The sequence below is a fragment of the Roseobacter sp. N2S genome (genome assembly GCF_031454055.1).
In the GTDB taxonomy this organism is placed as follows: domain Bacteria; phylum Pseudomonadota; class Alphaproteobacteria; order Rhodobacterales; family Rhodobacteraceae; genus Amylibacter.
Window position 1 is genome coordinate 456488 of record NZ_JAVDQB010000002.1, and the last position, 56995, is coordinate 513482.

The following is a 56995-nucleotide window of genomic DNA, read 5'->3' on the forward strand; positions in this document are numbered from 1 at the left end:
TTTGGCTACGACCAAGACACATTCCCTGCGATATCTTTGAAAGTTATGCCACAGTAACGCACAAGAGGCACAAGCTCGGTACCAAGGCGCAACGCGACCCGTGTTACGGCCGCGTTGCACGTTAAGCTTGCAACGATTTACATCGCTGGCAGAATAGCAATGTCGCGGATCATGCCGTCGACACCCTCAATCATACCTGTCTGTGTGGCAGCACCTGACTTCAGGTCTACGGAATACAGCGTATTGCCGTTTACCAACCATGCCATGTTTTCCATCTCGGCAGTTGTCTGGATATCGAATGCATAAGCTGCTTTTGGTGCATCAATACCCAGTTTGCCAATGGCGCCCAATGTTCCGTCGTTCGGTGAAACCTGCTGGATTACGGCAACGATTGTGGAATCAATGTCGAACATCGCAGTTTTACCTGGTTTGCCATAGCTGTTGATGTAAGCGGCAGCAGCGATGGCAGGCATTTCGCCTACGTGCATGTCGCCTTCTTGCCAGTCAAGGCTGCCGTCCACAGTCACAGCACCGGAATCAACGTCAACGCGGTGGTTGGTTGTGCCAGTCATAAAGCGCAGTTTATCCGCCATCGGGTTGAAATCAACGATTACAGGCTGGTCGGCTACGGGCAGCGGCGTGTCCATTACGGACATTTCTGTCGCAGCACCCGTGGCCAGATCAATGCTGACAATCTGCATGTCAGGTGTGACGCCAACCAAAGTTTTGTTGGAGGGGCGCAGGTCAAGACCCAGCAGGCTGTCTACGCCGGTCACATCCATTGTGCCCGACACGGCAAGTGTTTCAGTGTCGAACATCACCAGTGTTTTGTCACCGACAAGGCCAACGGCAGGCGCGGCAGCGGCGGCTGAAAGTGTCATAGTCAAAGCTGTGGTCGTATAGGCTGCAATGCGAAGCATGGTCAAATTCCCTTAGTTTGCTCTTCAAAAGTACGGCGGTTGTCGCCGTCCATAATTCGAAGACACGTGAACGCGGAAACTGGATGCAACTTTCTTTGAAAAATTTGCATCCGCATCGCTTCGCCCCGTGTCTTCCTTAGTGAAAGAGGTTAATTTAATGCAGAATTCGTTAGCCATAGTAGATGGACCACGACAGGCCTTACCCTTCATGATGGGGGAATTGCCGATCATGACGCAGGACCTAAGGAAGGACCCCGCCTTGACCAAAGATACGGACGCACAAGCGCGATCCAACTTGCTTTTGCGCGCCCTTGCAGATTGCGCCGCTGGCAATCAGGCTGGTGTGGATGCAATTCTCGCCAGTGAAGGCGGGCAATTGTTGGGCGTTGCTTACCGCATCCTTGCCCGCCATGATCTGGCGGAAGAAGCACTGCAAGATGCGATGTTACAGGTTTGGCGCAAGGCGAAACAGTTTAACGCAAGCACTGGCTCTGCGCGCGGCTGGATCTTTGCAATCTTGCGCAACCGGTGCCTGAATATTTTGCGTGATGGCAAACGGCTAAGCACATTGCCCCCTGACGAACTTGCAACTCTGCAAGACAGCCGCCAAAGCATCGTACCCGAAGAGAACTGGGAAATCCTCGCCGGAGCGAGCCGCATACGCGATTGCCTTGGCGGGTTGGACAGCCAAAGCCGCCATATCATTCTGCTAGCCCATGTTGCAGGCTTCAGCCATGCAGAAATATCAACCCGTCAGGATGTGCCCCTTGGTACGATAAAATCCCTAATCCGCAGAGGGTTGCACGCCTTAAAGGAGTGTCTGACATGACCAATCTATCAGACGAAATTATCGCCCTTTCAGATGAATATGTCCTTGGCCTTTTGTCGCCCACAGAAGCTGCGCTTCTGGAAGAGGTCATGGCGCGTGACATCGAACTGGCACACCGCGTCGGCAGCCTGCGCGACCGGTTGCTGCCACTGGACCTGTCTGCGGCGCCAGTGGACCTGCCCGATGGGTTCACCGCGCAATTGGGCGATCAGCTTAGGACCAAAGACCAATTAAGCAGTGTTCAAACGGCAACTTCAGTACCGCCGGAGCCTGCAAACCTAAACGTCGCGCCCAAAAAATGGGTCACCGGCCTGCTGGCGGCCTCTATTACAGGTCTCGTCTTGGGGCTCGGCTTCGGGTGGATGCAGCCTATGCCAGAACCAAAGGTCGTTGCTGTATTGCTGGATGCAAACGGGGTGCCACAAGCCGTCGTAGACGATTACGGTGACGATACAGCCACGGTTCGGTTTGTGGCAGATATTTCTGTCCCCGCTGACCGGACTTTGCAGGTTTGGACCCTTCCCTCTGCCGATATGGGGCCGCGCTCCCTTGGCGTGTTAACCGGTGCAGCCGCAACACAATTGACCTTTGAAGATTTGCCGGACCCGGGTGCAATGCAACTTTACGAAGTCACGCTTGAACCCCTTGGCGGCTCTCCGACCGGCCGCCCCACGGGACCGATCATCGGAAAGGGCTTCGCTGCGCAGCAAACATGACCTGCAATTGGATCATTGGCGAATACTAAATCCCCAAGGTATCATACCGGAGTGAATGCCATGTGATTATGCGGGCTTAAACCCTGCATCCACCCGCCGTTTTGAAGCGTATCGCACTCCGGTCTAACCCGCGGGATCTTTACCGCTTCACCAAGTCAATATCCCTTTTCGCGAGAACGCATCATCCGAGGTTTCCGCTGTTTCACATCCTCTGCAACATTCTTGGGCAATCAGTCATTTTCAACGGCCCATCGGAATAATGACCGCACTGTGGCGAGATCATCATCGCTCACTGTCTTCGCAGCTTTGACTCCCATAAAGCCTTTGTGACCGCCCCTGCCCAAGCTGAAGCTGCACCACCGCCCTTGGGGACCGCTTCGCAGCCTTCCGATGATCACCACACAAGGCCATTCGCAATTTAGTCTAGCCCATGATTCCACGTAATTCTTTCAGAACCTCCAAGCGCGCATGGTAGCGGCCGTTGCGGTTAAGCAAATTCCTAATTCTGCGTGCCATGCCTTTCTCCGCAACCTAAGTTGCAGCCCCAGAAACGCATAAAACCCCTGCATTGCAGAGGCTTTTATGATCTCAAACAGAGATAATGGTGGGTCGTGAGAGGCTCGAACTCCCGACATCTTCGGTGTAAACGAAGCGCTCTACCAACTGAGCTAACGACCCGATAGCGGCGCTTTTAGTCTGCGTTTTCAGTGTCCGCAAGGGCTTCTTTACCCTCATCATCAACTTTTTTTCCCGATTTCGGATTTTGCAGCATAACTTTATGAATTAGCTTGGTATTTTCGCCTTCTCCACGGGAAATACTGCGGATTTTACCCAAAGGCGGGACTTGCAGGTCATGACCGTCGGACAGGCATTTGTGAAAATAGGCCAGAGTCGCATCAACGGCTTCACGTACTTCGCGTTTTCGCAGGCCAGTTGTTACGGTCACATGGTCATAGATGTCTTTTTTACGAATTTTTCCGTCGAATTCCGGAGATTCGCCAAGTGTGTCTTGATCCTGTTCTTCGATGTTCGCGTCGATTTGATCGTCTGACGTTGTGTTCTCAATTACCACGCTAGTGCCTCGTCTTTCGGTTAAATGATCTTTGGATTTACGTCGAACCACAATTGGAGCGACCTTGGCGCGTTTTGCAGCGCTTGTATCATAGTATTGGGTGAAAACACCAACGCCACAACCATTAAATGGATGTGGCGTTGGATCGTTAGATCGTCAAGCCCCCCATCGGGGAGTGCCTTAATGGGCGATTGTTTGGGCATCCCCGCTCGCTGCGGATTTAAGCGCAGCGGCGGCGGCGGCTTCTTCTGCAGCCTCGTCCCATTCAATTGCTTCGGGTTCGCGTACCAGCGCATGTTTGATCACTTCGCGCACATTGCGAACTGGGATGATTTCCAGACCCGATTTCACGTTATCGGGAATATCCGGTAGGTCTTTTTCATTGTCCTTGGGGATCAAAACGGTTTTGATTCCACCGCGCAGCGCCGCAAGCAGCTTTTCTTTCAGACCACCAATGGGCAACACATTCCCGCGCAAGGTCACCTCGCCCGTCATGGCGATGTCTTTGCGCACTGGGATGCCTGTCAGCACCGATACAATCGACGTTACCATACCCACACCAGCCGAAGGGCCATCTTTGGGTGTGGCCCCTTCGGGCACGTGAACGTGGATGTCGATTTTTTCGAATTCCGTCGGCTTCACCCCAACATCAGGACTGATGGAGCGCACATAAGAACTGGCGGCGTCGATGCTTTCTTTCATCACCTCGCCCAGCTTGCCTGTGGTTTTCATCCGTCCCTTACCGGGCAGTTTCAGCGCCTCGATTGACAGCAATTCACCGCCCACCGATGTCCAGGCCAGACCTGTAACAACGCCAACCTGATCTTCTTCTTCGGCCAGACCGTATTTGAACCGCTTGACGCCCAGAAAATCTTCGAGGTTGTCTTTGGTCACATTCACAGTCTTTTCAACACCTTTGACGATTTTGGTCAGCGCTTTGCGGCAGAGTTTGGCAATTTCCCGTTCAAGATTCCGAACGCCCGCTTCACGGGTATAGGTGCGCACCATTTCCAGCAGCGCTTCGTCACCCAGTTCGAATTCACCTTTGCGCAGACCGTGGTTTTTGATCTGTTTGTTAATCAAATGCTGCTTGGCGATCTCGGATTTTTCATCCTCGGTGTAGCCCGACAGGGTGATGATTTCCATCCGGTCCAGCAATGGCCCAGGCATGTTATAGCTGTTTGCCGTGGTCAGGAACATCACGTTAGAAAGGTCATATTCGACCTCCATATAGTGATCCGTAAACGAGGCGTTTTGCTCCGGATCCAGAACCTCTAGCATTGCAGAGGCAGGGTCGCCGCGGAAATCCTGTCCCATCTTGTCGATTTCATCGAGCAAAATCAGAGGGTTGGTGGTTTTCGCCTTTTTCATAGCTTGGATGATCTTACCCGGCATAGAACCGATATAAGTCCGACGGTGACCGCGGATTTCAGATTCGTCGCGCACGCCGCCAAGCGAAATACGGATGAATTCACGCCCTGTTGCCTTGGCCACAGATTTCCCAAGCGAGGTTTTCCCAACACCCGGAGGACCAACAAGACACAGGATCGGGCCTTTCAGCTTGGCACTGCGTTGTTGCACGGCCAAATATTCAACGATGCGTTCCTTAACTTTTTCCAGACCATAGTGATCCTTATCCAGAACCTCTTGGGCTTTGTTCAGGTCTTTTTTCACGCGGGATTTCACGCCCCACGGAATCGACAGCATCCAGTCCAGATAATTGCGCACAACGGTGGCTTCAGCGGACATGGGTGACATGTGCTTTAGCTTCTTCAACTCGCCATCAGCCTTTTCTTTGGCTTCTTTGCTCAGCTTGACGTTGTTGATTTTCTGTTCCAGCTCGGCCATTTCATCGCCAGCTTGTTCGCCGTCGCCCAGTTCTTGCTGGATAGCTTTCATCTGTTCGTTCAGATAATATTCACGCTGGGTGCGTTCCATCTGGTTCTTAACGCGGGATTTGATCTTTTTCTCAACCTTGAGCACGGACATTTCGCCCTGCATCAGGCCAAAAACCTTTTCCAGCCGTTCTGACAAATCCAACTCTTCGAGCAGTTCCTGTTTTTGATCCACGCGCACATTCAGATGGCCCGCAATGGTATCCACCAGTTTGGCAGGGCTGTCGCTTTCGGCAACCGCACTCAGGGCTTCTTCGGGAACGTTTTTATTCAGCTTGGAATAACGGTCGAATTCCTTGGCAACGGCATTGCTCAGGGCTTCGATGGTTTCCGGCTCTTTGACGGTTTCGCTCAGGATGTCTGCATTTGCCTCAAAATATTCAGGGTTATGCAGATATTCAGTGATACGCACCCGTTCGCGGCCTTCAACCAGCACTTTGACGGTGCCATCCGGCAGTTTCAGCAATTGCAGAACCGAGGCCAGAACCCCTGTTTCATAAATGCTGTCTTCGGTGGGTTCGTCTTCGGAAGGGTCAATCTGGCTGGACAACAGGATTTCCTTGTTGTCAGCCATTACAGCTTCTAGCGCGCGCACAGATTTTTCGCGCCCCACAAAAAGCGGAACAATCATGTGGGGGAACACGACAATGTCGCGCAACGGGAGTACTGGGTAGGAAACGCTGCTCGCGTCGGTCATTTTATCGTCCTTTATTAAGCAAGAAGCATCAGGCCCCGGAATTCCAGCAACACACCGCTTCTTCTGTTCTCGGTCATTGTATGTGGTATCAGATGAAGAGATCGTCAAGCACCGCCGAATTGTTGGGTGTCATTCTTACGTGATGTGGAACGACACGCAAGTGCGCTTCGTGAAAAACTCCGTTTCCAAATGCCCAGTATTGCGTGGATTGATCGCGGCAATTACAACTTTAAAGATTAACCTTGCCGTGAACGGGCGAACCGAACTGCCAGCCAACCAAATTTCCCAAGAAAATACCCGAAAAAATACCTGCCGAAGACCCGCCTGAAATATCGACCGATAACCATCATAGTTTCTTTCCGGAGGCCGCCACATTTGCACTATCTGATCTACCAAAGCACCGCACTGATCCCTCGCAAATCCAAAGAACATGACAGCATTTTAATTTCTAGCTACCGCTGTAATAAGCGGGATGACATTACGGGTTTTTTGCACCGCGAACCCGATAATTTCATCCAATACATCGAAGGCCCCCTGCCGCAGATCGACGCCCTGATGGTGCGGCTGACCGATGATTGGCGCCACAAAGACCTGACCGTTTTGCACCGCGGAGAAATAAAAAGGCGCCGCTTGCCCGACTGGCAAATGGGATTTGTGGAACAAGGCACCTTGGCGCTAAGCCATATGATCCGGCTTGAAAACGGCCAGTTGTCAATCCGCTCGGTGGACCCGTTTGACCTTGTGGATTTGATGGTGGCCAATGCCGAATTGCTGCGCCAACTGTCGGGCGAAGCGTCATGACCGCAGGTCTCTAAACCGGTTCGATATCCCCGACAGCGCGGAGGGCATGAAAATCGGCTACGAATGCGTCCAACTGGCCTGTGGAAATCGCGTCCCGCAAACCAGCCATAAGCTCTTGGTAATAATGTAGATTATGCCAAGTCAGCAGCATGGACCCGATGATTTCCTGCGATTTCACCACGTGGTGCAAATAGGCACGGGAATATTTGGTACAGGCGGGGCAGGAACAGTCTGCATCCAGCGGGCGCGGGTCATCTTTGTGGCGGGCGTTGCGCAGGTTGATCGCACCCATGCGGGTCTGCCCCTGCCCTGTGCGGCCAGATCTACTGGGCAAAACGCAATCGAACATATCCACGCCGCGCTGCACGGCCCCGACAATATCATCGGGTTTGCCAACCCCCATCAGGTAACGGGGCTTGTCGTCAGGCAACTGCCCCGGCGCATAGTCAAGACAGCCGAACATGGCCTCTTGGCCCTCGCCCACGGCCAGACCGCCGATGGCATATCCGTCAAATTCAATAGATTTCAACGCCTCGGCACTTGCGCCGCGCATGTCTTCCTCTAGTCCACCCTGCTGGATGCCGAACAGCGCATAGCCCGGGCGATCCCCAAAGGCATCACGCGACCGCTGCGCCCACCGCATGGAAAGCTGCATGCTTTCCTCAATCCGTTTACGATCTGCGGGCAAGGCGGGGCATTCGTCAAAACACATGACAATGTCACTGCCCAGCAGCTTTTGGATTTCCATCGAGCGTTCCGGTGTTAAATTATGTTCGGACCCGTCAATATGGCTGCGAAACTTAACACCTTCTTCGCTAAGTTTGCGTAAATCAGTGAGGCTCATAACCTGAAACCCGCCACTGTCCGTCAGAATCGGGCGGTCCCAATTCATGAACTTATGCAGCCCGCCCAGATTGTGGATTCGCTCTGCACCGGGGCGCAGCATCAGGTGATAGGTATTGCCCAGCAGAATGTCCGCGCCGGTTGCGCGCACGTTTTCGGGCATCATTGCCTTAACTGTTGCCGCTGTGCCCACAGGCATAAAGGCAGGCGTGCGAATATCACCCTTGGGTGTTGACACGACCCCAGTGCGGGCGCGACCTTGGCGGGCGGAAATGGTGAAACCGAATGTATTAGACATAGCGCTGCTCTACCGCTATGGCCCACGAAATCAAGCTAAAAATGACACGAACAAAGGGACGCACAGATGGCAGATTCCGAGAACACGACTGACGCATCCTTTACCTTGGGTTGGGAAGAATGGCTTTCCCTGCCCGATCTGGGATTGCCCGCCCTTAAGGCCAAAGTGGACACGGGCGCGCGGACTTCGGCGCTTCACGCGTTTAATATTGAAAAATTCGGCACCGCTGCGCGCCCCCGCGTGCGCTTTGGCATCAACCCCATCCCAGAACGGGACGACATCGAAGTCATCTGCTCTGCGGATGTGATCGACCAACGGGAAATCACCAGCTCTAACGGAGAACGGGAATCGCGCATCGTGATCCAGACCCGCGTGCAGTTCGGCGATCAATCCTGGCCCATTGAAATCACTTTGTCGGATCGTAAAAACATGGCCTATCGCATGTTGCTGGGCCGCCAGGCATTTCCAGCGGGGACGATCATCAACCCGGCCGAAGGTTTCAACCAGCCAGAGCTTTCGTTCGATTTGTACAAGAAATCGCTGGTAAACGTGCCAAAACGCCCGCTACGGATTGCAATTCTGACACGTGAGCCGGACAATTACTCCACCCGCCGCCTGATCGAAGAGGCTGAGTCCCGCGATCACGTGATCGAAACCATCGACACCACCCGCTGTTACATGAACATCCGCACCACCGCGCCCGAGGTTCATTACGACGGTAAAATCCTGCCCCGCTACGATGCTGTGATCCCGCGTATCGGGGCCTCTATCACATCATATGGCACGGCAGTTGTGCGCCAGTTTGAAACCATTGGCACCTATTGTGTGAACGGTTCGGACGGGATCACCGCCAGCCGCGACAAGCTGCACGCCCATCAGATTTTGGCCAGTTATAAGATCGGCACGCCGACGACGGCTTTTGCCTCTTCGCCCAAGGACACCAAGAACCTGATTTCCATTGCAGGATCGACACCATTGATTGTGAAACTGCTGGAAAGCACCCAAGGCAAAGGCGTTGTTCTGGCCGAAACCCAGAAAGCTGCCGAAAGTGTGATTTCAGCCTTTCGCGGCCTGAAAGCCGATTTTCTGGTGCAACATTTCGTCAAAGAAGCCGCTGGTGAAGACGTGCGCTGTTTGGTGATTGGCGGCAAAGTGGTTGCAGCCATAAGGCGCAAGGCTGCGGCAGGGGAATTCCGCTCGAATTTGCATCAGGGCGGTGTGGCAGAGGCAGTGAAGATCACCAAAACCGAACGGGAAACCGCCCTACGCGCTGCCCGTGCCATGAAGCTGAACTTTGCTGGCGTTGATTTGCTGCGCTCGAACGAGGGACCAAAGGTGTTGGAAGTAAACTCCTCCCCCGGGTTGGAAGGCATCGAAAAAGCCACAGAACGTAATATTGCGGGAAAACTGATGGATCATATCGAACGCCGCGTGCGCCCTGCCCCGTCGCGCAAAAACATCTAAGCGCAAAATTCCCGCCCCAATCCGCCCCGAACCCTTGGGGCGGAAACGCCGCAGTCCGGCGTTCCTTGTATTCTGGACACTCTGACTTAGATTTCATATAAGAACTGTCAGGAATAAAACATCAGGCCCCCTGCTATGAATGCTGAAAATCCCCCTCTCGAAGGTCAACCACTGATCAAGCCATCGACAACGGATCACCCGTTGCACGAGCCTATCACAGAGGCATGCCGCACTGTGCATGACCCTGAAATCCCTGTAAATATCTTTGATTTGGGCCTGATTTACACGATTGAAATCAGTGATGCGGGCATTGTCGATATCCTGATGACCCTGACGGCGCCGGGCTGTCCTGTGGCTGGCGAAATGCCGGGCTGGGTCGAAGACGCGGTGATGGCTGTGCCGGGTGTTCAGGCGGCCAACGTGCATCTGGTCTGGGAACCCCAATGGGGCATGGATATGATGTCGGACGAAGCCCGTCTTGAATTGGGATTTATGTAAACCTTTCAGAAGTTTACACAAAAGTTACAGCGCCGCATCCTGCCTGTCACACTGCACCGTCTATTAAGCGAAACCAGTGAACACAGGAGTCTTTGATGCTGCGCGCAACCACCGTTATTCTATCCCTTGTCCCCGCAATCGCCTTGGCAGATTCGGCGCAATTGGGCCCTCGTCCCGCCTATCTGATCGACCAGATGGCCGACAGCCCGTTGAAAACAAAGCTGCAATCTTGTGCGGGTATGGATTTCAAAACCCACGATTTTTCCATCGGCCACCGCGGCGCAGCCATGATGTTCCCTGAACACACGGCCCAGTCTTATAAAGCCGCCGCAACAATGGGCGCCGGGATTGTGGAATGTGACGTGACCTTTACCGCCGACAAAGAACTGGTCTGCCGCCACGCCCAGAACGACCTGCACACTACCACCAACATTGTGGCCACCGACCTTGGCGCGAAATGCACCACCGCATTTTCCGCTGCAAACGGCGATACCAAAGCCACTGCTGAATGCCGCGCTTCGGACATCACTTTGGCTGAATTCAAATCCCTGAATGGCAAGATGGACGGTGCCAACAAAGCCGCCGCAACCCCGCAGGACTATTTGAACGGCACAGCAGGCTGGCGCACCGATCTTTATGCCACCACAGGCACATTGATGACCCACGCCGAATCCATTGCACTGCTGAAAGATCTGGACGTAAAGTTCACCCCCGAACTAAAGGCACCGTCCGTTTCCATGCCGTTTGACGGGTTCACCCAAGCCGAATACGCCCAGAAAATGATCGACGAATATAAAGCCGCCGATGTGCCGCCGTCGGATGTCTGGGCGCAGTCTTTTGACCTTAGCGATGTATTGTACTGGATTGAAAACGAACCGGAATTCGGCAAACAGGCGGTTTATCTGGATGACCGTTATGAAGCATGGGACGATGATGAGGGCCAAATCGACCCCAATGATCCCGCCACATTCAAACCCACGATGGCCGAATTGAAAGCTATGGGCGTGAATTACATCGCGCCCCCAATCTGGATGATGCTGACATTAGAAAACGGTAAAATCGTGCCAAGCGCCTATGCCAAACAGGCCAAAGCCGCTAATCTGAAGATGATCGCTTGGTCGCTCGAACGCTCTGGCCCGTTGAACACAGGCGGTGGCTGGTATTTCAAATCCATCAAAGACGCGGTCAGCACGGACGGTATGTATTTTGAGGTTCTGGACGTTCTGACCCAGCAGGTTGGAATTAAAGGCATGTTCTCGGATTGGCCCGCAACCGTGACCTATTACGCCAATTGCATGGACCTGAAAAACCCCAGCTAGGCCCATCAGGGCAGGCTTTGCCGCTTGCCCCAGATGCACAGTCACGTTACCAATTGGCCCCGCAGTCCGCTGCGGGGTTCTCTTTTTATCTCAGCGCCCTATATTGTGACCTGTAACAACCTTCGAAAGACCGGAAATGTTTGGCATCCCTGGAAAACAAGCTGTGTCGATCACCGACAAAGCGGCAACCCAAATCGTAAAACTGATGAACACAGGCGATAAAAAGGGCCTGCGCATCGGTGTGAAAAAGGGCGGCTGCGCGGGAATGGAGTACACGATGGAATACGTGGACGCCGTAGACCCGATGGACGAAGTGGTGGAACAGGCTGGCGCGCGCGTGATGATCGCCCCAATGGCGCAAATGTTTCTGTTTGGCACGGAAATCGACTATGAAGTCTCCTTGCTTGAAGCGGGTTTCAAGTTCAACAACCCCAATGTGACCGAGGCCTGCGGCTGCGGAGAATCCATTAAATTCGAAGGCATGTAATGGCCATTGGCAGGGCTGAAATAGAGTTCGTAACCGACCTTTTCGCCCCGCTTGCGCCGCTTTCTACTCGTAAAATGATGGGCGGTTTTTCGATTTATTCAGACGGTCGAATCTTTGCTATGATGTTTAGTACGGGCCAGTTGATGATCAAAGCTACCGATGATCTGGCCGCTGAATTGCAGGCGATCGGGTCCAGCCAGTTCACCTATTCCAACAAGAAATCCGGCAAGCTGGTGGCGCTGCCCTATTGGACCTTGCCCGATTCTGCGTTAGACGATCCTGATGAAGCCTGCGACTGGGCCCGAAAATCATTAATATCAAACGGATAGACATGCCAAAGAAACTTGCCGCTGGAAACTGGAAAATGAACGGCCTGCGTCAGGCTCTGGCCGAGGTACAAGCCCTTCACGCCGCCTGCCCTGAACCCACCTGCGATGTTGTGATTTGCCCGCCTGCCACATTGATGCGTTCCATGGTGAAAACCTGCGCTGATATGAAGATCGAAGTGGGCGGTCAGGATTGCCACGAAAACACATCCGGCGCGCATACCGGCGATATTTCGGCCCCGATGCTGGCGGATACCGGGGCCAGCTATGTAATCCTTGGCCATTCCGAACGCCGCGCAAGTTACAGCGAGACCGACGATCAAATCAACGCCAAGACCCGCGCCGCATGGGACGCAGGCCTGACTGCAATCGTGTGCATCGGCGAAACATTGGACGAACGGGAATCGGGTAAAACCCTGCATATCGTCGGCGATCAACTGGCCGGTTCCGTGCCGGACGGCGCCACCCCTGCCTCGCTTGTCATCGCCTATGAACCTGTCTGGGCCATCGGCACCGGCAAAACCCCGACGCTGGACGAAATTGCCCAGGTTCACGGCTTTATTCGCGAAAGCCTACAAACCCGTTTCGGCGCTGACGGGCTTGAAATGCGAATTCTATATGGTGGTTCCATGAACCCGATAAACGCCAACGAGATTGCAGCCATAGCAAATGTGGACGGTGGTTTGGTAGGCGGAGCATCGCTAAAAGCATCCGACTTTTCCACAATAGTTCAGGTACTTAGCACCTAAACCTCATCCGATCATCCGTTCATCTGCACTGGTTTGCGTGTCATAGTGATGGCGCAGGCGTTGCAGCGCGATGCGCAAAACCACCTTGCCAGACCGCGCTGACCAGCCCAGCCGTTTTTCCGCGGCTTCCATGCCTTCTAAAAAGCAACAACAGCGCAAAACAATGTCACCCAGACCAGGGCCAAGCGCCTTCAACGCGGCGCTTAAGCGATCTTGTGCCGCGCTTAGCCCGCCTTCTGATGCACCGAAACTGCCCCGATTGCCGCCCGTCAGAAACCGCTCCCAGTTTTGCCCGACCCGCGGACCCATCTGCGCCAGCTCAAAGTCTTCGCGCAGGCGGTCGCCCGCATCAATCAGGTCACTGCCCAAAAACGCACGACCGTCCCGATCTTTCTTGCGCGCCAACGTGGTTAACGGACTTTCCCGCAGGTTCACCCGCTTGGTTTGGCGGCCCGCTTCGGGATCGTGAATCACCCGCTCGCCCCAATCTTTGTGTTGTTCGGAAAACGTACTTGGGGCTTCGGAAAAACCGGTAGGCGTACGCCCTTTCACGGTATCTTCTGCAATCGCCCGCTTTAATGCAGCGCGCCCTACATCGGTGATTTCATACAAGGAAACCCGACCCGAATGCACACACCGCAACCAGTCCTTAATCACACAAGCCCCCGCCAGATGGGCATTCACCACAGCCGTGCGCGTTTGCTTGCCATCCAGATTTGTGCGCATCACCATGGCCTTCTTCAGCCCTTTGGACACCACAAGATTGGCCCCTGTTTCCCCCAAACGGCGCAACATGGTCATTTCTTCGGCGGACAGCTTTTCCGGCCCGGTCCCCGCCAGCGCAGGACGGTTCGCAGTGACCACCTTTTTGCCGCGCACCACTGCCGCGTTCAGATATTGATCCAGCACGGGGTCATCCCGAAGACCCTCAATCTTACGAATCCGCCGCATGATCGTAGAGGGGTGAACCGATGTCCCCTGCGCGATGGATCGGATGCTTTTTCCCTCAACCACATGGGCAAGATAGCTGGCGGCAGCCTCCTCTAGATTACCCCGTTTGTTGTTCTGTCCTAAAGGTTCTTGATGCATTGGCATGTTTGTTGGTCCCATTTTTTAGCCTACCCTGAAATAGCGAGTGAATAATCTACTAAGGGTTGAATTGTTGAAAACTTAGTTAAAGTTATCCACAATATGCAGCTATTGTTTCCAAAGGATAAAATTAGATTTAAGTACCGTTCTGTGGAAAACTATTCACGCAACGGTTGTTATTCCTGTTTTAGACAAGACGGGAAAGGAACACAAAATGCTTGATACACACCAAATCTTAAACAATTTGCGCCGCCCGAAAATCCTGATCCGCGCCGCCCGTCTCGGGATGGCTGGATACAAACGAGAAGCAGACCTACGGTTCATTACCGGCAGCACAAAAACACCCCAGCACGAGGCCGCCATCGAAACCCTCTTGTTTCGGGAATCCGAGCTGGAAACCAATCGCACGGCGGGGGCCGCCGGATACAGCGTCCATGAACATATCCGCGTTCTGACCGCCCTGCTGGCCGAGATCCGCTTGCCCAGTCTCGTCCCAAAATCACTCAAAGCCTAAGAAATCACGGTTTTTTAATGGAACAGCGGCTCTTTTTGGGTCAAATATCCAAACTACGCCGCAACCAAACTTTGTCATTAACGGGTTAATTGCACCTGCGATTTACGTTCGTGCAACAGCTTGCCATCACGTAAAACGCGGACAGTCAGATCATAGTCTCCGGCTGTCCACCCACCCTGCGGAGGACGTTTGCCGGCAAATGCGAACCATTGTGCCTGTCGTTTGCCCAGCCGGTCTTGGGTAACATTCACCACCTCTCCGTCTGGTCCGGTTAGAACCAGCTGCATTTGATCCCCTGCCAGACCATTCACAGCCAGCCCATAGACCACCAAGGGCGCATTGGGGTCTGCCACAAAATCCGACCAGCGCCCGTCCACCACATCCGCCAAATCAGGCCCCCGGTCCGCAAGACCGATGTCGATTACCTTTCCGGGTTGATAGATGAATCCCTTGGCGAATGCTTTCGCCCAAAGCGTATGCTGCGCGTCATAGGCACAGGTTTGCCCGTCCCGATCAGGCGCAAAGGGATCAACAGGCACGCCATCTTTGCGCACCGAAAGATGCAAATGCGGGAATTGGGTCTTTCCCGAAAGCCCAACCTCGCCCAGTTTTTGCCCTGCTGTCACTTTCTGCCCTTTGGTCACCACAAGCGAGCCGAGTTTCATGTGGCAATATTGGGTTTCCCAACCATCGCCGTGACGCAGCACCACGCCATTGCCACATTCCTTGCCCGCAACAGCGGTCTGGTCTTCGGCCAGTACAACGCGGCGGTCGGTCATGGCGTCGCGCAGGCCCGCGACAACCCCGTCGGCTGCTGCCAAAACCGCAACGCCTTTGTCCATGTCCGGCACGTTAATTCTGAAATCCGTCCCCTTATGCCCATCATAACTGGCCGCGCCACAGGCAAAGTCCTGTTCGCCTTGTTCGGGGTCATGATCCATGAATTGCTGAATCTCGCAGGTCTCCCCTAATGTGCAATCAATCGGCTGTTGCAACACCGGATCAGCCACCGCTGCACTGGCTGCAACCCATATGAAAACTCCAACTCCAAGCCGTGTGAACATTTCAGCCGCCTTTTGCCAATTGCACTTTTAATCCTGCTTGAAACAGTGTGTAGTTTTTCCAAACCGAATACAAACACCGAAAGGCCGCAGCATGTCACTCGACTCCGTTCTCGCCCATATTGACGCCGATCAGGACAACGCATTGGACCGTCTGTTAGACCTCTTGCGCATCCAGTCCATTTCCACGGATTCCGCCTATAAAGCCGATTGCGATGCGGCGGCGGATTGGTTGGTGAAGGACTTGGAAAGCCTTGGATTTGACGCCTCAAAACGTCCCACGCCGGGGCATCCTATGGTGATCGGCCATCAGGACGGCAGCGGTACACACGTCATGTTTTACGGTCACTACGACGTGCAACCCGTTGATCCGCTTGATCTTTGGGATTCCCCGCCGTTTGAGCCAGCCGTAGAAGACACCCCAAACGGCAAGGTAATCCGCGGGCGCGGCGCAGCCGATGACAAGGGCCAGTTGATGACCTTCCTAGAAGCCTGCCGCGCATGGAAGGCCGTCACTGGATCATTGCCGATCAAGGTTTCGATCTTCTTTGAAGGCGAGGAAGAATCCGGTTCCCCGTCCCTTGTGCCCTTCCTTGAAGCAAACAAAGAAGAGCTGAAATCAGACATCACGCTGATCTGCGACACGGGCATGGTGACGCCCAAAACACCGTCAATTGTAACCATGTTACGCGGTCTTGTGGGCCAGCAAGTGACCATCACCGGCCCCAACAAAGACCTGCATTCCGGTATGTTTGGCGGCCCTGCCCGCAACCCGATCCGCGTGTTGAACAAGGCTTTGGCCGCCCTACATGACGACGATGGCGCAGTCACCCTGCCCGGTTTTTACGAAGGTGTTCCAGAACTGCCGGACCAAGTGGCCGAGCAGTGGAAAAATCTTGATTGGAGCAGCGAAAGTTTCTTGGGTGATGTTGGGCTTAGCGTGCCTGCGGGTGAAAAAGGCCGTTCTGGACTGGAACAAATCTGGTCCCGCCCCACCTGCGATGTGAACGGCATCTGGGGGGGCTACACAGGCGAAGGGTCCAAAACCGTGATCCCGTCCCAGGCCCACGCCAAGATCAGTTTCCGCCTTGTGGGCACCCAAGACCCGCTAAAAATCCGCGCCGCATTCCAAGCGCATATGCGCGCTCATCTGCCTGCGGATTGCACCGTCACCTTTACCGATTACGGCGCAGCACCCGCATCGAACATGGAAATCACCCACCCCGCCTTTGAATCCGCCCGCACAGCCCTGTCAGACGAATGGGAAAACGACGGGGTTTATGTGGGGTGTGGCGGATCAATTCCAATCGCGGGCCACTTCCAGAAAATTATCGGCACGGAATCCATGTTGATCGGCTTTGGTCAAGACGATGATCAAATCCACAGCCCCAACGAAAAATACGACCTGCGCTCTTTCCACAAAGGCGTGCGCAGCTGGGCCCGTATTCTGGACGCATTGTCCCGCTAAGCTAAGGCAATCGGGCGTAGAAACACCAAAGGCGGCAACGGGAAATACCCGATGTCGCCTTTTTAATTTCCAGATGCGCAAAATGTCTTAGCCAACCCGCTTTGCCCGACCACCCTGACGTCCCAACGGGCGATCCATCTTTTTCAGACCTTCGTGTAAAACTGCTGTCATCGCGTGATCGGGGGATTTGGTCGCGTATTCATCCAACAGTGCGTTCAGCATGGCGGTCATATCCGCGCCCAATTGCGTGCCCATGGCCCAGTCGAGGAAAATACTGCGGCTTTCCTCGGGACCGATGTCCAGACGATAGGCCTCATAGATCAAACCCCGTGGGTCAATATCCAGATTACCTTTGAAAACCATGCCGATGTCTCCTATTTTATATCCGCGTTAGCAGCAGGTCCGGCGAAAAACAATTCCAATGGCGTCACTTTGCATCCAAAATCCGCTCAATTACAGCGGCGGCAGTGGCACAACCGTCTAAAATCGCCTGTTGCAAAGCATCCACAGCTTCAAAACCCGCAAACCCGACTACAAAGCCCATGCCATCTTTGCCCAGCTTGTCAGGGTTGAACTTGCCATCCATCACCAGCCGCTGCGCCTGTTGTACGGTACACAACATGCGATGCACATCGGCCAAACCCGCTGCTTCGTCCCCCAAAGCCGCATTCAGTTGCGCCCGTGGATCACGGGCATCGCTGCCCCCAAGCAGGCCGATCATTTGGGCGATCAATTCGATATCAAGGATGCCACCGGCCAGATCCTTCACTTCCCAGACCGAAGCACTGCTGCCCTTGGCCGACGCAAGCCGCGCCCGCATGGTGGCCACATCTTCGCGCACCTGCGCGCTGTCACGGGGCCGCGCAATGACAGCTTTGCGGATTTCATCCACCTGCGTGGAATCGCCCGCAACCACTCGCCCACGGGTCAGGGCCAGATGTTCCCATGTCCAGGCCTCATCCCGTTGATAGGCCGCGAATCCCGCCATAGAGGTGGCCACTGGCCCTTGCCGCCCGCTGGGGCGCAAGCGCATATCCACCTCGTACAACTGGCCTTCGGCCATAGGCGAGGATAGCGCCATAATCATCGCCTGCGTCAGCCGCGCGAAATACTGGGACGGTGACAATCCCTTGCGCCCGTCAGACACATCCCCCGTCACGTCATAGAGCAGGATCAAATCCAGATCGCTGCTGGCAGTCATCTGGCGCGAGCCCAGTTTACCCATAGCCAGAATGCTGACGGATTGCTGTTCAAACTGCCCGTAACGGCGGATAATATCCCCCTCGATCCACGGCAAAAGCCCCTGCAAAACCGCAGTGGCCAGATCGGAATAGGCCTGCTCCACTTCCTCCAGCCCAGCCAGTCGGCGCAGCATCAAAACGCCAATACGAAAGTGCTGTTCTTTTTGCCAACGCCGCGCCGTGTTCAGCGCATCTTCATAATCCGAGACCTCTCGCAATGCGGTTTTCACGCCTTGTAAATAGCCATCGGCATCCGGCAAGGCGGCAAAGAATTGCCCGCTAAGTACCGCATCAAACACCCCAGTATTACGCGACAGATACTGCGCCAAACCCGGCGCAGTCGAACAAATATCCAACAATAAATCAAGGATTTGCGGGTTGGCGTCAAACAGGGAAAACAACTGTACCCCTGCGGGCAGTTTGCGAATGAAAGAATCCAGTTGGCCAAGGGTAAACTCCGGCCAAGCCCCAGCCGCAATCCGCCGTTCTATTTCGGGGCGCAGCCGTTCAAATATCTGCACCGACCGCCGAGATCGCAGGGCAGGCAAAGCCGCCCAACTGTCCATTTGTTCACGCAGACCAGCATCAAGTGCAACGCTTTCCTCGGCCACTGCATGGCGCGCAACGGGGGTGTATAGGGTTTCAATCCGGTCATGCACGTCCTGCAACCGCGCCTCTTGATCGGCCACAAAAGCCGCCACATCCGACCAGCCCGACAGGTTCGCCACCTGCGCCAACCCTTCGGCACTTGCGGGCATCACATGGGTCTGGGCATCGCGTAACATCTGGATGCGATGTTCGGTTGTGCGATGTTCACGGTAAGCGTCAGACAGCGCTGTCGCCACCCCGCTCGACACCCATTTCTTTTCGGCAAGCGCGGCCAAAGCCTCCACCGTTTTGGAACTGCGCAACGCGGGGTCCCGCCCGCCTGCAATCAACTGCTGTGTCTGGGCAAAAAACTCGATCTCGCGAATGCCACCCCGCCCCAGCTTCATGTCGTGACCGGGCAAGTCTATCGGTCCGCCCAGCCCTTTATGTTCGCGAATACGCAACCGCATGTCATGGGCATCCTGAATCGCCGCGAAATCCAGATGCCTACGCCAGACAAAAGGCGTGATCCGCTGCAAGAACGCGTCCCCTGCTTTGATATCCCCCGCGCAGGGTCGCGCCTTGATAAACGCCGCCCGCTCCCACGTGCGCCCCTCGCTTTCGTAATAGCGTTCGGCGGCATCCATCGGCACACAGACCGGCGTTACCGAAGGATTGGGCCGCAGCCGCAGATCGGTGCGAAACACATAGCCCTCGGCGGTTACATCCGACAGCATCTTGGCCATATTGCGCGTGGCCCGCTGGAACGCCATACGCACCTCGTCGATGGTGTCGCCGCTGTGACGTTCGTCATCAAACAGGACGATCAAATCAATATCAGAGGAATAGTTCAGCTCAAACGCGCCCATTTTCCCCATGGCGAGCACAGAAATCCCGGCGCAATCCGCCACATCCTCTGGCCCGCAGCCAGGAAGTTTCCGTCTTGAAATCAAGGTAGAAACCTCGGCCCGCAAAGCCGCATCCGTGGCAAAATCCGCAAATTGCGTCAGCCGCCCTGTGACGTCCTCCAAGGTCCAGGCCCCGCCCAGATCACAGGCCGCCAACAACAGTGCTACCCGCCGCTTGGCCACCCGCAAAGCTGCGCCTAAACCTGCATGATCCTGCACATCAACCGCCGCAAGCAGAGCGTCGAAACCGGCAGCGGGATCAACGCCCAAGGCCGCTTCAAACCAATCGGCTTCACGTTCCAACAGCCCGCGCAAATAGCTGCTGCACCCCGCCATCCCCCCAACCAGATCACGGGTCTGCGGCGGATGGCTGGCAAAGCGGTCCAGCACCTCGACTGCCAGTTCGGGGTTATAAGGGACGGGAGCAGATTTAAGCTGTGTTTCCAATGTCATATCCCATGTTTGCGCTGTCCCCCATAAAGCGTCAAGTCGCAGTTGCAATTCGCCCTGTCTCCGCGCAAATATCGCCCATGAGCAAAAGTCTAAAACGAGTCAAACGTCACGCCGAAGAACTCGGTCTGGACATAGAAGTGGTGGAAACCGCCATCGACACCCACACAGCCGCCCAAGCCGCGCAATCCCAAGGCTGCGCAGTGGATCAAATCGCAAAATCCATCATTTTTCGCGGTGAAACCAGCGGGGCTGCGATCTTGTTCCTGACCGCAGGTGGCAATCGCGTGGACGCCGATAAAGCCGCCGCGCTGGCAGGCGAGCTTTTGGGCAAAGCTGATGCCGCATTGATCCGCAGCCAGACAGGCTTCGCCATCGGCGGTGTGTCCCCGATCGGCCATTTAAACCCGATCAAAACTTTCATGGATCCGCGCCTGCTGGACTTTGACACGGCTTGGGCCGCCGCCGGAACCCCGCGCCATGTCTTTGCCATTTCCCCGAAAACACTGGTCGAAGTCACCCAAGCCAAGGTTCAGGATTTTACCCTAACCCCGCAATCGTAACCCAAATCTCTCTTTTTGGAAAATATCCGCGGGTGAATTGCGCCGCGCGCAAGAGGGCCGGCAGGCCCTTAGTCCCGTCCCAAAAACGCCAAAACAGACCGCGCCGCCCGTACTCCCGGGTCAGCACCCCCCAAGCCCAAAGCCTGCATGGTCTGCGCGCAAACCAGTTTTTGCGCCTGCTCCACCGCGTCGTTTTTTAACAATGCCAACAGCGCAGGGGCAATTTTATCTGCGCGGCATTCATCAAACAGAAACTCGGGGATTTCGCGGGTTTGTGTGACGATATTAATCAGGTTCGCCGTGTCGATCTGGGCCAGTTTCTTGACCATCCGCGTGGTCAGATAATTGGCCTTATAGCCCACAACCATCGGACACTCCGCCGCCGCCAGTTCCAGCGCAACAGTGCCCGATGTGGCGAGTGCTGCGGTGCTCATCCCAAACACCATCCGCTTTCGATGCTCGCTTTGCGCAACGGTTAATCCGCGGGGATCCAGAATAACCGGGCGCACATCCCAGCCCCGCACCATTTTTTCAGCCTGTGTCACAACAGCCCCTGCGGCGGGCAGGATGAACTGCACATCTTGCACCTGATCGGCAATCCTTCGGGTGACCTCTGCATGGATCGGCCCCATGCGGGACAGCTCTCCCTTGCGCGATCCGGGCAACAGGCACACAATGGGGGCCTGAACATTCAGTCCCAAGTCCGAAGCAAACACCGCGGTTTCTTGCGGGCTTGGCTGCGGCTCGGCCACGATCGGATGGCCGACAAAATCACAGCTCATCCCGGCCGCGGTCATGTAAGGCGGTTCAAACGGCAGCAGCGCCAGCACATGATCCACATGACGCGCCATCTTTTCCGCCCGTTCGGGTCGCCAAGCCCAGACCGAGGGTGCAACGTAATGCACCACCTTCAAATCAGGGTGTAGAACTTTTAGCTTCTCTGCCACCCGCAGGCAGAAATCAGGGCTGTCGATGGTGATCAGAACATCCGGCGCAAAGGCGTCGGCGGCTGCAACAGTCTGTTTGATCCGTCGCAATAGCTTGGGAATACGGGGCAGAACCTCTAACAGACCCATCACGGATAAGTCATTCATATCAAACAGGCTTTCCAGCCCTTGCGCTTGCATGGCCCCGCCGCCGACCCCAGCGAATTCAACGGTCTCGAGTCCGTTCAACCCCGCCATCAGCGCCCCGCCCAGCTTGTCGCCTGACGGTTCCCCCGCAAGGATAAAAACCTTCACGACTCCGCCTCGGCGGGGGGGGTATCATCGCGCCCGACCCCGACCAGAAACAGGCCCAGTTCATCGGCTTTTGCGATTGTTTGCTCTAGCCCCAGCACCAGTACGCCGCCCGCCTGAACCGCGACTCCGGCCAGACCCGCCCGTGCAGCGGCTTCAACCGTAGCAGGGCCGATACTGGGCAAATCCACCCGCCAGTCTTGGCCGGGTTTGGGAACTTTGCACAAAACACCCCGCGCGGCCTTGGGATCAAGTCGATAGGCATCGCCTGTTTCCGCCACAAAGCGCAGCATGGCATCGGTGCCTTGGATGCTTTCGACCGCAAGACAAATGCCCTGCGCCACAACGGCACCCTGCCCTACATCCAACCGCCCAGACGCCTGTGCGATATCAAAGCCGCGCTTTATATCTGCCCAATCCATTTTGGATAACTTGGCCACCGTCTGCACACCGCTTGGGGCTAAAAGGGTTTCCAGCACGTCATGGGCACCGACAACCTGCATCCCTTCGGATTCAAAAATCGCGGTGATGGTGCGCAGGGTGACGTCGTCGCCAGACTTCATCGCTGGTAGCAGCGTCGGGGCCAGTTTCAGAAATTTCCAGTCGAATTTCAGCGGTCGCAAATGGGGGCGCTGCATGGCCCCCGCAAAAGTGACGCAGGTAAATCCGCCCTTATGCAAGGCTTTGAACATGCGGGCAGGTTTTTCAAATTCAGCCTTCAGACAGGGCAGTCCAACCGCCCAGTCTGGGGCAAATCCCGCAAAAAGCACCACAATATAGGCGCGATCATTCCGTTGGCATTCCTCAGCCAACAGACGTGGCAAATCACCGTCCCCTGCAACAATAGCCAGTGGACCTGTGTTCAACAGTTCGGAATGTGCCGCCGCGCCCATCGGGGTTAGCCCCCTTTGGGCGTGGTCATATGGCGGTTGCTGTCTTCGAGGATGAAGTCGGTCACATCCTGAACCAGCGCATTCGAGGCATATTCCAGTTGCAGGCTCGACGCCCGTTCCCGCAAAGATCCCGTGCCGTTAAACAGCAAACGAAACGCGCTGCGCATGCCGTTGATGGTGTTCTTATCATAGCCGCGCCGCTTTAACCCGACAAGGTTCAGCCCTTCCAAAGTGGCGCGATCCCCAAGGACCGTCCCATAAGGAATAACATCCGCCGCCACCGCAGCCAGACCGCCCACCATAGCGCCCCGCCCGATCCGGCAGAACTGGTGAACCCCGGACAAAGCGCCCAGAACAACGTTATCTTCGATGATGCAATGCCCGCCCAGTGACGCATTATTGGCCAGTACAACGTTATTGCCCACGATACAGTCATGGCCAATGTGGACGCTCATCATGAACAAGCCGTCGTCGCCAACTTTGGTCAGACCGCCGCCGCCCTCGGTTCCGGGGTTCATAGTGACATGTTCACGGATGCGATTGCGCTTGCCCACTTCCAGCTTGGTGCGTTCGCCGCCGAATTTCAAATCCTGTGGCATGTGGCCGATGCTGGCAAAAGGGAAGATGATTGTGCCAGCGCCGATTTCGGTCCAGCCTTCAACAACCGCGTGGGATTTTAATTCCACCCCGTCGCCGAGCGTCACCTCTGGGCCGACAACCGCAAAAGCGCCGATCTTACAGTTAGGGCCGACAACCGCCCCGTCTTCGACCACCGCCATACGGTGGACTATAGCACTCTCATGAACTGCCATTTTATTGATCCTCTGGTGGAACCATCATTGCGTTAAACTCTGCTTCGGCCACTACATTGCCGTCTACACGAGCTTCACCGGAAAAGCGCCACAACTTTCCGCGACCACGGATCACTTTTACATGCAGCTCCAACTGATCACCTGGTGTGACAGGTTTGCGGAATTTGCATTTGTCGATGGACAGGAAATAGACCAGCATATCGTTGTCGATCATATCCAGCGTCATCACCACCAGAACGGCAGCGGTCTGGGCCATCGCCTCGACGATGGTAACACCCGGCATGATCGGGCTGGCAGGGAAATGGCCCTGAAAATGCGGCTCGTTATAGGTGACATTCTTGATGCCCACCGCGCTTTTATTCAGGTCGATCTCTTTGACGCGATCAATCAACAAAAACGGATAACGATGGGGGATCATCCGTTTGATGTCCTGAATATCCGCAGTTAACAACACGTTACCGGTCTCGCCGTCAGCCATTACTTCTTCCTTTAATTATAGAGTTCCAACCCTAACCTGCCTTTTGACCGTGATCCAGAGGAACGCACGGTTGATCGGCGGTGGAGGGCCTATTCGATTGATATTTCACCTGCGGCATAGGCGGCATTCATCCGCTCTATGACAGTGTTTGTAACATCGCCGCCTTTGCTCATCCAAATGGCTTTTTCATCGAGCACAAACAGGATGCCGGAATCCTGCATCATCTGGGCAATCACACTTTCGGCCTGACGGAAAAAACGGAACCGCATGGATTCCAACGCCTTGGCCAGATCTACCGATTTCTGATCCTGCACCCGTCGCACTTTTTTCACTTTGGCATCAAAAGCCTCTGCCATGGGGGCGAATTTCTCTGGGCTGAGCGTTTTGCGCAATTCGGTCAGTTCCAGTTCTTCTTGCTCCAATGTGGCGGCCAGTCTGTCGTTCTCGGCAACCAACGCCGCCTGTCGCTTGGACAGAACCTCGCTTAGGTGATTGCCCAGATCAGACCGTTGAAACAGGGTTTCGCGGTTGATGCTGACAATCGGCAGGGTTGGATCATAGACGGGAAAGCTGCTGGTCTGCGCGTTGGCAGACCAGCAAGAAAGTGTCAGGGCAAACCCAAGTCCAAACGCCCTGCGTGCAACCCTTTTCATCGCTTAAAAGCGCGTGTCGATGGTAAAGTTGAACGATTCAGTGCTGTCAACGCCTTGGACATATTCCAAAGGTTTGGCAAAGTTGAACCGAAGTGGCCCAAGCGCCGTATCCCAGAAGATTGAAACACCAATGGCCGAGCGCAGTTCAAAATCAGCAGACGATGCCGTTGACGTACCTGCGGTCGTATTGTCCAAGCCCCAAACGCTCCCCACATCGAAGAACAGACCACCGTGGATGCCGTATTCTTCAGGAATGCCAATGGGGAAACTCGCTTCAAGACGGGCCAGCGCGTAGAAGTTACCGCCAAGCGCCGCATCATAAGAATCGCCGTTTGTATCAAGCCCGACATCCCGCGGGCCAATGCCATAGGATTCAAAGCCGCGCAGGGTGTTGCCGCCCAGTTGGAACCGGTCGATGATACTGGTTGAATTGCCGCCCAAACCTTTCAGGTAGCCCCCTTCCAGTTCAGCCGACAGGACAACTTCTTCGTTCAGAACACTGCGATAGGCTTTGGCGTTGGCCACCGCCTTGTAGTATTTATTGTCGCCAGCAAAACCCGCCAAGGTCTGGTCGATGCTAAAGATAAACCCACCCGTTGGATCAATCGGAGAGTTCCGCCGGTCAAATGTATAGCCAAGACCAATGCCCATAGTCGAGCGGCGGCCCGTTTCGGCCGAAATCAGTGGCGATGAATCTGTATCCGCTGTCACTTCGTCGCTGCTAAACAGTAAAGACGTGCTCAGGCGGGAATATTCTCCGATCGGGAATTCCAGACTTGGGCGCAACGAAACCCGCGAGGTGTTGAAGGTCAGATCATCGTCATTTGTAGTCGTATAGGAAAACGCTATTCCAGCAGCCAGATCACGGTCAAACAGTTTGGGTTCTTTGAAGCTGAACGAGAAAATCCGGTTGTCGCTGGTTGTGCTGACTGTCAGGCCGATAGATTGGCCGCGCCCGAGGAAATTCTCCTCGGTCAGGGTGACATTCCCGCTTAGGCCATCGTCTGTGCCAAAACCAACACCAAAACCAAGCGTCCCCGTTGGTTGCTCTTCCACATTAACATCAATCACCACCTGATCCGGCGCCGAGCCTTCACGGGTTTGCACATCCACTTTGGTGAAATACCCCAGCGCACGGATGCGATCTGTGGCTTCCTGAACCTTGCGTGCATTGAAAGGGTCGCCTTCAACGGTTTCGAATTCACGGCGGATCACACGGTCGATTGTTGTGCTGTTGCCTTCAATGTCGATGCGTTCCACAAAAATCTTCTGACCGCGGGCCAGTTCGAAATCAATATCCAGCGTGCGGGTGTCATCGTTGCGCGTCACCCGTGGGCGGGCCTGCACAAAGGGCAGACCTTTTTCCGCCGCGATCACATCCAGCCGTTCCAGAGTGGTGTTCACAAGTTCAGGATTATAGGTCCGTCCCTGCCGGATTTTCATCGCTTTTTGAAAATCATCCACATTCACATCGGGTTCAGGGCTGCTGAGCGTCAATGTGCCAAAGCTGTATTGCTGGCCTTCCTGCACCTGAAAGTTCACGCCAAAGGCATTGCGTTCGCGGGCAAAATCAGCCGAAGACGACAGGATTTCCGCGTCGATATAGCCCCGCTTCAGATAGAAATTCCGCAGCTTTTCCTTGTCAAATTCCACCCGTTCCGGAATGAACGTGTCTTTGCGCACCAAGGCCCGGAAAATCCCTGCCTGTTTGGTTTCCAAAGAACTGCGCAAGCGGCGGTCGGAATATTTGCGGTTGCCGGTAAAGCTGATGCGGTTCACCTCAATCACGCGGCCTTCGCGAATTTCAAACACCAGATCCACACGGTTGTCAGAGCGGCGAATGATTTTGGGTTCAACCTTCGCCGCCAGACGACCTGCGGCCACATAAGCATCGGTGATGGCTTGTGTATCAGCTTCGGCCTGCGACGGAGAATAGGCGCGGCGCGGGATAGAGCCAACCAAGCCAATCAGGTCTTCGTCCTTCAGTCGGCGGTTGCCCTCTAGTGAAATTTCGTTGATCGTCGGGTATTCCGCAACATCAATCACCAAACGCCCCTGCTCGGGACGCACAGTAACGGTTTCAAACAGGCCGGATTCGTACAGATTCTGCACCGCACCGTTGATTTGGCCGGGGGTAACATTCACACCGGCGCTTATTCCAGCGATGGATCGAACCGTGTCTGATGCAATCCGTTGATTGCCAGACACATCAACCCGCGAAAACCGCGCGGTTGCTTGCGCGTAAGCCATTGAATTTTCAATGGTTAAAATACTGTAGGTCGGAACCACAGCCACCCCGAGGGCAAAGACTGCGCCCCCCTGTTTCAAGCCGCGCTTTACATACGCCGTTATCCGCGAATTCTTCATACTGTCCCAAACCCCCAAGGTCTTAGAAGTAACCTCTATTTTTCTGCACCCTTTCTAATCCAACCTGTGGCGAATTCAAAGGCGCATTATGTCGTTAAAGGTGGCGAAAATCATCAACATCAACAACAAAGACAATCCGACCCCCATGGCCACCTGCAAAGCGCGATCACTTGGCGCGCGGCGGAATATGGCTTGATAGGCAAAAATCACCAGATGTCCGCCGTCCAGAATAGGAATAGGCAGCAGGTTCATCAAGCCGATTGCAGTGGAAATAAACGCAATCATGAATACCAGTTCCAGCGGCCCCTGCGAGGCACTGTCGCCGGATGCAACCGCAATGCCAACCGGCCCTTGCAGGTTCTTGACCGACAGCCCGCCCGTCACCAGTTCTGTAATCGTGCGCACAAAGACCTTGGCCAGATGCCAGACCGATCCGACCCCTGCATCCAGCGCACCCAACAAGCCGACAGTTTCATAAACAGGCGACACAGACAGACCGGCGCCGATGCCGATCATCATCCGCTCGCCAAAGCTGCCGTCGTCCTTTTCATAGGCCATTGCGCGGGGGGTGATGTTCAGATCAACCACCTCTGTGCCGCGCAGCACTTTCATAACCACTTCACGAGAGGTCATTTGCTGCACGATGGTTTGCAGTTCAAAGAAGGATGTAATGGCTTTGCCGTCCAGCATGACCACCAGATCGTCTTTCTTAACCCCTGCCTTGGCCGCAGGCGTCACGGGATTAACCGAGGATACAATCGGCAGCCACGGGAATGGCCCGCTTACAGATTGTTCTTCACCGTCACGCAAGACACCGTAGGTTGGCGCGCTGTTTCCATCTGCGCGGTATTTGAAATCTTCAAAATCCTGCCATCGCGCAACGGGTTTGCCGTTAAAGGTTTTGATCAAATCCCCCGAGCGCAAGCCAGTTGCCTCTCCGGGGATGGATTTCACCTCGCCCACCACCAGATCACTGGACGGGCGCCCCGACCCCATAGCGATCATCCCGAAAATCACGATGGACAGGATGAAATTCGCCCCCGGCCCCGCAAAAACCGTCAAGGCCCGCCGCCACAAAGAAGCCGCTTCAAAGGTGCGTGCACGCAGCGCTTCGGGCATGGCGTCAATGGCGGATCGGTCTGCATTGCCGCTGGCGGCATTGGCATCGCCCAGAAACTTTACAAAGCCACCAAAGGGCAAGGCAGCAATCTGCCAGCGGGTGCCCCGTTTGTCCGTCCATGTTTTAACCACAGGACCAAAGCCCATGGAAAACGCTTCAGCGTGGATGCCGCACCAGCGACCCACGATGTAATGGCCGAATTCATGGATGAAAATCACGATGCTCAGCACAATGATAAACGGCACCAGAAAGGTCAGCGTTCCCCCGATCAGTGGAACATAGGACAGGAAATCAAACATTAACTAAAACCCTTTCTGTGCGGCTTCACCCGCTTTTACTCTCGCGATTGCATCAGCGGCAATCACAGCCTCGACACATAGTATATCATTGCTGGCCACGTCTGTCTGCGCCAGTACCGCCCGCACCACGCGGGCCATGTCCAGAAACCCGATCTGACGGGCCAGAAACAGATCGAGCGCAGCTTCCTTGGCGGCGTTAAACGCAGCGCCCGCCAATCCGCCCATTTGCATGGTCTGTTCCGCCAACCCAAGGGCCGGGAATTGCACCGGATCAAGATGCTGAAAACTTAATGCGCCAAGGGCCCCGAAATCCAACCGCTCAACGGGTAGATCAGCCCTTTCGGGCCAATTCAAGGCAAAGCCGATAGGGCCGCGCATGTCGGCTGGCCCCAGATGTGCCATGATCGCGCCGTCGGTAAAGCCGACCATAGAATGCACGATGGATTGGGGGTGGATGATTACTTCGATCTGGTCAGGGGTCACGTCAAACAAGGCGTGGGTTTCCAGAACCTCCATCGCTTTGTTGAACATCGACGCGCTGTCGATGGAAATCCGCTGGCCCATATCCCAGTTCGGATGGGCAACGGCCTGTTCAGGTGTGGCCTGTTCCATAGCGGCCAAGGAAGACTTCAAAAACGGCCCACCAGAGGCTGTCAGGATCACCCGCTCCACCAGCTTGTCCGCCCCTGCAATACATTGGAAAATCGCCGAATGTTCGCTGTCTACAGGCAGCAAGCGGGTCTGGTGATCGGCGCAGGTCTTTTGCAGCAAGGCCCCCCCGCAGACCAGGCTTTCTTTGTTGGCCAGCGCCAGCGTGCGGGTGTTTTTCGCAATGGCAAGACTGATTTCCAGTCCGGCAAAGCCCACAACCGCCGACATGGCCCAATCCACAGGAATCGCGGCGGCATCCAGCAAAGCACACCGCCCTGCGGCGGCTTGGATACCCGTCCCCGCCAAAGCGTCCTGCAGGTCTGACAGAAGGTCATCCTGAGCAATCACCGCCAAATCTGCACGCAGCAGTTTGGCTTGCGCCGCCAGCAAAGCCACATTTGCCCCGCCGCTGATCGCCACCACGTCAAAATCATCGGGACGCCGCGCAATCAGATCGATGGTGTTCTGTCCAACCGATCCCGTCGCGCCAAAAACGGATACGCGGCGCATCACGCCAATCCTACGGCTCCGGCACCGCCAAGCGCCAAAACCAGACCCAAGGCACAGGCCGCACCGACAGTTCCGTCAAACCGATCCCACAGACCGCCGTGACCTGGAATAAGGTTGCTACTGTCTTTGATCCCTGCCCGCCGCTTCATCGCGGATTCCAGCAGATCACCGATTTGCGCGGCAATGGCCACCAAGACCGATAGAAACACAATCCCAAACCCGCCCATGCCCAAAAGCACTGCGCCGTATCCCACAAGGGCCGCTAAAACCCAGCCACCCAACGTACCGGACCATGTTTTCTTGGGGCTGATACGGGGCAGGATTTTCGGGCCGCCAATCAGCTTGCCTGCGAAATAGCCGCCAACATCACTGGCTACGACAACGACCAACAGCCACAGCGTCCAGCCCAAGCCATACTGGCTGCGCAGAATTTCCAGCGTCACACAACACAGGGCAATGGCCACCGCCGCCAGCAAAACTACCAGCGGGCGTTGATGCCCCAGAAAAACAGCGCCCAGCGCGATCACGGCCAGCACAATTGACCACGTCATCGGCAGGAACATCACCGATAAGACAAGCGCTGCCAGCACAAGGCCGAACACATAGTTAATCAGCGGGGCGTTTGAGTGCATCCGACTGGTTTCCCAGCCCATCAAACCCGATGCAATGACCAGCAAGACACCAAAGGCATCCCCCCCGACCCAGACCAAACTTAGGCCGATAAACACCAAAGCCACCGCAGACAGAATCCGCGTGCGCAGGTCGGAAAAATCCGCAGACCTGCTCATTTTAGGGCGACAGCGCCGAAACGGCGGTCTCGGGCGCGGAATTGGGTCAGGATTTTAACCATTTCAGCCACGGTAAAATCGGGCCAAGCGGTGTCTGTGAACACATATTCCGCGTAGCAGGCCTGCCACGGCAAGAAATTGGACGTGCGACATTCCCCCGATGTACGGATCACCAGATCAGGGTCCGGCAGTTCCGACGTATCCAGAAAATTCGAGATCATCTGCTCGGACACATCCTCGGGGGCGATCATGCCCATTTTCGCCGCCTTGGCGATCCGCCCCACAGCGCGGGTGATTTCATCCCGCCCGCCGTAATTCAATGCAATGGTCAGCTTGAGCCCTGTGTTGGTTTCGGTCAGCCGTTCCAATTCATCCATCAAAGAACGCAGCTTGCGATCCAGCGGGCCGCGGTCCCCGATGAAACGCACGCGCACATTGTCTTCGTCCAATGTGGCCGCTTCCCCGCGAATATAGCGTTTGAACAGGTTCATCAGGCCGGTGACTTCCCGCTCTGACCGTTTCCAGTTTTCTGTGGAAAAGGCAAAAACTGTCAGGAAATCAATGCCAAACTTCGGGGCCGCCCGCACAACATCGCGCACGCGGTCCACGCCTTTGACATGGCCCTTCAGACGTTCCAATCCACGCGCGGTTGCCCAGCGCCCGTTGCCATCCATAATGACCGCAACGTGATCTGCATGGGTTACCTGGTCTGTGTTCTGCATCTTTTGCCTGCTATCTCAGACCGTACCTGCGCGTCCGTTTAATCCGGTTTACACCTGCATAATCTCTGCTTGTTTGGCTTCTAGAGCCTTATCAATATTTACAATAGCCGCATCTGTCATGGTCTGGATTTCGTCAGACCAGATTTTCTGATCGTCCTCGCCCATACCAGCAGCTTTGGCTTTCTTGACCTGATCCATACCATCACGGCGCACGTTGCGTACAGCCACGCGGGCATGTTCTGCATAACTGCCTGCCACTTTGGCGAGATCTTGCCGACGTTCCTCGTTCAATTCGGGGATCGGCAGGCGCAGGGTCATCCCGTCGCCAACTGGGTTAATCCCAAGTCCGGAATTGCGGATCGCCTTTTCTACAGCGTTCAACAAGCCCTTGTCCCAGACCGTCACGGTAATCATCCGCGGTTCGGGAACATTCACAGTGCCACATTGGTTCAACGGCATCATAGAACCATAGGCATCCACCATTACTGGTTCCAGAATAGAAGCCGACGCGCGGCCTGTGCGCAAAGACGCGAATTCTGTTTTCAAAGCGCCCATTGCCCCGTCCATGCGGCGTTTCAATGCGTCTACGTCAATTTCGATGTCGTCACTCATAGTTCTGTCTCCAAGTGTAGGTCTTAGCCTACTTTTGTATATGTGCCTTCGCCGCGCAAAATACCAGCAAAGCCGCCCGGTTCGTCTAATGAGAACACCACGATCGGTTTGTGGTTGTCCCGCGCCAGCGCAATCGCCGAAGCATCCATGACTTTCAGGTGCTTTTGCAGCACTTCATCATACGACACTGTATCATAGCGCACAGCATCGGCATGTTTTTTCGGGTCTTTGTCGTAAACGCCATCCACTTGGGTGCCTTTAAAGATCGCCTCGCAAGACATTTCATTGGCCCGCAGGGTCGCGGCGGTATCTGTGGTGAAATAGGGGTTGCCTGTGCCCGCAGCAAAGACGCAAACCCGTTTCTTTTCAAGGTGACGCACGGCGCGGCGGCGGATATAGGGTTCGCAGACCTGATCCATCGGGATCGCACTGATCACACGGGTGTACACCCCAAGACTTTCCAGTGCGCCCTGCATCGCCAGCGCATTCATCACTGTGGCAAGCATGCCCATGTAATCGGCTGTGGTCCGTTCCATCCCCTGCGCGCTGCCTTGTAGACCGCGAAAGATGTTGCCGCCACCGATGACCAAACAAATCTCGACCCCAAGGTCGTGGACTGATTTGATCTCGTTGGCAATTCTTTCAACCGTGGGGGGGTGCAACCCATACCCTTGATCGCCCATCAACGCTTCGCCAGAAATTTTCAGAAGGACACGTTTATACGACGGTTTCTTCTCGTCATGCGATGCGTCAGCCATGCGCGATTCCTTGATGTTGATGCTTCGCGGCAAACTGTCCGAAAATCGCCCGCGTTTCAATGGCAAATTGCGTTCAACTGGCGTAAGAAGAGGCCCGCAACCAAGAAGACCCTGTGATATGACCCCAACTTCTGTCCCAATTTTGATCGCTGGTGCCACGGCCTCGGGGAAATCCGCGCTGGCTTTGCGGCTAGCGGCCTTGACCGACGGCTGCGTTATCAATGCAGATGCGATTCAGGTCTATGACTGTTGGTCCGTGCTGTCGGCCCGCCCTGATGCCAGCGAAACCGCGCAAGCGCCCCATCACCTGTACGGGCATATGGGCAAATACGACACATATTCCACTGGCCATTGGCTGCGCGAGGTGGCTACCTGTCTGCAAACAACCCAAGACGCCAAGCAACGACCGATCATTATCGGCGGCACAGGGCTGTATTTCGCAGCCCTGACCCAAGGGCTCGCCGAAATCCCCCCCACCCCCGACTCTATACGCGCCGAAGGGAACCGCCGTCGGATAGCACAGGGCAAAAACGGTTTTATTGACGATCTTGCCCGCGAAGACCCCGAAACACTGGCCAAGATCGACGTCAATAACCCCGCTCGCCTGCAACGGGCCTGGGAGGTTCTGCGGGCCACGGGCACAGGTTTGTCCCGCTGGCAGGCAAACACCCCGCCCCCGCTAGTGGACCCTGCACAAGCGGTGAGACTGCATCTAAACGCAGATCGGGACTGGCTGGCGGAACGGATTGAACGGCGCTTTGATCTGATGATGGACCAAGGCGCAATGGAGGAAGTCATTGCCTACAGTGCGGATGGTTGGGATCCCAACTTGCCCTCGGCCCAGGCGATTGGCGCAAAAGAGCTGCTGCAAACCCACCAAGGCACCCTTGATCTGGACAAGGCAATCACGCTGGCCAAAGACCAGACCCGCCAGTTCGCCAAACGCCAGCGCACGTGGTTTCGCAAACGTATGCGCGACTGGACTGTGATTGATCCAGAACAAATGCCATCAGATCAACAGCTTCACAAAATTGCCTCAACCTTTTCTTGATTACGCCTCTTAATTGACCTTTAATATGGCCACACTGTCCCTGTTATCATTCATCGCCCTGTTTGGGCTCTAGCAAAGCCTTATCCAAGCAACACCTGAAGTGAGCAGACCATGCACGAAGAGACCCCCACATTGATCAAAGATTCCGAGCAACGGGTCTTCGTAGGATCACTTGCGGGCAGCTTGCGGTCTTGCCATCCGGAATTGCGGTTGGACAGTGTGAATGGCTTGCATAAGTTCTTTTGGATCACCAAAGGCAACGGGCGCTGTATGATCAACGGGGTAACGCGGTCTTTCGGGCCGAACACCGTTATCTTTATTCCCCATAATGTGCCCCACCGTCTGGAACTTTCCGCCAATGTTTACGGCGTGGTGGTGACGGTTGATCCGGATGTTAGCGTCGTGCTGCCCGATCATTCGGTGTTTATGCCGATCCTGAACCTGATGGATCAGAAACAGATCGCCAACCGCTTTGACCGGATTTTTGCCGAATTCAACACATCGGGCATCGGGCGCAATCTGGCAGTGGAATATCTGGTGGGGCTGTTGTCAGTGCATCTGGCCCGTATGGCGCAGAAACACTTTAAAGAACCACAGACGAACGCGGCCCAGCGCCTGATGGAAGCCTTTGTGAACATGCTGGAAAAAGACTATCGCACAGGGCGCACTTTGGCCGATTACGCCAAGGTTCTAGGCGTCACGCCGACTCACCTGACGCGGGTCTGCCAGCAAGTGAACGGGAAATCCGCCTCTCGTCTTATTCAAGAACGGGTTTTGGCAGAGGCGCGCATGATGCTAAGCAATACCGATCATAAAATTCTGGAAATTTCCAATCAACTTGGCTTTTCCTCTCCCGCTTATTTCACGCGGTTGTTTTCGGCCAAACAGGGGCAAACCCCCAAAGCGTTTCGCCAAACCGCACAGAAATAATCATTTTATCGTCTTTTAACGGGGGCTTGCAGTGGGTTTGCAGGGGTTTCATTGCCTTTGCGTCAGGCCGCTTTGCGCTCCTTCGTGAACTGAATTCACCTCCCCTTTAGATTTCTTAGGTACGGATGTCGTAAAAGCGACAGGTTATGTCGCTAACTATCCGCCAATTTCAGAATAAAACGAGTGTCCTTATCCAACACTTTTACCGATGCGACAGCAACGTCGCCAATAAAATCAGTGTCTAACAGAGATAGCGCCAGACAGCCTGACTTGGGTTGTTACATAAAACGTGCTATGTTCATCTGATAATAAGACTTGGTCTATCAGGGAGAAAAATATGACCTCGACACATAAAAAACTGCACCCAGCAGTGAAAATGTACGCAGACGAACACAAGGCTGGCCAATTGTCCCGCCGCGAGTTCCTGTCCCGTGCGACGGCTTTGGGGGCAACTGCGGCTGCTTCTTATGCGATGATCGGCGCCCCAATGGCGAATGCCGCAGCCCATGGTGCCAAGCCTAAAATGGGTGGCACAATGCGCATCCAGATGACCTGTAAAGCGCTGAAAGACCCGCGGGCCTATGACTGGTCCGAACTGGCGAATATCACCCGCGGCTGGCTGGAATATCTGGTTCAGATCAACGCTGACGGTTCGTTTGAAGGCCGTTTGCTGGAAAGCTGGGAATCCAATGACGATGCAACGGTCATCACATTGAACGTGCGCAAAGGCGTGACATGGAACAACGGCGATGCATTCGACGCCGAAGACGTGGCCCGCAACATTCGTGGCTGGTGTGATAAATCCCTTGAGGGCAATTCAATGGCAGGCCGTATGGCCACATTGGTTGATGCCGATGGCGCAATCCTTGACGGTGCGATCACGGTTACCGATTCCCACACTGTTGTACTGAAACCATCTGTTCCAGATATCACTCTTATTCCAGGCATGGCGGATTACCCTGCTGCCATCGTCCACTCTTCGTTTGACGCGGAAGACATGATCGGCAACGCAGTCGGTACAGGCCCCTATGTACCAGTATCCTATGAACCCGGTGTCAAAGGCGTCATAGTCCGCGCCGAAGGCCACACCTGGTGGGACGCCGAAGAAAACGGTCCTTATTGTGACCGCATCGAATACATCGACTTTGGCGGCGAACCTGCGGCATGGATTGCTGGCGCTGAATCCGAAGAATACGATCTGGGCTACCGCACAGACGGCGAATACATTGATGTGTTTGAAACTCTGGACGGCTGGAACCGCTCTACCACCGTAACAGCCAACACGATTGTGGCCCGCTGTAACCAAGTTGCCGAAGTGGATGGCAAAGTCCCTTACGCTGACAAACGCGTGCGCAAGGCGCTGGCGATGGCTGTGGACAATGCGGTTGTGCTGGAACTGGGCTTTGGCAACAACGGGGTGGTTGCTGCCAACCATCAGGTTTCCCCGATCCATCCCGAATATGCGGATATCGGCCCCCACGTGCATGATCCCGAAGGTGCCAAGGCCCTGATGGAAGAAGCAGGCATGGCCGATTTCGAACATGAACTGACTTCTTTGGACAGCGACTGGCGCAAAGATTCTACTGATGCGATTGGTGACCAGATCCGTCAAGCCGGGATCAAGATCAAACGGACTGTTCTGCCGGGTTCAACCTTTTGGAACGACTGGGCGAAATATCCGTTCTCGACCACCAACTGGAACCAACGCCCGCTGGGTATTCAGGTGCTGGCCCTTGCCTTCCGGTCCGGCGAGGCTTGGAACGAAAGCGCCTATGCCAATCCGGAATTTGACGCGACTGTGACCGAGGCCATGGCCATTGCCGACGTTGAAAAGCGCCGGGTTGTTATGGCCAAGTTGGAACAAATGCTGGTCGATGACGGTGTGATCATCCAACCCTATTGGCAGAGCCTGAACCGGTTCTACCGCGACGGGGTTGTGGGGGGCGATATGCACCCGCAGTTTGAAATTCACGTCCATAAGATTGGCTTCGCTGCTTAAGTGAAACCGGAAAAAGGCCAGAGCAACCCTCTGGCCTTTTTCACCTCTGCCTCTGACTGCCAACCAATAATGCTAAGGTCCGAGACTCTGCTCACGCGGATGAAAACGTGACCGCAATACTCAACGACAGGGAAATCTATGGGAAGTTTTATTCTCCGGCGAACTGGGGTCATGTTGCTGACAGCCCTTTGCCTGACTTTCATCGTCTTCTTTATGACCAATCTTTACCCCAATCTGGAAAAGCTGGCCAAAACCGAGGCCAGCATGCGGATGACCGACGATCAGGTTGACAGCTGGCTGGTCAATCGCGGCTATACCCAGAATGTGTTCTTGAAGTACGGACAGTGGCTTGGTGCCCTGCCCTCTCCCAAGATCGAGGCCAACGGCGAGATTTATTCGCGCTGTTCGCGACCGGGCGTTCCAGATGATCAGATCGGGCGGTATTGCGGGTTGTTGCAGGGGAATTTCGGATTTTCCACCGTATTCAAAGGCGATGTGTCTGACATTATCGCCAAACGGCTGGCTTTAACGGGCTGGCTGATGTTCTTTGTTTTGATCGTGATGGTACCTCTTGCCCTGCTGATTGGCGTGCTGGCAGGGATGCGCGAAGGCTCGCGCACAGATCGTTCACTCTCCACCATGGCCATCGCCACCACTGCCACCCCTGAATATGTATCGGGCGTGATCCTGGTGGTGCTGTTCGCCTCGTCTAAAACCGGATTGTCGCCGCTGTTCAAAGACTGGGGGCTGATCGAAAAAGGCACACTGTTCAAAGGGCTGGCCTCGACGGCGGTGAATGACATTACTTTCGCCAATTTCACCCTGCCAGTGATGGCACTGGCGCTTTACGGGGTTGGCTATATCGCGCGCATGACACGGGCTTCTATGGCCGAGGTGATGACCGCGCAGTATATCCGCACCGCCCGCCTGAAGGGTGTCAGTTTTCGAAACATCGTACTGAAACACGCGCTGCGCAACGCGCTGATCGCGCCCTTTACGGTGATTATGCTGCAAATTCCATGGCTGCTGACCGGCGTTGTGATCGTCGAGACCCTGTTCAACTACAAAGGCTTTGGCTGGACGCTGGTGCAGGCCGCTGGCAACAACGACATTGAACTGCTGCTTGGGGTATCGGTCGTTGCCGTGCTCGTCGTGCTGGTGACGCAGCTTATATCCGACATCGGGTATGTTTACCTCAACCCGCGCATTCGCGTCAGCTAAGGAAGGGATTACATCTATGGAACCTCTCTCATCCCTTCAAATCCTTGGGCATGTGTTGCAACAATTCCTGCCTGTTTGGGTCGGAATGCTGGTCATCTTTGCGCTGTCGATCATGACCAAGACCAAAACAGGCTTATACGGCAAGCTGTTTGACAGCCCCATCGGCATGGCAGGCTTTGCGCTGGTGTTGTTTTGGGTGCTAACAGCGATTTTCGCGGATTCAATTATGACTCATGCGGCTTTGGAAACGGCATCGGGTATGAAATTCAAAGCGCCCGGCACGCCACTACGCGGCGCGGAAGCAGGCGATTTCCAATGGTACCTGTTTGGCGGTGACAACCTTGCACGGGATGTGTTTTCCCGCATGGTGGCAGGATCGCAGATCGTGCTGATTATCGCACCAACAGCCACGTTGTTTGCCTTTATGGTCGGCATCACGTTGGGCCTGCCTGCGGGATATTTCGGCGGGCGCACAGACACGGTTCTGTCTTTTCTTGCGAACCTAGTGCTGGCATTCCCTGTGATCCTGCTGTTTTACCTGCTGGTCACACCGGAAATCCGCGCTGCGGGGACGGAAATTCAAATATGGGGCGGCAAAACTTGGGTTACGTCCATACCCAACCTGCTGGCTGCCATCCTGTTTTTGTTCCCTATCGTCTTTTTGTTGATCCTGTTTCAGTCGCGTTTTTTCACCCAGCCCAAGCTGCGCAATATTCTGGTGATTGGCGTGCTGCTGCTGGGGGCGTGGATGTATTCCGGCCTGACCTTCAACGCCGATCCGTTGGGGATTTTAGGCATGGACCCGAACCTGCTGAATATCTTTGTATCGGTGGTGTTTGTGAACTCGCCCACGGTTTACCGTATTGTGCGCGGCCTTGCGATGGACATCCAGACGCGGGATTACGTAGCCGCCGCTCAAACCCGCGGCGAAGGCCCTTGGTACATCATGCTGTGGGAAATCCTGCCCAACGCCCGTGGCCCGCTGATCGTGGATTTCTGCCTGCGCATTGGCTATACTACCATCCTTTTGGGGACTTTGGGCTTCTTCGGCCTTGGCCTGTCACCCGAAAGTCCGGACTGGGGGTCCACCATCAATGAAGGGCGCAAACTGCTGAGCCTGACACCCTACCCCGCCCTGATCCCTGCCCTTGCACTGATGTCTATGGTGCTGGGGTTGAACCTGCTGGCCGATGGCCTGCGCGAACAATCACTGAAAGATTAAGGGAGTTACCGGAATGGCAAAATGGGATTATGACGGCCCAATTCTTGAAATCGAGAACCTGTCGATTTCGTTTTTCACCCGCGCAGGCGAAATTCCGGCGGTGATGGATTTTTCCACCACCGTCATGCCGGGAGAAGCCATGGGGTTGGTCGGCGAAAGTGGCTGTGGCAAATCCACCGTTGCCCTTGGGGTAATGCAAGACCTTGGCAAAAACGGCGAGATCGTCGGCGGCACCATCAAATTCAAAGGCCGCAATCTGAATGAAATGTCCGAGGAAGAGCTACGCGACCTGCGCGGCTCTGAAATCGCGATGATTTATCAGGAACCGATGGCGTCCCTGAACCCTGCCATGCGCATTGGACAGCAGTTGATGGAAGTGCCGATTATCCATGAGGGTGTATCCAAAGCGGTGGCCCGTAAAATGGCGATAGAGGTGGTGACCGATGTGAAACTGCCCGATCCAGAGCGGATCTTGGACAGCTACCCCCACCAACTGTCTGGCGGGCAACAACAGCGCATTGTCATTGCTATGGCGTTGATGTCCAAACCCTCCTTGCTGATTTTGGACGAACCCACAACCGCGCTGGATGTGACAGTTGAAGCGGGGATCGTTGATCTGGTCAAAGGTCTGGGCGAAAAATATGGCACATCTATGCTGTTCATTTCGCACAATCTGGGGCTGGTGCTGGATACCTGTGACCGCCTGTGCGTGATGTATTCGGGCGAGGCAGTGGAAACCGGCTCTATCGAAGATGTTTTTGACAAAATGCGCCACCCCTATACGCAGGCGCTGTTCCGTTCGATCCCGCTGCCCGGTGCGGATAAAAATGCCGCCCCCCTCGTGGCGATTCCGGGCAATTTCCCCCTGCCCCATGAACGGCCAAGCGGCTGTAACTTTGGCCCGCGCTGTGATTACTTTGAAAAAGGCCGCTGCAACAAAGGCCAGATCATGATGGACCCGGTAGAAGGCGGCGGGCGCGACCGTCACGAAAGCCGTTGTCTGAAGGTGCGCGAAATCGACTGGAAAGCCCCGCTGGTGGCAGGGGATAACTCTGCCAAGACGGAACCGGGCAAAGTGGTTCTTAAGGTGGATAACCTGAAAAAATACTACGAAGTGGCTGCCAATGCCATTTTCGGAGGTGGCGATGTACGGGTGGTGAAGGCCAATGAAACCCTGTCTTTTGAAGCGCGCGAAAGCGAAACGCTGGCCATTGTGGGGGAATCCGGTTGCGGGAAGTCCACGCTGGCCAAAGTGTTGATGGGGCTGGAAACCGCCACCGACGGCACAGTCACGCTGAATGGCGATAACATCGAAAACCTGCCAATCGAAGGGCGCGATACCAAAACCGTGTCGTCGATCCAGATGGTCTTTCAAAACCCGTTTGACACGCTGAACCCGTCCATGACCGTGGGCAGCCAGATCATCCGCGCGTTGGAAATCTTTAAGGTGGGCGACACCCCTGCGGATCGCCGCCAGCGGATGTTGGAACTGCTTGATCTGGTGAAACTGCCCCGCGCCTTTGCAGATAGGATGCCCCGTCAACTGTCTGGCGGGCAGAAACAACGGGTCGGCATTGCGCGCGCTTTTGCAGGGTCGGCGCAGATCGTTGTGGCAGATGAACCCGTGTCAGCGCTGGATGTTTCGGTGCAGGCCGCCGTGACCGATCTGTTGATGGAAATCCAGCGCGAGAATAAAACCACGCTGCTGTTCATCAGCCATGATCTGTCCATTGTGCGCTATCTGGCGGATCGGGTGATGGTGATGTATCTGGGCCATGTGGTGGAAATGGGCACCACAGAAGAGGTCTTCTCCCCGCCCTATCACCCCTATACAGAGGCGTTGTTATCTGCCGTGCCTATTGCCGATACCAGTGTGCAAAAGAAACGGATCGTGCTGGACGGGGATATCCCTTCGGCCATGAACCCGCCCTCCGGCTGCCCATTCCAGACCCGCTGCAATCACAAGGTCAACGTGCCAAACAACCTGTGCGAAACCGAGGTTCCCCCCATGCGCGATCTGGCTGGTAGCCAACAAATCAAATGCCATCTGGCACAGAACTGGCTGGATCAGATGGAACCAGTGATCAAAATCGCAGCCGAATAGCGGTGAATTAGGGCGAAAACAGCCCATCGGGCCAGACCTGAAATCTGGCCCGTAAATCCTGTTGTGATCTCTTGTGCCTTTTGCGTGCAAGGGCTACCAAGTCTTCATGAAAATCTATCTGATCCCCCTTGCTGCCGTGATGCTTGCTGCTTGCCAGCACGAGAACCCGCAGCCGCTGTCCATGCCAAAAGTCCAGTCTTCGGCGCGCGACAGGCTGAACTGCCAAGCACAAGAGCTGCAATATCTTGTGGGTAAATCCCAAACCACCTTGCAGGTAATGGGGCTGACCGGAAACACCCGCGTTATCCCGCATAATTCAGCGGTGACGATGGATTATAACGCAGGGCGCCTGAACTTCCTGATTGGCGAAACCGGCGCCATCACACGGATTTACTGCGGATGAGCCGCTTCGCCCCCCTGCCCGACCCGCCTTATTATGCGGTGATTTTCACCGCCCAACGCACGGGCGCGGATGCGGGCTACGGGGCGATGGCCGACAAAATGGCCGGGTTGGCCGCACAACAACCCGGCTATCTGGGCGTCGAAACCACCCGCGATGAGGCCGGTCTCGGCATTACCGTATCTTACTGGGCGGATGAAGCCGCGTTGAAAAACTGGAAACAACTGTCCGAGCATCTGCTGGCGCAAAAGCTGGGCCGTGAAAGATGGTACGACTATTACACCCTGCGCGTGGCCAAGGTGGAACGGGCCTATTCCGGCCCCGAGGGACGCTGATCCTTTCCCGTAAAGGCGCGGGCCAGCGGTGCGGATGAAATGCCGTGAACCAGAATAGACAGAAACACTGTGACCACCACACAGGCTTGCAGCTCTGACTCGTAGGGGATGTCATATTCATCCACCACCAGCAGCGCAAACAGGACAGAGGCTAGTCCGCGCGGACCAAACCAGCCCAGAAACAAACGTTCACGCAGGGTGGTTCTTGTGCCAACCAGCGACAGGTAAATCGGCAGCATCCGTACAACGGTCAGGAAAAGCACGGCAATAGCGCAGGCTACAAGGCTGATATGGGCTATGCCCACAGGCAGCAGCACCGCGCCAAAGATCACAAAGGCAGCAATGGTAACCAACTGACCCTGACTTTCCATAAATTCGGTTATGAACAGCGTGTCATAGCGGTAGACATTGCCAAACACCGCCCCCGCCACAAAAGCCGCGATAAACCCGTTGCCGCCAATGGCTGTGGCCAGCAGATAGGCGGCAAAGGCGGTGGCCAGAAAGACAATCGCTTCGCTGCTGTCATTGGCCCACCCATACTGCTGCGCACGGTTCATCGCCGCTGCAATGCCCCACCCCGCAAAAGCCCCCGCCAGCGGGCCTAAAGTCACTTGCAAGATTGCGGTTTGCAGGATGTGATCGGCATCGCCCGCCCCCATACCCGCCATAATCGCACCAAACAGCACAAACGGCAGCGCCAGCCCGTCGTTCAGACCGCTTTCCACATTGATGGTTTGGGTCAACCGCGCGGGCAGGTCTTTGGACCCCACAACACTGGCCCCCAGCGCCGCATCTGTCGGGGTTAAAACTGCCGCCGTCAGCAAGGCCACCGCCCAACTGCCAGACGGGGTTATCGCATAAGCCACCAACGTGCCTAACGCGATGGTCAGCGGCATGCCGATCACCAACATCCGCAGGGGTAAGACCACACTGGCGGCAAGGTTCTGGAACCGGAAATGGCTGGCATCGGCAAACAGCACGATTATCAGCGTCACCTCGGCCACCACACGGGCGATCCGCATCAGGTCAGGCCCCTCGGCCAGCAGGCCAATTGGGATGGTCATGGCAAAGCCAACGGCGGTAAAAATCATCGGCAGGGTGATGACCGTGCGGTTAAGGCGCGCCGCGGACAGCGCCCAAAGGATCACCACACACAACAGCGCCAGCAGCAGAAATTCCGTTTGCAAATCCAACCCCACATTCATTCAATCTGCCAATCACTGCCGCCGATTTAATCGCTTCCCAGACTGTTTGGCAACCAAACAGCCCCGATTGACTGCTGCCACTATTTGTCAGCACGCCTCGGTTAAAATCGGATCATAACCCCAGACAGGAGCATCCCATGATCGACCACTCAGGCATCAGCGTTTCGGATTTCGACGCCGCCAAATCGTTTTATCAAGCCGCACTGGCCCCATTGAACGCCAGCTTTTTGATGCAAGTCCCACCAGAACATACCAATGGCATGAAAGTCGGTGGCTTTGGCATCAAAAGCCCCAGCTTCTGGATCAGCGAAAACGGCGTGCAAAAACCGCCCCTGCATTTCGCTTTTAGCGCCGCTGACCACGCCCAAGTGGACGCGTTTTACGCCGCCGCCATCGCTGCTGGGGGCACGGACAATGGCAAGCCCGGCCCGCGCCCGCATTATCATGAACACTATTACGGGGCCTTTGTACGCGACCCCGACGGCAACAACATCGAGGCGGTCTGCCACGCCCCCCAAGCCCCAAAACCGTAACCCCGGATGCGCTTGGCAGCACCGCTTTGCCAAGCGCAGTCCCCCCGCTTTTGCACATTTCCTTCTGCGACACCTCACGCGCTTGTTTCTTGGCACATCTCGGTCTAAACCGCCCCAATCTGACCGTATTTGCTTTAGCCTGTCGAAAAGGACGCTTCCCAGATGATTCCACGTTATTCCCGCCCTGAAATGGTCGCCATTTGGTCTCCGGAAACGAAATTCAAAATCTGGTATGAAATCGAAGCCCACGCCTGTGATGCGATGGCCAACATCGGTGTCATTCCCCGCGAAAACGCCGAAGCGGTCTGGAAAGCCAAAGACGTTGAATTTGACGTGGCCCGCATTGACGAAATCGAAGCTGTGACCAAACACGATGTCATCGCCTTTCTGACCCATCTGGCCGAACATGTGGGCAGCGACGAAGCCCGGTTTGTGCACCAAGGCATGACATCATCCGACGTTCTGGACACCTGCTTCAACGTGCAGTTGGTGCGGGCATCCGACATTCTGATCAAGGACGTCGAGGCTTTGCTGGCGGCCCTGAAACGCCGCGCCATTGAACATAAAGACACGGTTCGGGTTGGCCGCAGCCACGGCATTCATGCAGAACCCACCACCATGGGCCTGACTTTTGCGCGCTTCTACGCTGAAATGGATCGCAACCTGCGCCGGATGAAAACCGCGCGGGAAGAAATCTCGACCGGTGCAATTTCCGGTGCGATTGGCACATTTGCCAACGTTGATCCCGCGGTTGAAGAACATGTTTGTGCCCAGTTGGGCCTGACACCAGAACCGATCAGCACCCAAGTGATCCCGCGCGATCGTCACGCGGCCTTCTTTGCCGCACTTGGCCTGATTGCCAGTTCGATTGAAAACATTGCAACCGAAGTGCGCCACATGCAGCGCACCGAAGTGTTGGAAGGGGCTGAATTCTTCTCGGCGGGACAAAAAGGGTCATCTGCCATGCCCCATAAGAAAAACCCGATCCTGACGGAAAACCTGACGGGTCTGGCCCGCACCGTGCGGATGGCCGTGATCCCCGCGATGGAAAACGTAACCCTGTGGCACGAGCGGGATATTTCCCATTCCAGCGTTGAACGGGCCATCGGGCCGGACACGACAATTACGCTTGATTTTGCGCTGAACCGACTGACTGGCGTGATCGACAAGATGCTGATCTATCCAGAAAACATGCTGGCCAACATGAATAAATTCAGCGGGCTGGTTATGTCTCAGCGGGTTCTGCTGGCCCTGACCCAAGCGGGCGTCTCGCGTGAGGACAGTTACAAGCTGGTGCAACGCAATGCCATGAAGGTTTGGGAAGAAGGTAAAGATTTCAAGACGGAACTGCTGGGTGATGATGAAGTTCTGGCCGCATTATCTGCGGAAGAAATCGAAGAAAAATTCGATCTGGGCTATCATACCAAGCACGTAGACACGATTTTCAAGCGTGTTTTCAAAGATTGATTCTTAACGGGCCAACACCCGATTAAAGACAGCGCAAATAAAAAAGTCTCAATAACCCGCCTTTTCTACCGAAGAGGCGGGTTAATTTTATACTACTTGATAAATATATCAAGAAAGTGTGACTTTCATCACTTATTCCAACCCCAACAAAGTATACCTTTAAGGCATACCTTTTTAGGCAGACTTATTTTCAGTCGGTGTTGGGGGTCGGGTGACTGACTTTCGAGGAATTGGGCTTCAGTGGCTGGCGTGTTGTGTCGCTTATATCGACTTTTTGTTAATAAATAGGCCTCAGCTTTTTCAGCTGAGGCCTAATTTTGTGCAGTATCTAAATCAAAAACCGCAGTGTTCCCTTTGAAACAATCGGGACCACGTTGATTTCTCAGGCTTTGATTTCGGTCATAATTTCAGCTTTGGCCTGAATTTTCAAAGCCTCCATCTGTGCACGAATGGTGGCTTCATCCGCCGCTGCGCCCAAATCGCCAGAAACCTTGCGATAAACGTCTTCGTCGCCTGCTTCTTCAAAATCGGACTTTACAACTTCCGCCGCATAAGCCGCAGCCTCATCGCCAGTTTTGCCCAACAGATCTGCCGCCCAAAGACCCAACAGCTTGTTGCGACGGGCCTCGGCGCGGAATTGCATTTCCGCGTCATGGGCGAATTTATTCTCGAACGCCTTCTCACGGTTATCAAATGTGCTCATTGCCGGTGTCTCCTTGTGAATGCCGTAATGTGTAATTTAGGGTGCCCCATTGCGAATTGGAACCACTAAGCGATTTTAGTCTTTAGGGAATAAGGAACAAAATGCATTTATCCTGCCAACATAGCCCCCGAATCCCCGAAACGTGCGGAAACACCGCGGCTGGGCGGGGCCAAACCGCTTGCTGCTTTTGCCAACAAACCCTATAGAGCAAGCAAACTTGGCCCCATACGATGGAACCCACAATGGCCCGACGCACAAAAATTTACGAAGGCAAAGCAAAAATCCTGTACGAAGGCCCAGAGCCGGGAACCATCGTGCAGTATTACAAAGATGATGCGACTGCTTTTAACGCCCAGAAGAAAGACGTGATCGAAGGCAAAGGCGTGTTGAACAATCGTCTGTGTGAATATTTCATGAACGGTTTGACCGCGCTGGGTATTCCGAACCACTTTATCAAACGCCTGAACATGCGCGAACAATTGTGCCATCAGGTTGAAATCATCCCGCTGGAAATCATCGTGCGCAATGTGGCGGCTGGGTCTTTGTCCAAAATGCTTGGCATTGAAGAAGGCACACAACTGCCCCGCCCTATTGTGGAATTCTGCTACAAAGACGATGCTCTGGGCGATCCACTGGTCTCCGAAGAACATATCCTTGCGTTTAACTGGGCCAGCCAGCAAGATCTGGACGACATGGTCGCCATCGCCCTGCGGGTGAACGATTTTATGTCAGGTCTGATGTATGGGGTTGGCATCAAACTGGTGGATTTCAAAATCGAAATCGGCCGCCAGTTCGAAGGCGATTACCAGCGCCTTGTGGTTGCCGATGAAATTTCCCCTGACAGCTGTCGTTTGTGGGATATGAAAACCGGTCAGAAACTGGACAAAGACGTGTTCCGCCGTGATCTTGGTGATCTGGCAGACGCCTATACCGAAGTTGCGCGTCGTTTGGGTCTGATGCCCACGAACAACGTGACCGAAGGCCCAAAACTGGTGAACTAAGGCGTTTCGGGACAATCCCGAAATAACGTCCCTTTCGGGCGGATTACGATCCGCCCGCACACCACCCACAGCCCCTGCGCTGCCCCCGCCGAAAACCAAAAGCCTGATAATCCCGCCGCGACACCCGTTCCTCTTGCTTCAAACGCGGCTTGGCGCTATCACGCCGCCATACCTCTTGGCCAAAGGATTCCCCTGATGAAAGCTCGTGTTCACGTTACCCTGAAAAACGGTGTTCTTGACCCGCAAGGGGCTGCTGTTGCCCATTCGCTCGGGGCGCTTGGCTTTGAGGGTGTCAATGACGTGCGCCAAGGCAAAGTGATCGAGCTGGATCTGGCTGAAACCGACAAAGCCGCCGCCGAAGCCAGTGTAAAACTGATGTGTGACAAGTTGCTGGCCAATACTGTGATCGAAAACTACTCGGTAGAGATTCTCTGATGCGCGCGGCGGTTATCCAGTTTCCCGGTTCAAACTGTGATCGGGATATGGCTGTGGCCCTGGCCAATGTGGCAGGTGGCGCACAGAATGTTTCCATGGTCTGGCACAAAGACGCGGACCTGCCCACAGGGTTGGACGTGATTGGTATTCCGGGCGGCTTTTCCTTTGGCGATTATCTGCGCTGCGGCGCCATTGCCGCGCGGTCCCCGATCATGGACGCGGTTGTGGATTTCGCCAATAAGGGCGGCTATGTCTTTGGCCTGTGCAACGGCTTTCAAATCCTGACCGAATCCGGCCTGCTGCCGGGTGTTTTGATGCGCAATGCAGGGCTGAAATACATCTGCAAAGACGTGGACCTGCGGGTAGAAACCACAGCGTCTCCCTTCACGGCCCGCTATAAAAAAGGCGAGGTCGTGACCGTGCCTGTGGCCCACCATGATGGCAATTATTCCGCAGACCCTGAAACCCTTAAACGGCTGGCGGGGGATGATCGCATTGCGTTTAAATACGTCAACACCCCGAATGGCGCGATGGATGACATTGCAGGCATTTTGTCAGCCAACAAACGGGTTCTGGGCATGATGCCCCACCCCGAACGGCGCAATGACGCGCTGCTTGGCGGTACTGACGGGGTACGTTTCTTTGAAGGCATCGCCGATGCGCTGGTTTCTGCCTGAACCGCAAGCAATGCTTGAGCAAACGTGCGCTGCGGCCTAGATTGGCCCGATGAACACAACCACGCCAGAACCTCGCGGGCGCAGCCATTGGATGCTTCGCGTCGGTGTGCTCGTTTTTCTGGTGGCCACGGGTGTGGTGATCTGGCTGTCCAATCTGTATTTCACCCAGCGGTTTTCCGAGGCGACCCGTGCGGATGCCGAAGAACAGATGACCCTATATTCCGGCCGTCTGGTCAGTGAATTACATCGCAATTCAGTAGTACCACTGCTGTTGTCGCGCGACCCGACGTTGATTGCCGCGCTAAACACCTCTGATTTTGTCGGCACGTCCCAACGATTGATTTCCTACAAAGATGAAATCGGCGCGAAATCTATTGTTCTGCTGGACGATTCAGGGCGGATCGTGGCCGCCTCGGACCGGCGTGAACTGGGCACTGTCCTGCGCGAATCCACCTTTTTCATTGAGGCTTTACGCTCTCCGGATACGGTATTCACCACTTCGGGCGTCAAAGAAGGCGCACTTGGCTTCTATTATTCGCGCAAGATGCAAAGCCAGAAAGAAACCGTTGGCGTTATCCTGATTGAGGTGGACCTGGACCAGTTGTTTGACCGCTGGTCCACCCAAGACAGCATCATTTTTGTGTCCGATAGTCAGGGCATTATCATCCTAAGCACCGAACGCCAGTTCCGTCACCAAACCCTAGAGGCAGCCCTTGCCAACCAACCTGCCCTATCGCCTGTGGAACGGGCGTGGCGGGCCACGGGGGATTGGAACCAGACGGTAGTGAACGCCAATTTTCAGGGCCAGCCCTTGTTCCGGCTGGATCAGAAAATTCCGTTTCAGGGCTGGAAGTTAAGTTACCTTGCTTCCTTTGAAGAGGTCCGTGCGCGGGTCAATGCGGTACTGGCGCTGGAACTGATGGTGTTGGCGATTGTGACCGCTTTAGGATTTTACTATCTGTCCCGCCGCGCCATCCGACAATCTTTCCTGTTTCAGGCCGAAAGCCGCGAATTGCGCGCCTTGAACGAGCGTTTGCAAAATGAAATCGCCGAGCGGGAACGGGTGGAAAAAGACCTGGAGGTGGCCGAGCAAAGCCTTGCGCAATCGTCCAAACTGGCGGCTTTGGGGGAAATGTCTGCGGCGGTCAGCCATGAATTGAACCAGCCTCTTGCCGCCATGCGCACCTATCTAGCGGGCGCGAAACTGCTGTTGCAACGCCGCCGCCCCGCCGAAGCCATGTCGTCTTTCCAGCGGATTGACGATCTGATCGAACGGATGGGGTCCATTACCAAACAGTTGAAATCATATGCCCGCAAAGGCGGAGATGACCTGATTGCGGTGGATATGCGCGATGCGGCCAATGCGTCTTTGTCGATGATGTCGCCGCAGCTCAGCCAGATGAAGGTGGAAATTGTCACCACCCTGCCCCAGGATCCTGTGATGGTTCTGGCGGATCGAGTGCGCGTGGAACAGGTGATCGTAAACCTGCTGCGCAATGCGCTTGATGCGACCAAACTGCAAGAAGACCGCCGCATTGAAATCACCCTGACAGGTGGCAGCACCATCAAACTATCGGTGGAAGACAACGGTCAGGGTATTGAAAACCTCGATGAATTGTTTGAACCGTTTTACACCACCAAAAAACCCGGCGACGGTGTTGGCCTTGGCTTGGCGATTTCCTCGGGCATTGCCAAAGACCTCGGTGGGCGACTTATTGCTCGTAATGCACAATCTGGTGGCGCGGTATTTGAGTTTTGGCTACCCGAACTAGATAAATCACAGATTAAGACACAGGCAGCAGAATAGAGAGCCCCATGGCAGAACAGATGACTATCGCGATTGTGGACGACGAACAGGATATGCGCGAAAGCATTTCCCAATGGTTGACCCTGTCAGGCTACCGCACCCAAACCTTTTCCAGCGCGGAAGAGGCTTTGAAAAACACCGACGGGGATTTTCCGGGGATTTTCATCTCGGATATTAAGATGCCCGGCATGGATGGGATCACTTTTCTGAAGCGGCTGCAAAGCATCGACAACCAACTGCCCGTTATCATGATCACAGGCCACGGCGACGTGTCCATGGCGGTTGAGGCCATGCGCATCGGGGCCTATGACTTTCTTGAAAAACCCTTTGATCCTGAACGGATGGCCGAGTTGACCAAACGCGCGGTACACACCCGCCGCCTGACGCTGGACAACCGCACCCTGCGCCGTGAACTGTCCGATGGCACGGTATTGCTGCGCAAATTGATGGGCTCCAGCCCGATTATGGAACGGCTGCGCGAGGATATCCTCGATCTGGCGCAGGCCGACGGGCATATTCTGGTGTCTGGTGAAACCGGTACGGGCAAAAGCCTGATCGCCCATGCGCTGCATGCTTGTGGGCCACGGCAGGGCAAGAAATTCATCATGCTGAACTGCGCCGCCTTTACCGAAGAAGAACTGGCCCGCCGCCTGTTTGGCCCGATGGATGACGGCACCCCTGCACTGGAAGCTTCGCTTGGCGGGACGCTGTGTCTGGAAGACGTGGAAAGCCTGCCCGCGTCGGTTCAGGCCCGTCTGATTGGCGCACTCGAAGACCATGACCGCGGGGCAGACACATCGCCTTTGCGGATCATCGCGATTTCCAATGAACCCGATCCCAACACCCCGCTAGAGGATTCCATCCGTCAGGACCTGTTCTTCCGTCTGGCGGCCATGCAAATCACCCCGCCGCCATTGCGCTCGCGCGGGGAGGATATTTTGAATCTGTTCAACCGCTACGTGGAAACCTTTGCAGATGAATACGGCTGTGAAGGCCCGGATGTATCGGCCAAAGACGCCGCACAACTGCTGCAAGCGCCGTGGCCCGGCAACATCCGTCAGTTGATCAATCTGGCCGAACGCGCGGTGTTACAACACCGTCGCGGCAGCTATTCCATCGCCAATCTGCTGATGGATGACGCTTCAGAACCCACCCCTGACGTTATTTCCGAAGGCAAACCCCTGAAAGAATACGTTGAAGCCTTTGAACGCATGTTGATCGACAACACCATGCGGCGCCACAAAGGGTCTATCCAATCTGTGATGGAAGAACTGTCCCTGCCCCGCCGTACATTGAACGAAAAAATGGCGAAATACGGGTTAAGCCGCAGCAATTACGTGGGATGACCCGCTAAGCAATACCGCCACACAAAACTGCCAAGGGCTGCGCGTTCAGCCTTTGGCTGGAAGTTTGCTTAACGCCACTTGCAGATCGCCATACCCCGTAAAGCGGCGTTCCAGTGGCAAGCCCAGCTTATCCGCGCAGGCCTGTGCCTTGGCATCAAGGGCAGGATCATTGGTTTGCGCCTGATAGATCATCTTGGTGTAATTGCCAAAAAGCATGTCACGCAGTTGCGGGTGACGATCCAGCCCCATCGGTTTCCAGACGAAGGCGTCGAACTGTTTGACCAGAAAGTCGGTCAGATAAAACGCCGTGATTTCGTCTTCGGCGCCATCGGCAAAAGCCTCATTTCCTTCAAAAAACGAATAGCAATGGGGGCCTGCGATCATTTCCACGCCAAGCTCATCACATTTTGCCTGTAACAGCCCGCCTGTGCCGCAATCCGCATAAGCAACAAATATCTGGCTGTAGCTGTCCCGATGCTTTTCCACGGCCTTAACCACCTCGTCGGTGATTTTATCGGGATAAAGATGCAGCTTGGCAGGCAAGCAGGTCAGGTCCATATGGTCCCATTTGTTCAGTTTGAACAGGGCCAGAATTTCCCGCGCCAATGCACCGCACGCCAAAACAAGAATGCGCGCAGGGTCGGCCCCGCGCGCATCCAATCCGTCTTCGGTTAATGTAACATCATCAACCAGCATAGCGCGCTACGCAGTCATCATGTTGTGCTTCTTCGCCATGAATTCTTTGGCGGTTTCCACAGCAACAGCCGCATCGCGGCAATAGGCATCCGCACCGATGGCCTTACCGAACTCTTCGTTCAGCGGCGCACCGCCAACCAGAACGGTAAAGTCGTCGCGCATGCCTTTTTCGATCATCGTGTCGATCACAACTTTCATATAAGGCATGGTTGTTGTCAGCAGGGCAGACATTCCCAGAATATCGAATTCACCAGTTTCCAGCGCCTCGATGTAGTTTTCAACGGGGTTGTTGATGCCAAGGTCTTTGACCTCGAATCCCGCGCCTTCCATCATCATGGTGACAAGGTTTTTGCCGATATCGTGGATATCGCCTTTGACCGTGCCAATCACCATATTGCCCAAACGGGGCGCGCCGGTTTCAGCCAGCAATGGTTTCAGGATAAACATGCCACCCTTCATCGCATTTGCCGCCAAAAGTACCTCTGGCACGAACAGGATACCATCGCGGAAATCGATACCCACGATGCGCATACCTTCGACCAAGGCTTTGGTCAGCACGTCATACGGCTGCCAGCCACGGCCCAGCAAAATGTTGACGCCCTCTTCGATTTCCTCTTTCAGGCCATCATAGAGATCATCGTGCATTTGTAGCACAAGCTCGTCGTCGCTCAGCTCGGACAGGATGATTTCGTCTTCTTCGTCAGACATTTGGCAAAATCCCATTAATTTCAGCACCTAGAATAAGGTGACTATACAACCACGTTTAAGCGCAGAGGCTTTTCATTCTGCAAGAATAGCGACACATGCGTTTCACATTCCGACCGTTCATATCATTTGCAGACTTGTTAGTCGCGCCGACGCCGCCGTGCGCGTGGCTCCCCCGATGGTCCGGCCGTGCCATCATCCACTGATGAAAACGCGCCCATCCGCTCTGCAATCACAGAAAGGTCCGGTGTTTCGCCCTTGGGCGTGGATTCCAGAGATTTACGCATGGCTGCCAGATGTTCCGGCATCGTGCCACAACAACCGCCGATGAACGACGCGCCACAATCCCGTGCCAGAACCGCATAATCCGCCATTAAGGTTGGCGTGCCGTCATAGTGAATGTGACCATCCACGTATTTCGGAATCCCGGCATTGCCTTTGGCAATCAAAGGACGATCAGGCTCGGCCGCAGCCATGCCCAGAATGGTGCGCAGCAGATCAGACGCCCCGACCCCGCAGTTTGCACCGAACGCAAAGGGCTTGTTTTCCATGGCTTTGATCATGTCGACCATACCGTTTGACGTCATCCCCATCATGGTGCGTCCAGCCGTGTCAAAGCTCATGGTACCACACCAAGGCGCGCCGATATTGCCAATGGCTTCTGCTGCGGCGGCGTATTCTTCGGGGGCGGAAATGGTTTCAACCCAAAGAACATCCGCACCGCCTTCCATCAGGCCCACAGCTTGTTCTTCAAAGATTTCAACCGCATCGGCGTGGGACAGCGTGCCAACTGGCAGCATAATGTCGCCCGTCGGCCCCATAGACCCTGCAACAATCACGTCACGGCCCGCTTTATCAGCCACTTCACGGCCAATTTCAGCGGCAATCCGTGACAATTCCCGCGCGCGGCTTTGCGCATTATGCAGCTTCAAACGCGCCGCATTGCCGCCAAAACTGTTGGTCAAAAACATATCCGAACCCGCATCCACGGCACCCTGATACAGTTTGGCAATCCGGTCGGGGTGCCATTCGTTCCACATTTCAGGGGCTTCGCCAGCTTCCAACCCCATGTTGAACAGGTTCGTCCCTGTTGCGCCATCGGTCAGGATCCAGCCTTGGGTATCCAGAAGTTTCTGTAGTTTTTCAGACATATAATGCTCCGCGCGCGACCGAAATAGTCGGCTTACGCCTCCGTGTCACAAGGACTGCACAGGCGCAAACTCTTTCTAAACATAACGATTATGAATTTGACGCGATGTTTTGCTGAGCCAGAGATTGGATACGCACGATCATCGCCCGCAAGCCATTGGAACGTTGGGCAGAAAGGTGTTGATCCAGCCCCAGTTGGGCAAAAGCGGCGGCGGCATCTGTGTCGACCACATCTTGCAAACGAACGTTGTTAAACAGCGCCAGCAGAATGGCGATCAGCCCGCGTACAATCATCGCGTCGCTTTCCCCCTGAAAGCGGAAAATCGCATCCGGCCCCTGCCCGTCTATTTTCGGCACAATCCAGACCTGCGACGCGCATCCGTCCACTTTGGTCGCATCGACCTGAAAGGCTTCGTCAAGCGGCGGCATCGCTTTACCCAGTTCGATCACATGGCGATAGCGATCTTCCCAATCGTCCAGAAATTCAAACGTTTCCACAATTTCCTGAAATTCTTCAGTCATTATTAACCATTCCTGCGTTATTCCTAAGGCGTTACCTATGTCGCACATCCGATCAGGTCCACCAATAATTCGACACCGCGTCACTCGGGCCTTTTCTTTGAAACCTGTTTTAGCTAACTATTGGCCAACAAAACGGGGTCGGCAGATGAAAAAACTTGTATGCGCATTTTTTGTGGTTGGCATGGTGTCTTCTTGTGGTCTGGGCAATAGCGCGGGCAGCAGTGCAGGAAGCGCCGGATCAGCTGGCAGTGCGGGTTCCTCTGGCAGTGCCAATTCCGCTGGCAGCTTTGGCGGTTCCAGCCTGTTCGGACGGCGTAACCGTGCCGACAAACGCGCCGACGCAGCGGCAGCAATCAGCACACCGGGGCTTATCAGCGTTGTAAAAGAAGCAAAATTCGAACGTGCCAGAGGCGGCGCAATCATCCGTGCGCGCGGCGTGGCCCCACGCCAAGGCTATTACAATGCCAAATTGTTCAGCCCCACAGACCTGAAACCTGATGAAAACGGGGTTCTGACATTAGAATTTCGCGCCAAAGAGCCTCAGTTCCAGACAAATGTTCTAAGCGAACATTCCCGTGAAATTGACGTGGGGATCTTTATTTCCGAACAGAAATTGAACGCAGCGAACTCTATTCGGGTGGTGGCACGCCAGAACCAGATCAGCCTAAAGCGTTAAACGCACACAGCGTTTAACCATAAGCGAACAACCGGATTGCACCGGCAATCCGGATCAAACCACCTTACAGATGTACGATTTTTACGCTGCTGCCATTGGCAGATAAGGCCACTTTGCCGTCACACAGATCTTTGGCATCCGCGCCAAAGACTTCATGACGCCAGCCGCGAAACACGCTGTCCCCGCCCACACCCGCCGCAATATCATCCAGATCGGACGCATTGGCGATCAGTTTTTGGGCCACGCCTGCTTCTTCAGCTTTGGCCTTAAGCAAAACACGCAGCAAATCCGCCAAGCCTTCGCTGCCCTGCGGGCGCTGGCGGACTTTTTCAACAACGGGCAGGTTTTCACTCGGGATGGCATCAGCGGCTTTTACAGCGGCCAGAATACCCTCACCAATGCTGCCTTTGCGGGCTTCCCGCAACAACAGACGCGAACCATTTAGATCGGCGAGCGCTTTGGGACGGGTTGCAGCCACTTCCATCAGGGCATCGTCTTTATAGACCCGATTGCGCGGAATATTGCGCTGCTGCGCATAGATTTCGCGGAATTTGGCCAGCTCTTGCACTGTCGCCAGAAAACGCCGCGAATTGCTACGTGTTTTCAGCCGCTTCCAGGCGTCGTCAGGATTGGCATTATAGGTGTCCGGATTGATCAGAATTTCAACTTCTTCTTCAACCCATGACGTGCGTTTGGTCTGTTTCAACTTACGCGCAAGAAACTCGTAAATCTCGCGCAGATGGGTCACATCGCCCAGCGCATAATTCTTTTGCTTGTCCGACAAAGGCCGCGCCGACCAATCGGTAAACCGCGAGGATTTATCCAATTGCGCCTTGGCGATCTTGCGCACCAGAGTTTCATAGCCCACCTGCTCGCCAAAACCGCAAACCATCGCAGCAACCTGCGTGTCAAAAAACGGTTTCGGGAAAATCTGGCGATCCACAAAGAAAATTTCCAGATCCTGCCGCGCCGCGTGAAACACTTTCACAACGCTTTCGTCCTGAAACAGCGCATACAGCGGATCAAGCGACAATTCGGGTTCCAGCACATCAATCAAAACCGCGCCTTCGTCCCCTGTCCCCGGATGGGCCATCTGAATCAGGCAAAGTTTGGAATAATAGGTGCGTTCCCGAAGGAATTCGGTGTCGAGTGTGACGTAGTCGAATGTGGCGCAATGGGCACAAAACTCTGCCAGCTGTTCAGTCGTTGTTATCGTTCTCATAAACAGGGCTTAGTTTTTTTTGGGGCCATCTTCAAGCGTGGAAAGCCGCTTTTTCATGGGGAAAATTTGGCTCCGGCGGTAGGGGTCGAACCTACGACAAATTGATTAACAGTCAACTGCTCTACCACTGAGCTACGCCGGAACACTTTTACCTTTCGGTGAGGGGCGTATAGCAAAGGCTATTTGGGGCGTCCATAGTCATTTTGGCCTGTTTGGAATTATTTTGCACTGAACACGGTTTCCACTGAAATCGGGCGGTCAGGGGTGACTAAATTCCGTTCTGACAGGTCGATCAGATGGGCAAACACATTGCGTGCGGCGGCAGGGATCAGGCGCGGGTCCACGTCTGTATAGATTAACTCGGCCAATCCCAGCGCTGTGGCTGGGGTACCAGTGCCAAGGTTGGCCAGAATCTGCGACTCGCGGGTTTTGCGGTGGCGAATCTGATGGGCGACCATAGCTGCGGGGTCTTTGACCGCGCCGCCATGACCCGGAAAGTAGATAGAATCGCCCTTACGCGCCGCCATTTTTTCCATTGAGGCCATGAAACTGGTCAAATCCCCGTCAGGGGGCGATACCATGGTGGTGGCCCAGCCCATCACATGATCCCCCGTCAGTACAGCGCCTGTGCCTTGCACCGCGAAACACAGGTGGTTGGACAGATGCCCCGGCGTGTGGATTGCTTCCAGCGCCCAGCCTGCGCCCGTGATCACTGCGCCATCGGCGATCCGTTCATCGGGGGTGAAATCTGCATCAATGCCTTCATTCCCACCCAGATCGCCTTGGGCGGCAAGGCGTTCCATCACGGGGCTGCGCCCTTGATTCGCCGTACCAAACCCCAGCACCGGCGCATCCACGGCCAAGGACAGACGCCGAGACAATGGCGAATGGT

56 protein-coding genes and 2 tRNA genes (1 of these 58 only partly in view) are annotated in these 56995 nt (G+C 55.0%); 28 read left to right on the plus strand and 30 right to left on the minus strand.

Going from position 1 to position 56995, the window contains the following annotated elements:
* Positions 1-137 precede the first annotated feature (137 nt).
* Positions 138-920 (minus strand): DUF4394 domain-containing protein, encoded by a 783-nt coding sequence (locus tag GGE09_RS07970; RefSeq protein ID WP_309745575.1) that lies wholly within the window; start codon positions 918-920, stop codon positions 138-140.
* 157 nt (positions 921-1077) lie between these two features.
* On the opposite strand from GGE09_RS07970, the gene GGE09_RS07975 reads away from it, so the two are divergent.
* Both GGE09_RS07975 and GGE09_RS07980 read left to right on the plus strand, forming a co-directional pair.
* On the plus strand, positions 1078-1749 hold the full coding sequence (locus GGE09_RS07975; protein ID WP_309745576.1) for a sigma-70 family RNA polymerase sigma factor: 672 nt from the start codon (positions 1078-1080) through the stop codon (positions 1747-1749).
* Positions 1746-2465 (plus strand): anti-sigma factor domain-containing protein, encoded by a 720-nt coding sequence (locus GGE09_RS07980; RefSeq protein WP_309745577.1) that lies wholly within the window; start codon positions 1746-1748, stop codon positions 2463-2465. The genes GGE09_RS07975 and GGE09_RS07980 overlap by 4 nt, the downstream gene beginning before the upstream one ends.
* Before the next feature lie 602 nt (positions 2466-3067).
* On the opposite strand, the gene GGE09_RS07985 is transcribed toward GGE09_RS07980, so the two are convergent.
* The 3 genes from GGE09_RS07985 to lon all read right to left on the minus strand — a co-directional run bounded on the left by GGE09_RS07985 (position 3068) and on the right by lon (position 6129).
* Positions 3068-3143: transfer RNA gene (locus tag GGE09_RS07985), tRNA-Val, on the minus strand.
* A gap of 13 nt (positions 3144-3156) precedes the next feature.
* Positions 3157-3537, minus strand: coding sequence for an HU family DNA-binding protein (locus GGE09_RS07990; protein ID WP_309745578.1), 381 nt, complete (start codon positions 3535-3537; stop codon positions 3157-3159).
* Between the two features lie 180 nt (positions 3538-3717).
* Entirely contained in the window at positions 3718-6129 is a 2412-nt protein-coding gene (gene lon, locus GGE09_RS07995) for an endopeptidase La (protein ID WP_309745579.1), read from the minus strand.
* 375 nt (positions 6130-6504) lie between these two features.
* Here lon and GGE09_RS08000 point away from each other — a divergent pair, with 375 nt between their 5' ends.
* Entirely contained in the window at positions 6505-6930 is a 426-nt protein-coding gene (locus tag GGE09_RS08000; protein WP_309745580.1) for a BLUF domain-containing protein, read from the plus strand.
* Between the two features lie 10 nt (positions 6931-6940).
* Here GGE09_RS08000 and tgt read toward each other — a convergent pair whose 3' ends face one another.
* Positions 6941-8071, minus strand: coding sequence for a tRNA guanosine(34) transglycosylase Tgt (tgt, locus tag GGE09_RS08005; protein ID WP_309745581.1), 1131 nt, complete (start codon positions 8069-8071; stop codon positions 6941-6943).
* Between the two features lie 66 nt (positions 8072-8137).
* Between tgt and rimK the strand changes: the two genes are divergently transcribed.
* From rimK to tpiA, 6 genes are all read left to right on the plus strand, one after another.
* The gene (gene rimK / locus GGE09_RS08010) at positions 8138-9535 is read left to right on the plus strand and encodes a 30S ribosomal protein S6--L-glutamate ligase (protein WP_309745582.1); all 1398 of its coding nucleotides are present in this window, start codon (positions 8138-8140) and stop codon (positions 9533-9535) included.
* A gap of 135 nt (positions 9536-9670) precedes the next feature.
* Positions 9671-10033: a DUF59 domain-containing protein gene (locus GGE09_RS08015; protein ID WP_309745583.1), complete on the plus strand. Its 363-nt coding sequence runs from the start codon at positions 9671-9673 to the stop codon at positions 10031-10033.
* A gap of 95 nt (positions 10034-10128) precedes the next feature.
* Positions 10129-11352 (plus strand): glycerophosphodiester phosphodiesterase family protein, encoded by a 1224-nt coding sequence (locus GGE09_RS08020; protein ID WP_309745584.1) that lies wholly within the window; start codon positions 10129-10131, stop codon positions 11350-11352.
* A gap of 136 nt (positions 11353-11488) precedes the next feature.
* Positions 11489-11839 carry an iron-sulfur cluster assembly accessory protein gene (locus tag GGE09_RS08025; protein WP_309745585.1) on the plus strand — a complete coding sequence of 117 codons (351 nt, stop codon included), beginning with the start codon at positions 11489-11491 and terminating at the stop codon, positions 11837-11839.
* Entirely contained in the window at positions 11839-12168 is a 330-nt protein-coding gene (locus tag GGE09_RS08030; RefSeq protein WP_309745586.1) for a TfoX/Sxy family protein, read from the plus strand. Before GGE09_RS08025 ends, GGE09_RS08030 begins: the two co-directional genes overlap by 1 nt.
* Positions 12169-12170: 2 nt before the next feature.
* A complete protein-coding gene (gene tpiA, locus GGE09_RS08035) occupies positions 12171-12914 on the plus strand; it encodes a triose-phosphate isomerase (RefSeq protein ID WP_309745587.1) in 744 nt (247 codons plus the stop codon).
* Positions 12915-12917: 3 nt separating this feature from the next.
* Here tpiA and GGE09_RS08040 read toward each other — a convergent pair whose 3' ends face one another.
* On the minus strand, positions 12918-14009 hold the full coding sequence (locus tag GGE09_RS08040) for a DUF6456 domain-containing protein (protein WP_309745588.1): 1092 nt from the start codon (positions 14007-14009) through the stop codon (positions 12918-12920).
* 208 nt (positions 14010-14217) lie between these two features.
* Here GGE09_RS08040 and GGE09_RS08045 point away from each other — a divergent pair, with 208 nt between their 5' ends.
* Positions 14218-14517: a DUF6477 family protein gene (locus GGE09_RS08045; RefSeq protein WP_309745589.1), complete on the plus strand. Its 300-nt coding sequence runs from the start codon at positions 14218-14220 to the stop codon at positions 14515-14517.
* 77 nt (positions 14518-14594) lie between these two features.
* Here GGE09_RS08045 and GGE09_RS08050 read toward each other — a convergent pair whose 3' ends face one another.
* A complete protein-coding gene (locus GGE09_RS08050) occupies positions 14595-15581 on the minus strand; it encodes a M23 family metallopeptidase (protein ID WP_309745590.1) in 987 nt (328 codons plus the stop codon).
* A gap of 91 nt (positions 15582-15672) precedes the next feature.
* Here GGE09_RS08050 and GGE09_RS08055 point away from each other — a divergent pair, with 91 nt between their 5' ends.
* Positions 15673-17046 carry a dipeptidase gene (locus GGE09_RS08055; protein ID WP_309745591.1) on the plus strand — a complete coding sequence of 458 codons (1374 nt, stop codon included), beginning with the start codon at positions 15673-15675 and terminating at the stop codon, positions 17044-17046.
* 87 nt (positions 17047-17133) lie between these two features.
* On the opposite strand, the gene GGE09_RS08060 is transcribed toward GGE09_RS08055, so the two are convergent.
* A complete protein-coding gene (locus GGE09_RS08060) occupies positions 17134-17409 on the minus strand; it encodes a hypothetical protein (protein WP_309745592.1) in 276 nt (91 codons plus the stop codon).
* Between the two features lie 64 nt (positions 17410-17473).
* Positions 17474-20236 carry a glutamine-synthetase adenylyltransferase gene (locus GGE09_RS08065; protein ID WP_309745593.1) on the minus strand — a complete coding sequence of 921 codons (2763 nt, stop codon included), beginning with the start codon at positions 20234-20236 and terminating at the stop codon, positions 17474-17476.
* Between the two features lie 77 nt (positions 20237-20313).
* Between GGE09_RS08065 and GGE09_RS08070 the strand changes: the two genes are divergently transcribed.
* Complete coding sequence (locus tag GGE09_RS08070; protein ID WP_309745594.1) at positions 20314-20796, plus strand: YbaK/EbsC family protein; 483 nt, start codon at positions 20314-20316, stop codon at positions 20794-20796.
* 68 nt (positions 20797-20864) lie between these two features.
* Here GGE09_RS08070 and lpxB read toward each other — a convergent pair whose 3' ends face one another.
* The 12 genes from lpxB to pyrH form a co-directional block, all read right to left on the minus strand.
* Complete coding sequence (lpxB, locus tag GGE09_RS08075) at positions 20865-22037, minus strand: lipid-A-disaccharide synthase (protein WP_309745595.1); 1173 nt, start codon at positions 22035-22037, stop codon at positions 20865-20867.
* Positions 22034-22927, minus strand: coding sequence for a UDP-2,3-diacylglucosamine diphosphatase LpxI domain-containing protein (locus GGE09_RS08080; RefSeq protein ID WP_309745596.1), 894 nt, complete (start codon positions 22925-22927; stop codon positions 22034-22036). Before GGE09_RS08080 ends, lpxB begins: the two co-directional genes overlap by 4 nt.
* A 5-nt stretch (positions 22928-22932) precedes the next feature.
* Positions 22933-23739 carry an acyl-ACP--UDP-N-acetylglucosamine O-acyltransferase gene (gene lpxA / locus GGE09_RS08085; protein WP_309745597.1) on the minus strand — a complete coding sequence of 269 codons (807 nt, stop codon included), beginning with the start codon at positions 23737-23739 and terminating at the stop codon, positions 22933-22935.
* Position 23740: 1 nt separating this feature from the next.
* Positions 23741-24217, minus strand: coding sequence for a 3-hydroxyacyl-ACP dehydratase FabZ (gene fabZ, locus GGE09_RS08090; protein ID WP_309745598.1), 477 nt, complete (start codon positions 24215-24217; stop codon positions 23741-23743).
* An 89-nt stretch (positions 24218-24306) separates the two neighbouring features.
* Positions 24307-24870 (minus strand): OmpH family outer membrane protein, encoded by a 564-nt coding sequence (locus tag GGE09_RS08095; protein WP_309745599.1) that lies wholly within the window; start codon positions 24868-24870, stop codon positions 24307-24309.
* 3 nt (positions 24871-24873) lie between these two features.
* Positions 24874-27120, minus strand: coding sequence for an outer membrane protein assembly factor BamA (bamA, locus tag GGE09_RS08100; RefSeq protein ID WP_309745600.1), 2247 nt, complete (start codon positions 27118-27120; stop codon positions 24874-24876).
* A 192-nt stretch (positions 27121-27312) separates the two neighbouring features.
* On the minus strand, positions 27313-28656 hold the full coding sequence (gene rseP, locus GGE09_RS08105) for an RIP metalloprotease RseP (RefSeq protein WP_309745601.1): 1344 nt from the start codon (positions 28654-28656) through the stop codon (positions 27313-27315).
* A 3-nt stretch (positions 28657-28659) separates the two neighbouring features.
* The gene (gene dxr, locus GGE09_RS08110; RefSeq protein WP_309745602.1) at positions 28660-29817 is read right to left on the minus strand and encodes a 1-deoxy-D-xylulose-5-phosphate reductoisomerase; all 1158 of its coding nucleotides are present in this window, start codon (positions 29815-29817) and stop codon (positions 28660-28662) included.
* Positions 29817-30605: a phosphatidate cytidylyltransferase gene (locus tag GGE09_RS08115; protein ID WP_309745603.1), complete on the minus strand. Its 789-nt coding sequence runs from the start codon at positions 30603-30605 to the stop codon at positions 29817-29819. Before GGE09_RS08115 ends, dxr begins: the two co-directional genes overlap by 1 nt.
* Complete coding sequence (locus tag GGE09_RS08120; protein WP_309745604.1) at positions 30602-31327, minus strand: isoprenyl transferase; 726 nt, start codon at positions 31325-31327, stop codon at positions 30602-30604. Before GGE09_RS08120 ends, GGE09_RS08115 begins: the two co-directional genes overlap by 4 nt.
* 48 nt (positions 31328-31375) lie before the next feature.
* Positions 31376-31939, minus strand: coding sequence for a ribosome recycling factor (frr, locus tag GGE09_RS08125; protein ID WP_309745605.1), 564 nt, complete (start codon positions 31937-31939; stop codon positions 31376-31378).
* Positions 31940-31962: 23 nt separating this feature from the next.
* Positions 31963-32697 (minus strand): UMP kinase, encoded by a 735-nt coding sequence (gene pyrH, locus GGE09_RS08130; protein WP_309745606.1) that lies wholly within the window; start codon positions 32695-32697, stop codon positions 31963-31965.
* Between the two features lie 118 nt (positions 32698-32815).
* Between pyrH and miaA the strand changes: the two genes are divergently transcribed.
* The 8 genes from miaA to GGE09_RS08170 all read left to right on the plus strand — a co-directional run bounded on the left by miaA (position 32816) and on the right by GGE09_RS08170 (position 41959).
* The gene (miaA, locus tag GGE09_RS08135; RefSeq protein ID WP_309745607.1) at positions 32816-33748 is read left to right on the plus strand and encodes a tRNA (adenosine(37)-N6)-dimethylallyltransferase MiaA; all 933 of its coding nucleotides are present in this window, start codon (positions 32816-32818) and stop codon (positions 33746-33748) included.
* Positions 33749-33859: 111 nt separating this feature from the next.
* Positions 33860-34678 (plus strand): AraC family transcriptional regulator, encoded by an 819-nt coding sequence (locus tag GGE09_RS08140; protein ID WP_309745608.1) that lies wholly within the window; start codon positions 33860-33862, stop codon positions 34676-34678.
* Positions 34679-35015: 337 nt separating this feature from the next.
* On the plus strand, positions 35016-36677 hold the full coding sequence (locus tag GGE09_RS08145; protein WP_309745609.1) for an ABC transporter substrate-binding protein: 1662 nt from the start codon (positions 35016-35018) through the stop codon (positions 36675-36677).
* Between the two features lie 138 nt (positions 36678-36815).
* Positions 36816-37898, plus strand: a complete 1083-nt coding sequence (locus tag GGE09_RS08150) for an ABC transporter permease (protein WP_309745610.1) — start codon at positions 36816-36818, stop codon at positions 37896-37898.
* Positions 37899-37914: 16 nt separating this feature from the next.
* Positions 37915-39120, plus strand: a complete 1206-nt coding sequence (locus GGE09_RS08155; RefSeq protein WP_309745611.1) for an ABC transporter permease — start codon at positions 37915-37917, stop codon at positions 39118-39120.
* A gap of 13 nt (positions 39121-39133) precedes the next feature.
* Complete coding sequence (locus GGE09_RS08160; protein WP_309745612.1) at positions 39134-41224, plus strand: ABC transporter ATP-binding protein; 2091 nt, start codon at positions 39134-39136, stop codon at positions 41222-41224.
* 106 nt (positions 41225-41330) lie between these two features.
* Positions 41331-41627 carry an I78 family peptidase inhibitor gene (locus GGE09_RS08165; RefSeq protein ID WP_309745613.1) on the plus strand — a complete coding sequence of 99 codons (297 nt, stop codon included), beginning with the start codon at positions 41331-41333 and terminating at the stop codon, positions 41625-41627.
* Positions 41624-41959, plus strand: coding sequence for an antibiotic biosynthesis monooxygenase (locus GGE09_RS08170; protein ID WP_309745614.1), 336 nt, complete (start codon positions 41624-41626; stop codon positions 41957-41959). Before GGE09_RS08165 ends, GGE09_RS08170 begins: the two co-directional genes overlap by 4 nt.
* Here GGE09_RS08170 and GGE09_RS08175 read toward each other — a convergent pair.
* Positions 41935-43146, minus strand: a complete 1212-nt coding sequence (locus GGE09_RS08175; protein WP_309745615.1) for a sodium:proton antiporter — start codon at positions 43144-43146, stop codon at positions 41935-41937. The two genes, GGE09_RS08170 and GGE09_RS08175, sit on opposite strands and share 25 nt — an antisense overlap.
* 155 nt (positions 43147-43301) lie before the next feature.
* Here GGE09_RS08175 and GGE09_RS08180 point away from each other — a divergent pair, with 155 nt between their 5' ends.
* On the plus strand, positions 43302-43697 hold the full coding sequence (locus GGE09_RS08180; RefSeq protein WP_309745616.1) for a VOC family protein: 396 nt from the start codon (positions 43302-43304) through the stop codon (positions 43695-43697).
* 162 nt (positions 43698-43859) lie between these two features.
* Positions 43860-45164, plus strand: coding sequence for an adenylosuccinate lyase (gene purB / locus GGE09_RS08185; RefSeq protein WP_309745617.1), 1305 nt, complete (start codon positions 43860-43862; stop codon positions 45162-45164).
* A gap of 382 nt (positions 45165-45546) precedes the next feature.
* On the opposite strand, the gene GGE09_RS08190 is transcribed toward purB, so the two are convergent.
* Entirely contained in the window at positions 45547-45867 is a 321-nt protein-coding gene (locus tag GGE09_RS08190; protein WP_309745618.1) for a DUF1476 domain-containing protein, read from the minus strand.
* 242 nt (positions 45868-46109) lie between these two features.
* On the opposite strand from GGE09_RS08190, the gene purC reads away from it, so the two are divergent.
* The 5 genes from purC (at position 46110) to GGE09_RS08215 (ending at position 51133) form a co-directional block, all read left to right on the plus strand.
* Positions 46110-46868 (plus strand): phosphoribosylaminoimidazolesuccinocarboxamide synthase, encoded by a 759-nt coding sequence (gene purC, locus GGE09_RS08195; RefSeq protein WP_309745619.1) that lies wholly within the window; start codon positions 46110-46112, stop codon positions 46866-46868.
* Positions 46869-47063: 195 nt separating this feature from the next.
* Complete coding sequence (gene purS / locus GGE09_RS08200; RefSeq protein WP_309745620.1) at positions 47064-47303, plus strand: phosphoribosylformylglycinamidine synthase subunit PurS; 240 nt, start codon at positions 47064-47066, stop codon at positions 47301-47303.
* Positions 47303-47980 (plus strand): phosphoribosylformylglycinamidine synthase subunit PurQ, encoded by a 678-nt coding sequence (gene purQ, locus GGE09_RS08205; protein ID WP_309745621.1) that lies wholly within the window; start codon positions 47303-47305, stop codon positions 47978-47980. Before purS ends, purQ begins: the two co-directional genes overlap by 1 nt.
* Positions 47981-48029: 49 nt before the next feature.
* A complete protein-coding gene (locus GGE09_RS08210) occupies positions 48030-49787 on the plus strand; it encodes an ATP-binding protein (protein ID WP_309745622.1) in 1758 nt (585 codons plus the stop codon).
* Positions 49788-49795: 8 nt separating this feature from the next.
* Complete coding sequence (locus GGE09_RS08215) at positions 49796-51133, plus strand: sigma-54 dependent transcriptional regulator (RefSeq protein ID WP_309745623.1); 1338 nt, start codon at positions 49796-49798, stop codon at positions 51131-51133.
* Between the two features lie 45 nt (positions 51134-51178).
* On the opposite strand, the gene GGE09_RS08220 is transcribed toward GGE09_RS08215, so the two are convergent.
* The 4 genes from GGE09_RS08220 to GGE09_RS08235 all read right to left on the minus strand — a co-directional run bounded on the left by GGE09_RS08220 (position 51179) and on the right by GGE09_RS08235 (position 54208).
* A complete protein-coding gene (locus GGE09_RS08220; RefSeq protein WP_309745624.1) occupies positions 51179-51829 on the minus strand; it encodes a DUF1638 domain-containing protein in 651 nt (216 codons plus the stop codon).
* A 6-nt stretch (positions 51830-51835) separates the two neighbouring features.
* A complete protein-coding gene (locus GGE09_RS08225; protein WP_309745625.1) occupies positions 51836-52537 on the minus strand; it encodes a B12-binding domain-containing protein in 702 nt (233 codons plus the stop codon).
* A gap of 137 nt (positions 52538-52674) precedes the next feature.
* A complete protein-coding gene (gene bmt / locus GGE09_RS08230) occupies positions 52675-53685 on the minus strand; it encodes a betaine--homocysteine S-methyltransferase (protein WP_309745626.1) in 1011 nt (336 codons plus the stop codon).
* 88 nt (positions 53686-53773) lie between these two features.
* Positions 53774-54208, minus strand: a complete 435-nt coding sequence (locus tag GGE09_RS08235) for a SufE family protein (protein WP_309745801.1) — start codon at positions 54206-54208, stop codon at positions 53774-53776.
* A 142-nt stretch (positions 54209-54350) separates the two neighbouring features.
* On the opposite strand from GGE09_RS08235, the gene GGE09_RS08240 reads away from it, so the two are divergent.
* Positions 54351-54881 (plus strand): hypothetical protein, encoded by a 531-nt coding sequence (locus GGE09_RS08240; RefSeq protein ID WP_309745627.1) that lies wholly within the window; start codon positions 54351-54353, stop codon positions 54879-54881.
* Between the two features lie 64 nt (positions 54882-54945).
* Here GGE09_RS08240 and rnd read toward each other — a convergent pair whose 3' ends face one another.
* The 3 genes from rnd to GGE09_RS08255 all read right to left on the minus strand — a co-directional run.
* Positions 54946-56103 carry a ribonuclease D gene (gene rnd, locus GGE09_RS08245; protein ID WP_309745628.1) on the minus strand — a complete coding sequence of 386 codons (1158 nt, stop codon included), beginning with the start codon at positions 56101-56103 and terminating at the stop codon, positions 54946-54948.
* Positions 56104-56170: 67 nt separating this feature from the next.
* Positions 56171-56245: transfer RNA gene (locus GGE09_RS08250), tRNA-Asn, on the minus strand.
* Positions 56246-56321: 76 nt separating this feature from the next.
* On the minus strand, positions 56322-56995 hold the 3' portion of the coding sequence (locus tag GGE09_RS08255) for an MBL fold metallo-hydrolase (protein WP_309745629.1). 253 nt of this gene lie beyond the right edge of the window; 674 of the gene's 927 nt are visible here — the last part of the coding sequence; its start codon lies beyond the right edge, outside the window; it ends in the stop codon at positions 56322-56324.

Bases quoted from the DNA above. Each gene is read 5' to 3' on its own strand.
- GGE09_RS08050 (WP_309745590.1), bottom strand. From the start codon at position 15,581: ATGTTCACACGGCTTGGAGTTGGAGTTTTCATATGGGTTGCAGCCAGT.
- GGE09_RS08060 (WP_309745592.1), bottom strand. From the start codon at position 17,409: ATGGTTTTCAAAGGTAATCTGGATATTGACCCACGGGGTTTGATCTAT.
- GGE09_RS08190 (WP_309745618.1), bottom strand. From the start codon at position 45,867: ATGAGCACATTTGATAACCGTGAGAAGGCGTTCGAGAATAAATTCGCC.
- GGE09_RS08055 (WP_309745591.1), top strand. From the start codon at position 15,673: ATGTCACTCGACTCCGTTCTCGCCCATATTGACGCCGATCAGGACAAC.
- purC (WP_309745619.1), top strand. From the start codon at position 46,110: ATGGCCCGACGCACAAAAATTTACGAAGGCAAAGCAAAAATCCTGTAC.
- miaA (WP_309745607.1), top strand. From the start codon at position 32,816: ATGACCCCAACTTCTGTCCCAATTTTGATCGCTGGTGCCACGGCCTCG.
- GGE09_RS08225 (WP_309745625.1), bottom strand. From the start codon at position 52,537: ATGTCTGACGAAGAAGACGAAATCATCCTGTCCGAGCTGAGCGACGAC.
- rseP (WP_309745601.1), bottom strand. From the start codon at position 28,656: ATGTTTGATTTCCTGTCCTATGTTCCACTGATCGGGGGAACGCTGACC.
- GGE09_RS08155 (WP_309745611.1), top strand. From the start codon at position 37,915: ATGGAACCTCTCTCATCCCTTCAAATCCTTGGGCATGTGTTGCAACAA.
- GGE09_RS08115 (WP_309745603.1), bottom strand. From the start codon at position 30,605: ATGAGCAGGTCTGCGGATTTTTCCGACCTGCGCACGCGGATTCTGTCT.
- GGE09_RS08140 (WP_309745608.1), top strand. From the start codon at position 33,860: ATGCACGAAGAGACCCCCACATTGATCAAAGATTCCGAGCAACGGGTC.
- GGE09_RS07980 (WP_309745577.1), top strand. From the start codon at position 1,746: ATGACCAATCTATCAGACGAAATTATCGCCCTTTCAGATGAATATGTC.
- rnd (WP_309745628.1), bottom strand. From the start codon at position 56,103: ATGAGAACGATAACAACGACTGAACAGCTGGCAGAGTTTTGTGCCCAT.
- bamA (WP_309745600.1), bottom strand. From the start codon at position 27,120: ATGGCTTACGCGCAAGCAACCGCGCGGTTTTCGCGGGTTGATGTGTCT.
- GGE09_RS08150 (WP_309745610.1), top strand. From the start codon at position 36,816: ATGGGAAGTTTTATTCTCCGGCGAACTGGGGTCATGTTGCTGACAGCC.
- GGE09_RS08065 (WP_309745593.1), bottom strand. From the start codon at position 20,236: ATGACATTGGAAACACAGCTTAAATCTGCTCCCGTCCCTTATAACCCC.
- GGE09_RS08180 (WP_309745616.1), top strand. From the start codon at position 43,302: ATGATCGACCACTCAGGCATCAGCGTTTCGGATTTCGACGCCGCCAAA.
- purQ (WP_309745621.1), top strand. From the start codon at position 47,303: ATGCGCGCGGCGGTTATCCAGTTTCCCGGTTCAAACTGTGATCGGGAT.
- GGE09_RS08030 (WP_309745586.1), top strand. From the start codon at position 11,839: ATGGCCATTGGCAGGGCTGAAATAGAGTTCGTAACCGACCTTTTCGCC.
- GGE09_RS08025 (WP_309745585.1), top strand. From the start codon at position 11,489: ATGTTTGGCATCCCTGGAAAACAAGCTGTGTCGATCACCGACAAAGCG.
- GGE09_RS08080 (WP_309745596.1), bottom strand. From the start codon at position 22,927: ATGGGCGCGGCGGCACATTCCGAACTGTTGAACACAGGTCCACTGGCT.
- GGE09_RS08070 (WP_309745594.1), top strand. From the start codon at position 20,314: ATGAGCAAAAGTCTAAAACGAGTCAAACGTCACGCCGAAGAACTCGGT.
- bmt (WP_309745626.1), bottom strand. From the start codon at position 53,685: ATGTCTGAAAAACTACAGAAACTTCTGGATACCCAAGGCTGGATCCTG.
- GGE09_RS08220 (WP_309745624.1), bottom strand. From the start codon at position 51,829: ATGCTGGTTGATGATGTTACATTAACCGAAGACGGATTGGATGCGCGC.
- frr (WP_309745605.1), bottom strand. From the start codon at position 31,939: ATGAGTGACGACATCGAAATTGACGTAGACGCATTGAAACGCCGCATG.
- purS (WP_309745620.1), top strand. From the start codon at position 47,064: ATGAAAGCTCGTGTTCACGTTACCCTGAAAAACGGTGTTCTTGACCCG.
- GGE09_RS08145 (WP_309745609.1), top strand. From the start codon at position 35,016: ATGACCTCGACACATAAAAAACTGCACCCAGCAGTGAAAATGTACGCA.
- GGE09_RS08020 (WP_309745584.1), top strand. From the start codon at position 10,129: ATGCTGCGCGCAACCACCGTTATTCTATCCCTTGTCCCCGCAATCGCC.
- tpiA (WP_309745587.1), top strand. From the start codon at position 12,171: ATGCCAAAGAAACTTGCCGCTGGAAACTGGAAAATGAACGGCCTGCGT.
- GGE09_RS08040 (WP_309745588.1), bottom strand. From the start codon at position 14,009: ATGCCAATGCATCAAGAACCTTTAGGACAGAACAACAAACGGGGTAAT.
- GGE09_RS08120 (WP_309745604.1), bottom strand. From the start codon at position 31,327: ATGCAGAACACAGACCAGGTAACCCATGCAGATCACGTTGCGGTCATT.
- lpxA (WP_309745597.1), bottom strand. From the start codon at position 23,739: ATGGCAGTTCATGAGAGTGCTATAGTCCACCGTATGGCGGTGGTCGAA.
- tgt (WP_309745581.1), bottom strand. From the start codon at position 8,071: ATGTCTAATACATTCGGTTTCACCATTTCCGCCCGCCAAGGTCGCGCC.
- GGE09_RS08170 (WP_309745614.1), top strand. From the start codon at position 41,624: ATGAGCCGCTTCGCCCCCCTGCCCGACCCGCCTTATTATGCGGTGATT.
- purB (WP_309745617.1), top strand. From the start codon at position 43,860: ATGATTCCACGTTATTCCCGCCCTGAAATGGTCGCCATTTGGTCTCCG.
- rimK (WP_309745582.1), top strand. From the start codon at position 8,138: ATGGCAGATTCCGAGAACACGACTGACGCATCCTTTACCTTGGGTTGG.
- GGE09_RS08095 (WP_309745599.1), bottom strand. From the start codon at position 24,870: ATGAAAAGGGTTGCACGCAGGGCGTTTGGACTTGGGTTTGCCCTGACA.
- GGE09_RS08015 (WP_309745583.1), top strand. From the start codon at position 9,671: ATGAATGCTGAAAATCCCCCTCTCGAAGGTCAACCACTGATCAAGCCA.
- dxr (WP_309745602.1), bottom strand. From the start codon at position 29,817: ATGCGCCGCGTATCCGTTTTTGGCGCGACGGGATCGGTTGGACAGAAC.
- GGE09_RS08160 (WP_309745612.1), top strand. From the start codon at position 39,134: ATGGCAAAATGGGATTATGACGGCCCAATTCTTGAAATCGAGAACCTG.
- GGE09_RS08215 (WP_309745623.1), top strand. From the start codon at position 49,796: ATGGCAGAACAGATGACTATCGCGATTGTGGACGACGAACAGGATATG.
- GGE09_RS08165 (WP_309745613.1), top strand. From the start codon at position 41,331: ATGAAAATCTATCTGATCCCCCTTGCTGCCGTGATGCTTGCTGCTTGC.
- lon (WP_309745579.1), bottom strand. From the start codon at position 6,129: ATGACCGACGCGAGCAGCGTTTCCTACCCAGTACTCCCGTTGCGCGAC.
- fabZ (WP_309745598.1), bottom strand. From the start codon at position 24,217: ATGGCTGACGGCGAGACCGGTAACGTGTTGTTAACTGCGGATATTCAG.
- GGE09_RS07975 (WP_309745576.1), top strand. From the start codon at position 1,078: ATGCAGAATTCGTTAGCCATAGTAGATGGACCACGACAGGCCTTACCC.
- GGE09_RS08210 (WP_309745622.1), top strand. From the start codon at position 48,030: ATGAACACAACCACGCCAGAACCTCGCGGGCGCAGCCATTGGATGCTT.
- GGE09_RS08240 (WP_309745627.1), top strand. From the start codon at position 54,351: ATGAAAAAACTTGTATGCGCATTTTTTGTGGTTGGCATGGTGTCTTCT.
- GGE09_RS08045 (WP_309745589.1), top strand. From the start codon at position 14,218: ATGCTTGATACACACCAAATCTTAAACAATTTGCGCCGCCCGAAAATC.
- GGE09_RS07970 (WP_309745575.1), bottom strand. From the start codon at position 920: ATGCTTCGCATTGCAGCCTATACGACCACAGCTTTGACTATGACACTT.
- pyrH (WP_309745606.1), bottom strand. From the start codon at position 32,697: ATGGCTGACGCATCGCATGACGAGAAGAAACCGTCGTATAAACGTGTC.